Source organism: Acinetobacter sp. CY73 (assembly GCF_059515865.1).
Map to the genome: position 1 here is coordinate 1 of NZ_JCAKMZ010000018.1, position 54,147 is coordinate 54,147.

The following is a 54,147-nucleotide window of genomic DNA, read 5'->3' on the forward strand; positions in this document are numbered from 1 at the left end:
TAACACTACGCCATAATCGTTCAATCATGACATTATCAACCCAACGACCTTTACCATCCATGCTGATTTGAATGTCATTTGATTTCAACACGTCAATAAATGCATCACTGGTAAATTGACTGCCTTGGTCTGTATTAAATATTTCAGGTGGGCCATATTTTTCAATCGCTTCATTTAAAGCCGCAATACAAAAATCCACCTCCATACTAATCGATACCCTATGCGCAAGTACCTTGCGGCTATGCCAATCAATCACAGCACATAAGTAGACGAAGCCTTTTGCCATAGGGATATACGTTATATCCGTTGACCACACTTGATTACTGCGCTGAATAGCCAATCCTTTGAGCAGATATGGATATTTACGGTGAGCTTGAGTAGCCTGGCTTAAATTTGGTTTACAATATAACGCCTGAATACCCATTTTCTTCATTAAAGTACTTGTATGACGTCGTCCTATATGATGCCCTTGACGATTCAACAAATCACGCATCATACGACTGCCTGCAAAAGGATATTGCATATGTAATTCATCAATACATCGCATCAGCTTCAAATCTGATGAGCTAACAGGTTTTGGGCGATAATAATAACAACCACGAGAGACCTTCAGTAACTTAGCTTGTTTAGATACTGAAATCTGAAGTGAGTGATCGATTAACTTTTGTGGTTGAAGCGGCCCAGTTTCTTCAACACACCTTCTAAAAAATCAATTTCTAATGCCTGCTCACCGATTTTTGCATGTAACTTTTTAAGATCAATGGGCGGTTCTGCTGGAGCTTTTGATTGATCGAAGGCTTGCGAGGAAGCTGAGATCAATTGATTTTTCCAGTCGATAATTTGGTTTTGATGAACATCAAATTCAGCACTCAATTCAGCAAGTGTTTTTTCTGCTTTAATCGCAGCAAGCGCTACCTTAGCTTTAAAGTCGTTTGAATGATTTCTTCTTGGTCTACGTGCCATAAAATACTCCATATATTGATGTTTATAACATCATTTGAGGAGCAGAATATCACTTATAGGAGTTGTTCAAATTTCCCGATCCATCTCTCAATCAAACTGTTCTTTATTGCTTTATGGATAAGTTTTTCCTTTTCAGCATCATTGAAGGACGCTTTTAATCAAACTGGTGCATTCATATTATCCATTGCATGGTCACTGACACACTCACAAATGCCTTTTTGATTAACGAGGTTTTGCTGTTCATTCATCAAAAATGCCGTGTCCTTCCAAATTCTCGAGCCAGAAAGTGCTTGATTACATTTTATTTGAATGGCGGGCTTAATTAGTTTTTGACTTAAACGCTCTGTTCGGTCAGCAAAAGTAATTCGACATCCCTATTGCCATACCCATACGATCAGCATGCAATACTTCAGCATGTTTTGATTCTTCAAGAAATCTCATTTGAATTTCAATGCTATAAAATAATAAAGCTGTGAACGATCACAGCTTTATCTTAAACATCTATGCACTGTTCAGCTTATGCATGCTAAAGCTTATGCAATCGCATTAATTTTCGCTGTCCAATTTTGTTTTTCTTGATCAGAAATAAATGAAGCCTCAAAAGAATTAATGGCGAGTTGCTTCAACTCTTCATGACTTAAATCTAAAGATTCAGCAATGGCAATGAAGTTATCATTCATATAACCACCAAAATAAGATGGATCATCAGAATTGACTGTTACATGCACGCCCTGTTGTAATAAACGACGGATATTGTGCTCTGCCATATCATCTACCACACGAAGCTTTAAGTTTGATAATGGACAAACCGTGAGTGGCATTTTTTCAGCAATCAAACGCGCCATTAACTTTGGATCTTCTTCTGAGCGAACACCGTGATCGATACGATTGACTTTAAGCAAATCTAAAGCTTCCCACACATATTCAGCAGGGCCTTCTTCACCCGCATGCGCCACGATGAGGAAACCTTCTTCGCGCGCTTTCGCAAACACGCGCTCAAATTTAGAAGGCGGATGCCCAACTTCACTTGAATCTAAACCAACGCCAACAATTTGATCTTTATAAGGCAATGCTTGTTCAAGTGTTTTAAATGCGGCCTCTTCACTCAAGTGACGTAAGAAGCACATAATCAAGTGTGACGTAATACCCAACTTAGATTGGGCATCATCACAAGCACGTTGTAATCCATTCAATACCACTTCAAATGCAATACCACGATCCGTATGTGTTTGTGGGTCAAAGAACATTTCAGTATGAACCACATTGTCTTCTGCACATTTTTCAAAGTAAGCCCATGCAAGATCATAAAAATCTTGTTCATGAATCAACACATTTGCGCCAGCGTAGTAAATATCTAAGAAGGATTGAAGATTATGGAAGTTATACGCTTGTTTCACTTCTTCAACACTTTTATATGGAATATCAATTTGATTACGTTGCGCAATCGAGAACATGAGCTCGGGCTCAAATGTCCCTTCGATATGGACGTGTAATTCTGCTTTGGGTAAAGCACGAATGAGCTCTAATTGATTCATGTGAATGACCTCAAAATATAAAAAATCAGAAAAATATCAATATAAAAAAAGGGTGCAAACTGAGTTTACACCCTTTTTGTGATGGACGTGTTAACCACCAAATGCAACAAACTTAATCACCCACAGTACCGCAATGATCCATACCATGTACGGAACTGTTTTTGCTTTACCTGTAAATAACTTAATCAATGCATAGCTGATAAAGCCCATGGCGATACCATCTGCGATTGAATAAGTGAAAGGCATGAACACAATAGTCAAGAATGCAGGTACAGCTTCAGTGATATCATCCCAATCGATATTGGTGATACCCTGAATCATCAACACACCGACAAATAACAATGCAGGTGCTGTTGCAAAACCAGGTACCGATTGAGCAAGCGGCGCTAAGAATAAGCACAATACAAATAGAATACCCACAACTACAGCGGTTAGACCAGTACGACCACCTGCAGCGACGCCCGCAGATGACTCGATGTATGGTGTAGTAGAAGAAGTACCCAATGCAGCACCTGCAACAATTGCAGAAGAGTCAGCAAATAAAGCTTTCTTTAAGCGTGGCAATTTACCATCTTTCAACAAGCCCGCACGGTGAGATACACCGACCAATGTCCCTGTAGAATCGAATAAATCAACCAAGAAGAATACGAAAATCACACCGATCAAACTTGCGGTAAATAGACCCTCAAAGTCCATTTGCATGAATGTAGGCGCCATCGAAGGAATTGTACCTACAACACCTTTAAATTCGTTATAACCTAATGCAGTAGCGATTGCAGTCACAACCAAAATACTGATAATAATGGCGCCACGCACTTTAAAATGATGCATAACGACAACCATTAAGAACCCTAACAATGCCAGCATGACAGAAGGTTGCTTAAGATCCCCTAAACCCACCAATGTTGCAGGATTATCAACAATAACTCCTGCATTTTTCAAAGCTACAAGCGCAAGGAACAAACCAATACCGCCACCAATCGCAAACTTCAATGACATTGGAATCGCGTTCACAATCGCTTCACGGATTTTGAACATACTGATTGCAATAAAGACCAAACCAGATACAAATACAGCTGCTAATGCAGTCTGCCAAGGCACACCCATTCCGATACATACTGAATAAGTAAAGTAGGCATTGAGTCCCATACCTGGTGCTAATGCGATTGGATAGTTTGCTACGATTCCCATAACCAAACAACCAATTGCTGCAGCTAAACAGGTAGCCACAAATACAGCACCATGGTCCATTCCTGTTTCAGAAAGAATCAATGGGTTGACGATAATGATGTAACACATGGTTAAAAATGTCGTTACACCTGCAAGGACTTCTGTTCTGAAGGTGGTTTTGTTTTCACTTAATTTGAATAAGCGTTCAAGCAAACCCACTGAAGGATTGGGATTTGTCATTGGTGAGCCCCTGTTTAAGATTGAGCTATGTGTTAAGTAAGTTTAGATCATTTATAAAATGAATTACTGGTGTATTTTGCATCAATAATACATTCAAAAAACGTACCCAAATGACAGTTCCGATCAATAAAATAGAATTAAAAAAGCTGCATCTATGCAGCCCTCTTATAACAATTCAGTTTCATTCGCCAAACACGAAGAACAATTCATTTCGCGATTAGTACATCGGAATTATTTTACAAATTATAACATACAGTTTATTCAATATAAGTAAATCCAATATGATCTCATCAGTTCAAAGCATGCATCAATGCTAAAATATCCCTAATAAATCTAACTTAACAATATAAATTATAGAGTTAATTTTACCCCAATTGCTCTTAATTGATTAAATTTTAAGCCATATAAATTGGTATTTCTAGAGAACCATATAAAAATTAAGCCACTCAATTATCTGGAAAATTGGATAATTACATTAAAAATATTTCTATCAAATGGGAAGAAAAACAGACATTTCAATTCTATTTACATCGGTTTAAAACTTTAATCATTGAAATCAAAAAGACCGATGCCTAAGCATCGGTCTTTTCTTTAAACTAGTATGAAATCACACCATCATGAGCGACTTCAAACTTATATATTAAAGGCTAGCAAGAGCTGCGTTAAGCGTAGCACTTGGACGCATTACAGCATTTACTTTGTCTTGATCAAGCGCGTAATAACCACCGATATCAGCAGCTTTACCTTGTACTGCTGCAAGTTCAGCAACGATTTTGTCTTCATTTTCAGCTAAAGTTTTCGCGAGTGGCGCAAACTTCGCTTTTAATTCAGCATTTTCGTCTTGAGCAGCAAGTTCTTCAGCCCAGAATTTAGCAAGGTAGAAATGACTACCACGGTTATCCAACTCACCTGTACGGCGTGAAGGAGACTTATCGTTATCGAGAAGTTTACCCGTTGCTTGGTCTAAAGTTTTAGCAAGTAACTTGATGTCAGCATTATTTTCTTTAATGCCCATTTCTTCTAGCGATACAGCTAGCGCCATGAACTCACCCAGTGAATCCCAACGTAAGTGGTTTTCTTCAACAAGCTGTTGTACGTGTTTAGGTGCTGAACCGCCTGCACCAGTTTCGTACATACCACCACCCGCCATTAACGGAACGATAGACAACATTTTTGCCGAAGTACCCAATTCCATAATTGGGAACAAGTCTGTGAGGTAATCACGCAGGATGTTACCTGTTACAGAAATCGTATCTAAACCACGCGCAACACGCTCAAGTGTATAACGCATCGCACGAACTTGAGACATGATTTGAATGTCTAGACCCGTTGTGTCGTGATCTTTCAAGTAAGTTTGTACTTTCTTGATAAGCTCATTTTCGTGTGGACGGTATGGGTCAAGCCAGAAAATAGCAGGCATACCTGAGTTACGAGCGCGAGTTACAGCCAATTTCACCCAGTCACGGATCGGTGCATCTTTCACCTGACACATGCGCCAGATATCGCCTTCTTCCACGTTTTGAGACATCAACACTTCACCAGTTTCGATGTCAGTGATGTTTGCTACGCCAGCTTGAGCGATTTCAAACGTTTTATCGTGCGAACCGTATTCTTCCGCTTTTTGCGCCATCAAGCCCACGTTCGGTACAGTACCCATTGTACGTGGATCGAAGTTACCATTCCATTTACAGAAATTGATCATTTCTTGGTAAATACGCGCAAATGTAGATTCAGGCATTACTGCTTTACAGTCGTAAGGTTTGCCATCAGCGCCCCACATTTTACCGCCACCACGGATCATTGCAGGCATTGAGGCATCTACAATCACGTCGTTCGGTGAATGGAAGTTTGTGATGCCTTTTGCAGAATCAACCATTGCAAGTGCTGGACGGTGTTCTTGGCAAGCATGTAAATCAGCAATGATTTCTTCACGTACAGAGGTTGGTAAAGTTTCGATCTTTTCGTAAAGACCAGCCATACCGTTGTTGACGTTAACACCAAGCTCATCAAACAATTTTGCATGTTTTTCAAAAGCTTCTTTGTAGTAAATTTTCACACAGTGACCAAATACGATCGGGTGTGAAACTTTCATCATGGTTGCTTTTACGTGTAAAGAGAACAAAATACCTGCTTCTTTACAATCATCTAATTCTTTTTCATAGAAATCGCAAAGCGCTTTCTTGCTCATGAACATTGAATCAATAATTTCGCCGTCTTGAAGTGCAACTTTTTCTTTAAGAACAACAGTTTCACCACTGTTCGTCACAAGTTCCATTTTTACGTTACGTGCACGGTCAAGCGTCATTGATTTTTCGCCATGGTAGAAGTCGCCTTCATCCATGTGAGAAACGTGAGTTTGTGACCACTGTTTCCACTCTGTCATAGAGTGTGGGTGCTTTTTAACGTAGTTCTTAACAGCAGCAGGTGCACGACGGTCAGAGTTACCTTCACGTAATACTGGGTTTACAGCAGAACCTAAACATTTGCTGTAACGTACTTTGATCGACTTTTCTTCTTCAGTTACCGGATTTTCTGGGTAATCTGGAATTGCGTAACCCTTCGATTGAAGTTCTTTAATGCACGCTGTCAATTGACCTACAGAAGCACTAATATTTGGGAGTTTAATAATATTGGTGTCTGGGTCTTGTGTAAGACGACCTAACTCAGCAAGTGTATCTGGCACTTTTTGCTCTTCAGTGAGGTAATCTGCGAATTCTGCGAGTACACGTACCGCTACAGAGATGTCACTTTTGACAATCTCAACGCCAGCAGGCTTAGTAAAGGTCTCAATGATCGGCAGTAGAGAGTAAGTCGCCAACAATGGCGCCTCGTCGGTCAGTGTGTAAATGATTGTTGACTTTCCACCAGCCATATATAGCCCCTTGCTTTAGATTGAGTATGTGAGTACCGAACTTTTGATCCAGCCTCATCGAACCGATTTGCTTAAATAAAAACATTGAGAGTATCGTTCTTCATTGCAATTCAGTCAACGAAATATCATTTTGGCTCGCTATTTTGATGAAATATTGTCCAAAAAAGTATTATTCTTTAGTTGCAGAGCACTGTACTAATTTCATTCTATCTGAACTTAGAAAGAACTCCCTCTCTTTAGCCACAATAACTCTTCAAAAATTTCATCAATACATGAACATTGATTTAATCAGAATAGAATGATTATAGACTATTCAATATAACACTTTGATGGCAATTCATTTCATTGCGTTTTATTTTATGATGCATTTTAAAGGTCTGAATCATTTACACAAAATTCTGATACTAATATTTCTGCCCAGACCGTTGTCATTCAAAACGATCATTTAGTCAACCTATCCTGCCTAAGTTTGTAAATTTAGAGTAAAGCTATAAAAAGCATCAATATAAATTCAACAGACACATAATCCCAAATAAGCTGACTGACTCTATCCATTCGATCGTTGCACCCATGGTATCACCTGTAATTCCACCGATCCGCTGGATAAATTTAGCTCTTAAATACCACATAATGATTAAGCTCAAAACCACAAGTATGAAACCCCACAGCCCAACGATACCGCAGAGCCCCAAGACTCCAACAATAATCATATAACTGAGTTTTCGAGGAATATACTGACTCATTGCTGTGCCTAAACCCTGATCTCTGACATAAGGTGTCGTTAGAAATAAGATCAATGGACTTAATCGTGCAAGCATCGGAACGAAGAGAAGTAACCATAGCTGTTGCTGTTCTAATAAAACATATAATGCAGACCATTTTAAAGCACAGACAATCAGTAAACTCAGAACGCCGATGGGTCCACTCCTTGGATCTTTCATAATCCTTAAGGTTCTTTCAGGATCACCAAAGCCGCCGACCCACGCATCTGCAGTATCTGCAAGACCATCTAGATGTAAACCACCCGTGATCCAGATCCACACCACCAATAATAATGTCGAAAGCAAAACAATCGGGAGTTTGACTAAAACTACAGCGATGGCAAAAAGTACAAGCCCAATCAGGAGTCCAATCAAAGGATAAAACAACAGCGACTGTGCATTCTGTTGAGATGATGGCATCTGTTTTAACTGTATTGGAAATAAGGTTAGAAACTGAAGGGCGATCCACAGCGGCATCATGACTAATTCTCCAGAATGAGTTGATTCTGCTCATTCATTTGAAAAGAAACCAATTCACCCAACTCAGCGCTCATTTTCAAAATATCATCTAAGGGCTGTGTCAAAGCCATGAGCTTAAACATCTTAATGACACCACCATGCGTGATCACCAAAGCCTTTTGAACTTGATGTTGTTGCATGCGTTGTTGTATGTCCAAGAGACTATTTTCAATTCGCTTTTGAAAATGCAGGATTGATTCGGCTTTAGGTGGTGTAAAGCGTGTAGGTGTTTCCCAAAATGTGGCAAGTTCTTCGGGAAAATGATCATAAATCCATTGCGTGGTTTGACCTTCCCAATCACCAAAACTCATTTCTTTTAAGCCGTCATTTACCCATAACGGACATTCGAGCTGATTTTGCACATGTGTTGCAAAATGCAGACAACGCTGTAAAGGTGAACTGATGATGACATCCCAGTCAGCATGCTCTTGAAGATCTAATGCATCTTGCATCTGTTGCCAGCCTTTTGCCGTTAATGCATCATCAATCGCACCACGCAAGGTATGACTCAGCTCTGTTTCACCGTGACGCAATAGATCCAGTTGCATCATCTTAAATCTTCTCACCGATCACCGCGGCATCCGCGAAGGTTGCCATTTGATTATGTAAAACACAGGCAAGACGTACAACTCCAAGTGCTGCTCCCGCACCACTTCCCTCACCCAATCTTAAATTCAACTGTAATAGTGGTTTTGCATTTAACTCTTGCAGAAGTCGAGCATGACCATATTCAGCAGATTGATGCCCAAACAGCATCCATTGACGCACATCAGTATTTAAACCTACGGCGATTAAAGCCGCCGCTGTACTGATAAATCCATCCACTAAAATAGCTAATCCACGCTGTGCACAACGCACATAAGCACCGACCATCGCCGCAATTTCTAAACCACCGACCGCACATAAAATTTTAAAGGCATCATCGCCTGCCCAATCTTGATGTAATGCAATGGCTTGTTGGATGACTTGTTTTTTACGCGCAAGTTGTTCTTGTTTAATGCCCGTTCCCATGCCCGTCAGTGCTTCTTCAGATTCTTTCAAAAGTAAACACGCCAGAGCCGAAGCTGAACAGGTATTTCCTATGCCCATCTCACCTGCGACATAAATTGAGGCATTCTGAGTCATGGCTTTCTCTACACTTTGATAGCCTAACTGCATCGCAGCCATACATTGCTCAGTGCTCATTGCCAACGTTTTTACAAAATTCTGTGTGCCTTGCATAATGCTATGACGCTCAACCCCTGCATAGGAATAGGCATCCCCCACACTTCCACAGTCAATCACTTGTAAATGTGCGCCATAGTGCTTCGCCATCACACTGATGCATGCGCCACCTGACGTGAAATTTTGCAACATTTGGCGGGTAACCGCTTGTGGGTAAGCAGAGATCTGTTCTTCCATCACACCATGATCGCCTGCAAATATAGTGATCCATGGGAAATCAATCTGTGGTGTAGGTGTCGCCTGTAAGGATGCCAACTGAGTCGCGATCTTTTCCAAATCACCGAGAGAACCAGTTGGCTTGGTCAGTTGCAATTGGCTATCCAATGCCACTTGATACGCTATTTGATCGGGCATTTGACACTGTTCTAACCACCACGCCATTTTTCTCTCCATCTTTCATTCACACTTTAGAAATTCACTCTAAACTTTTCAATTTTTAGTTCAACATATTGAAAATAAATATCTTAAAATCACTATTTAAGCTTCATCGGAAAGCCTGCAACACAGAATGTCACGTGATCCGCAAGTTGCCCTAATCGTTGATGCATCCGTCCAGATTCATCCACAAACTGTCGCGTCAGCTGTCCCATTGGCACAACCCCCAACCCAGTTTCATTACTGACCAATATGACATTGGATTGAAGCGTTGAAAGTACAGCGTAAAGCTCATTCAGCTTTTCAGTCCATAGATCATTATTTTGCATGAGTAAATTATTCAGCCACAAGGTCAAACAATCCACCAAGATCGTTTGCTCTGCTTGATCTATGCGCTGTAGCTGTTGTGCCAACTCAATCGGTTCTTCAATCAATACCCAGTCTTGAGGGCGTTGCTGCTGATGATGCTGAATACGATCCGTCATTTCATCATCCCAAGCTTGCGCGGTTGCGATATAAATGACTGGATATTGAAGCTGAGTTGCTCGCTCTTCCGCCATCCGACTCTTGCCCGATCGAGCACCACCTAAAAAAAGATGAATCATGACTGTTCCAAATGAAAGTGTTCTAGCGGAAATAACTGACCTTGTAACTCATGGGCTTGAAAATACCCAAAAGTTAACCGATCAACATTGAATTCAAAGGATCTTTGAGTGAGAGATTGAATTTTACTGAAAATTAAATCACTGCAAATGACCTTTTTATACAGCCCCAGAGTGATATGAGGACAATACTCTAATGCGGCTATTTCAATATTATAGCGTTTAAAAACATCACGAATTTGTTTGAGGTCATTAGAACGGTCTTCAATTTCTACGAATAACGCGCTTTCAAAACTATTCACTGCACCCGTTTGTAAACTAAATTGTTTTAAATTTTCTTTGAATAATGCTGTCAAATGACTTTGCAAGTCAGATTGGAGAAAATCATCGTTCAATTGTTTCTGCTCAGTTAAAAAGCCACAGATAAACAAGGTGATGTGATATTGGCGCAAATTGGGTGTATACAACGCATCTTGAAAATGATGTTTAATTTGATCCAGATATTCAATCAATTCAGGCTGATCAATTTCCAAATACCACAATGCATAGTGCTGACGATGCTGATGCCATTCGCAGTAATCTCGATTTTCAGTAGGGAGTGTTTGTTGACCTGAAACTAAGTACACACTAAACAACGATTTTAAAAAAAATAAATTAGATCATATTTTTAGGAAAAGAGAACTAAAATTTACTCATGATGAGCTGAATAATTTTTATTAAAAAAAGATAATAAAAAAACCTCCCAAGCTGTTCACAAGGGAGGTTTTTGTTCTAAAGACGGTTTATTCTGAAGAACTGAATCTTGGTAGGTTTAACCAGATTCGAACTGGTGACCTCTACGATGTCAACGTAGGATTGTTTTAATAAAAACAGTTACTTAAACGAATATGACGTAATTTTGACGTAAACGTGACTTTATCCACAAGTCTTAGAATCCTTGTGTAAGCCTATTTTATCATCTATTTTAGAATCTCAAAGCAATAATTAGATTAATTAGAATTATGAAAACTTGGCTCTACTTCTATATAAAGCACACGATTTGTAGTTAGATCAGCCAGCGCATTAAAGTGCCATATTTTTGATATGACGTTAATCCCATAGATGGCCAACCATTCCACCCATAACCAAACACAATTGATTCTTTATTTTTATTTTGATATAACATCTATAACAAAAAGAAATGTATGAGCGCTTGTTGAATTACTCTATATAGAATACTATTCGCTCATGCTAAAGGTTTAAAGAAGTTTGGTAGATTTCTTTTCATCCTGCAAATAATTTAATTAAAATATATTCAGTTCACAGACCCGAAGGAGTTAATTATGAAAGATGCTAAAGTGGTATTTGCAACTGTCGAGTGCTTCGAGGGTTGCAACATCTAATTTTAAAAAACAGGCAAAAGTCCTCTTAATGAGGGCTTTTTTTTCACTCTAACTTTTGGATAGTGTAATTAAAGATGGCAGCACAAGAGATTATTTTATTAGGGGTTTCACTTGGAACATGGATTCAATCCTTAAGTGTTGTTGTTGCCACTGGGGCATTGGTTTTTAACGGATTACAGGTAAAAGCTGTTAAAGTTCAAAATACACAAAATGAAAAAAAGGCTCGTCAACGGGCAACTATAGATTTAGCTTTGCATGAGCGTATAGACACTAAATTTATTGAATGCCGGAAGAAATTTGCAGAGTTGCGTGATCAAGACAAATTAACAGCTTTAGCTTGCCAGAAGAATAACAAGCTCGACAATGACGCGATTATGGGCTTTCTGAATCACTATGAATTCTTGGCTTGTGGTATTTTTGAGGAAGCAATTGATGGCGAGCTTTATAAGCGCATGATGAAAACATCTGTTATCCGTGATTTTGACTCCCTTAAACCATACATCATGGAAATAAGAAATCAACGGAATAACCAAAATATCTACTGTGAAATTGAAAAATTAGTTGAGAAATGGCGATAAGACAAAGCCCTCACTTAGAAGGCTTATGAATCTTAATATAAGCATCAACTTTCGCAGCGCACTCAGCATATTGTTCAGTGTGTTCAACATAGCGTGTTAATAACTCGCCCATGGTTCCTGATTCAAGCCCTTTTAATTCGTCACACTTAATTAGAAGTGATGCGGGAATTTGTGGCATTAACGGCTTTGTTGGCGATTGACAGCCCAGCATCGTCAAGCTTGCACTCAGTATAAATACGCTCAGTAATAACTTTTTGAGTTTCATGTTTAATGTCTCTGAATTCTATTTTGATGTTTTGGCGTTCGGCTTCTAAATCAGATTCAACCTCTCTGACTTTTTCTTGTAGATCAGCCAGTGCTTTATCTTGTAGAGCCTTTTCTTCAGCAATTTGCTTTTCAAACTTAGCTGTGGTTTTAGCTTCAATTTCATTGCGCTGATTCTTCATATTTGAATAACAGCTGAATTGAACAAGTGAGACAATCACAAGCGCAACGATGGTATAGATTCGATACATTACTGTGCCCCCATGCATTTTGCGTGTCGTTCAAGTTGTCTGGTCCATACGCCAGAACAGCGCTTATTACCTGGCGTACTGCAGTCGTAACCGCCTGAATATTTGTATTTCAGCAATGAATCACAAGCTTCCTTGTATTTACCAAGTTTTAAGTTTTTCAACATGGATGACTTGGACCAATTACCAATTCCGAATTGATAAGAGAAATCAATAAATGCGTCATATTCATGCTGATAAATCGGCACGTTCAAAATCGTCTTATTGAAGCGTTGTGCATCTTTGTTCATGTAATGCCGTAAAAAATACATACCTTGTGCGCGTGTAACCGCAGGATCAGTAAGTTTTACTTTTGTGCCATCTGGATATGTAGTAGTCCCAAATGCAATTGTTGGCACATCGTTTTTCGTTGGAATGACTGGCTTTGCTGTAAAGCCCTCTTTTTTCGCTGTCGCTTGAATTTGCTGTTCACTAGGACCGGATATAAAAAAACCGCCAAATAAGGCGGCTGATAATGTCGAACCTGCGACAAGTAGTCTAGTTTTGCTTTGCATTGCATTGCTCTCTTAATTTTTGAACAGTAAGACGTTTGATTTCTGTCTCGATCAAATGAATTTCAGCTTCACGACGGTCTTTCTCTTTTTGAAATTTTCGATTAGACAAGAAATTTAAAAAACTAATAATTAGACCAGCAAGACCTATGCTCACACCGATCCAAAACCCCCAATCAAACGATGCAAAATACGACAGAAGCGTAACGCCCGTACCTGTCGCAGTTGCTGTTTTTCCTGCTATTGCTGTCGCAGTTTCTGCAACAAGTGCGGTCTTTTCAGACATCACGCCCCCTTATTTTGGCAATAAAAAAGCACCCGAAGGTGCTTAGAAGTAAGTTGCTGTCTTTAATTCTGACAAGTCTAATGTTCGACTGTAAGAAACAATATTAAAGATTACCATGTCAGCTTGAATACCAACCCAATTTTCAAGTGATCCTGCAATTTTTATTGATCCGACATTAAACGCAGATGACATAGATCGCTCGCTAAATGGAATGAAATCTTCTCCATTCATTGCAACTTTAACACGGCCATTTTCCCACGTAATGCCAACTGTATTTACAATAGATCGATCAATATTATTAACAGAATCAACAAAATAACGCTGAACACCATTTTCATAAAGTCGGACATTTAGCTTTCCATTGCTGCTAATGTAAGCCGCAACATAATTATCAGCATCTTGTTTTAACAAGAAAAGTGGAAAGCTCTGATCTGATCCCGTGTAGCCCGCATATTTACGCTTAGGGCTTGCAAATTTAAAGATCACCGCACCATTTTTTGGGTCAAATTTTGAAGCATTAACTTGAACTGTATCCGGATTGATGCCAATAAACTCATAGTTCGGGATAAATGGGGTCTGTCCGTTTGATGCGACCATTAGATGTGCTTTTTGAGCACCCTCACTTCTTGTTAAATTAACAGTAGTGTTTGCTGTAACTTTAAAATATTGCGGACTTGCAAATGTCCCTGCGCCCGACAGCACTTGAATATTAGCGTTTGAAGCTACAGTAACAGAGCCAGTTGCATCTGTTGTAAATAACGAATAAACGGTTTCACCTGCATTTAAATTTGCAGATGTCGCACTTGTTGAGCTTAATAGCGCACTCGCCCATGTTGATGAAATTAAACCTTTAGTCGAATAGTCTGGAATATATGAAACACGAGGCACATCATTCTCGATAATCTCATAATCAGCTAAATCGCTAGACTTTAAGACTGATGCTTTCGAGCTTCGAGTAATCGAAAGCACAGAATTAAGCCCTATATTATTCCAATCGCTATCAACAAAAAGATTGTCAGCGAAACTCACGTTTGCTGAAAAGTCTTTGGGTCCTTTATAGCCCGAAACATCTTTAATATATTGATTCGCTACTTGATTACTTTTGAATGTTACAGCCATTTTTAATTTACCCCAATTGAATTAGTTTTAACGCTATACAGACGCCAACCATCTACAACATTGCCGTTGTCTGTCCACATGATATTGAATGAGAGCTCTCCTTTTTCGAGAACTGGTGAGATACTTGCTTTGTATGGGTTGTGATACGGTGTTTCGAGAATCTGCTCTGAATACTCAAAGTTAATTCCGTCTAAGCTAATTCCTAGATGTAAACCGCCCTTCCCGTCTATTGCTGCTGTATCAGAATCCAAATCATTGATAATTGTGATGAAATGCCCGCCACAATATCGTGTCTCTTGATGCCAGAACTTAAAATCATTCGTTGTTGTTGTCGGTAATGGGCTTGACCACCCGCTTATCAAATCATCACTCGTCTGATAAACAAGATTCCACGTTCCGTTGTAGAAATTAATACTGTGCATCATCCATTTTTTTAAAGCTGGGTTATAAACAATACTCGGTGATAACCCTGAAATAAGATCATTTCCAGCTTCATCTTTAAATGTTTCGAACTCAGTCCAGTTTATGAAATCGACAGTCTTTCGAACTTTTAAAAATGCTTGGTCTACATTGTTTTGTTTAATCGAGTGTCGATAAACAACGCAAAATTCCCCAGTCATATGGTCATAAACAGCAAAGTTATCGGAGTTGTAATCGTATTGCGTATTCATGAACGCTTTAGCTAACGGCTGCTCAAACCCTGTTAAAAGCTCCATTTTTTTTAAGTCATTCGACCCATAAACACATGGATTTTCATAGAAATCTGATGTGTTGTGAAATGGGGTTAGTAGCACGATGTACTTATATCCACGTACAGTTTGATTAAATTCACTGACATAAGGATGTACGACTTGTGAATACGGTTTTACAGTGCTTAAACCCTTAAAATAAGGGGTATCGATAAGCAACGGCTCAGGCTCAGAAATCTTAAGATTAAGAAAGTCTTGAGTATTTGCAATCGTGTATTTTTGCTTTGCAACACCGTTAAATATTGGGCTTTTTTGACCCGAATTGTTAAAACTGGCTTGCGATAATGCTGGAATAAAGTCGTCAGTTATTGACTCTTTTAGTGATAAACGCTTGAAACTGCTTGATGAGTTAACTTTTTCAAGCTCTGCAATTAATGAACGCCCACCGTTAAAAACAATATCGCCATCTTCTTTAAGCTCAACAATCGTATTGTTTTGAGCATCATTAAATTCAAACGCTGTTTTATTTTGATTGGCTTCTAACTGACCATCGATTTTGTCTTTGATCGCTTGTTGCTGCTCAATAGTTTCGTACAGACCGCCATTGGGTGTCTTTACATCGCCATCTTCGCTAAACTCAATAACAGTGTTCCCATCAGCATCATTAAATTCGTAAAGCGCTTTAGATACTGTCTTATCTAGCTGATCTGCGATTTTAGCTGCTGTTTGATCTGAAACGTCCCCAATTTCATTTAAAGAGTAATTAGGATTTCGTATATCTCCATCCTTCGCGATAACCGCCACAACTTTTTTTGTTGCATCTTCAAATTGAAAAAGATTTGAAGCATCGCCATTGTTGTCTTGAAATTGTTTAAGCTTCTGATCTGTGTACTGAATCGCTAAATCCTTATCACTCAATCCAGTGTCCCACCACTTCGTAACACCATCCCTTTCTTCATAAATCCAAATTTTCTTGGTATCTAAAGCTTTGGCCGCACTAGGTACGACAGTTGGTATAGATATAAGTAAAGCTGCTTCAGTTGAGGATGGTGTAAAGCCGCCGGCATCGATGATCATCTGGATTGCAGACGGTAATGTGTGAAATTCAGCGCCCCACAGCGGTTTCACTTTTCCTTTGGTGTTTAAGGCTTTATCAATATCATCGATATTGCGCTTGGTCTTCGTTATATCTGCTTGACTGATAATCTCTGCCATTTTGCTTCACCCATTAAAAAGCCCTCAAATGAGGGCATAAATTGTTAAATCAGATTGTTGATAATGTCTTTGTCGTTTCGATAATATCTAGCATCCCAATTGATAGCCGTGACTTCGTTCTCAAAAATATCAATTGGTTTTTTGGAGGCGACAAGGAATTTCTGAGCAGATCGTTTTGCGTCGGTTGTGACTGAATATGTAGTTTTAACTTCACCAACTGTTATTAGTGACTCTCTCGGCACACGTCCCAAAACAAAGTGATAAGGACTCATTCCCTGCGAGATCGGTATCACATCGATTTGACCACTTTTGAGTTGTAGATGGATCACATGCCCTGAACCAACATTGAATGGCTGTGAGCCACGAATGATATTGCCTGACCACTCTAGAACCTCACCATCTGATTCATTATTGCCAACACGTGTATCATCAGTACAAAGTACAGTGTCACCGCGCGCAACAAGGTCACTCTCACAAAATGCTGTAAATGTGGTAGCTATTCTATTGAACTGAATCTTGTTCCACTCGCGCCACGCAATAATGTGCGCCTGCTGAGTGTAGACAACGCCTGTTGCATCAACCTTTTTGGGGTTATTTAAAAACTCACTTGGCACTTTTAATGTTTTTTCAACCCATCCATTTTCGCTATCAACATATGTCAACTCGATACCGTCATAGTTTTTCTCAGGTCTAAATGAGTATTTGCGAAATTCAGATTTAGCCTTTTTATTTCTATGATTAAATAGGATTAAAGGTACGTTATCTGCACTCTCAAGCTCAAAATAAATGTTTCGATTAATGCGTCGGTCATGCGAACAAGTTGCGGCTGCCATCATTCGCATCATTTCTTCAAATGATGTATTGGTGTTGTCTAATGTGTAATTAAACTCAGCCATTTTTTCTGAGCCGAAATAAGCCTGAATATCATTAACCGCTTGATAGATATCATTGATATTAATTTCGTTAATTACCCTGCGCCCAATTCTCGGGTGTAAAGCAAGATCAATTGCAAGATCAGCAATATTTCGGGATGGTATGCGTGTTGGAGATCTGGAACCACTTCTATAAGAATAAACAAGGCTTTGAGCAATACAGTTCAATTGCCTCGATTCTTGACTTGTAGCATTCGGAGTTGCAATTGTCCTACTGCGTATAAGCACACGATCGCTGTAAACAAGTTTTCTAAGCTTGTGATATGAAAAAGCAGAATAGAATTTTGTTTCATCCATCAAATCTGCAGCATCACCATGGTCTGTAATGCGTTTAGCTCGAAAGCGAACGGCTCCCTCAAATGGTAAATCAATCCAGATTGACCCTCCAACAGCATCACGACTATTTGCTTTACCTCGGATGGTAATACCTGTCTTAAAAACATTTCCAACAGGCTCACCATTCACTATATTCTGGTAATCTACCTCAATTGTTACATGCTTATAGTGACTGCCCTGATATAAGCCGTTTGGCGCTTTAAAGTTAAGTAATAAACCTTTTTGAGTTTTTACATCGGATGTAAACCAACCAATAAAGTTATCTTGGCTTCCTCGAAGCTTTATCGTTTGAGATGTGCCTATTTGCTGACTTGGCAAGTGTTGCAGATTAATCCAATCTGAATTTACAACACTGGGCGTTGCAATAGAAATCCATCTTTCTTGACGGCTAATCCCTGTAATTACATACGTTCCATCTAAGACAATACTCTTTGAGCTTGAAGTTAAATTTGCACTAATTGTTGTGGTTAATGCTGTTGTAACTCGACTAAAATTTGTGTTTGTACTTGATGGATTGATCAATAGAATGGTGTATGTGCCGTTGTAATAGGTGATGCTCCCCACATTATAGAGACCCGCCAAATCCAACTGCCCTAACTCTTCATCACTTACAAGCATAGATGTGATGTTGATTTTTCTATAATCTTGATAGTTCGCGATACTCTGACTTGTTGAAATTTGAATGGTTTTATCTGCATTAATGGTGACTGCACCTGTGATACCCGCGTCGCTCACTACGGAATATGATGCACCCTCAACAATGATTTCCTCCCCAACTGAAAATTGATCGTAGGCATCGATATCTTCCCAAGTTTTAATTAGGTTTGGATATCTAAAGTAAATATCACCACGCTCCACTTTTGTTGAGTTTGGCGTTAATAGTGTTTGACCATTAATTGATTTAATTTGTTTAGCGATGATTGGAGCTTCGGTGAAGTCATCTCCTAGCTTATAGATATTATCTTTACCAATAATTGACTGATTTAAGCCATATGCTGTGATGGATTTGCCTGTAATATCTGCAACAGGCGTATCCCCTTCTTTCATTTCAGTTAATTCAACGTCGTTCTCGCATACGCAAAGCAATAACTCCTCTACTTCAACGCCATCTTTAAAATAACGGTAAGCCGGTGCAAAAAGATCAGGGATGGATTTCACTTGTCCGATTACTCTAGGAACGCGCTCTTTGATACGCTGTGTATTCTCTGCATTTGCAAGATTGTTATTACTTGAGCCTGTTGATTTGCCATCATTTATTTTTGGCATACGAACCAGGGAATTAACAGCAGCACCAACAATTTTACCAAATGCCCAGTTGACTGCTGAAATTACGTCACCTGGATGACATACGATTGTGAAATCTTCATTCGACTCAAGTAGTCGAGCAATACTTTCCTTGTTGTCGGCTGTCGGTGTTACATCGCTTTCACCGCATGGATTACCTTTATAAATTCTTGCTTGTGGGTAATCAGATCGAATATTTAAAAAGGTTTTGAGCACATTGTTTGTTGTTATTGTTCTTTGCTCGGTAGCGTCTAAAGAATTTTCAAAGATGCAAATTTGGCTCATAGTAGCGAATCCTTTTAAACATTAATTCCGCTTGACTCAGTTTGATTCTTTGCACACCAAGTTCAGTTAAATGAAAAATACGTTGGCGAAAAAAAAGCCCCACATGGGAGCTTCCGTTTGCATAGGTCATCAAGACAATGCATTGCTCTTGAGCCTTTTTGATTTCTTTGTTTCGATGAACAGTTGTTCGAGAAGTTTTAATTGTTTGATCGAGTGAACTTGTTAAGCCAAAAAAACAAGGTGTGTAATCCAAGTTGTAAAGCTCTTTTGCTGCTGCAATTACAAAGTGGACACAGTGAAACTCTTGGGAGTGCTTCAGGTTAAATAATTCTTCAATCATTAGTAAAAACCAATCAAACTTGGGTCTGTTGAAGCTGAGTAAACTTCGCCATTTCCTGTGTCATTTAGTCCTGGTGCTTTGGCATCACCGCGACTTGCCTGCCAATCTCGTGTAATTTCTTGAAGCTCTAAATCTTTTGAGACAGCGACAGGACTGTTATATTTACCAATCAAGTATGCTCGATATGAAACTAAGGGCAATTCAATAATTTCATCATTAATGATCAAGTCAATGAGGTTTGGAATAGTTTCGCCAAGGTCTCCAACATTAAAACTGAGCTCCTGATCAAGCGTGTCTTCTTGCGCGGATTTGGTAATGCTGACAGGCAGAGGTGTGTATGCATAACTCACGCCATTTTCATGCCGCAGCGTAATAGCTTGACTTGAATTAATCACATAGCGCATTGGTATCCACTTCGAATGCTTAATTTCTAAACACTCAAGTAATCCTGTCGGCCCTGCCGACTGGTCAAGAACCGCAAGCATTGCATCTGTAATTTCCATTTATACCCCAACTGCATCTGGTAGCCACACGTTCGGTATTTTCTCAATATCATCAATGGTATTGATAAATCCGTTTTCCCAAATTCTGATAATTTCATTATCAAAATCAGCGCTTCGAGCAATAGGTACAACCAAAACAGCAAATGTCATTTTGCGAATAGGCCCTTCGTGAAATGATTCTGCAGGCAAACTTTCAGAAGTAAATCGACATTCACATTCTTCAATTGCACCTTGATCTAGAGCGAGTTTCCACTTCCAAGTTTTAGTCTGATTCTGTCGCCAAAACGCCCAAAAATATTGACGCGCTCTTTGATCTTTAAGAAGAACAGTCACATTAACAGAATGAACCGCCCCGACGTATTTAATAACTTGCCGAGGCATTCCGCCTTCTGTGATTTGCTCGCGGAGGTTGTTACCAGGTGTGAATGAATAGCCCTCTTGCAAGGCGCATAACATAAAAGTGTTCATACTACCTCGCTGGCGCTAGCCCGAATGCTGATTGAATTGAACGAGACTCATGACTATTTGCACGACCGACATTACTGAAAGCCCCTGCAATCTCCTGCTTTACAACATCAATCGTGACATTGCCTTGCGAGTCTTGATGTTGATTTGCTGTGTAGCCGGGCGGAACATTCACATTGACAGTCACACCACCTCCATCTTTGATGAAGTTTTTAAGATCGCTGTTGGTTCGAGAATCTACAACACGTTCACCTTTGTCGAGCAACCATGTTCCCTCTTTTGGAATGTTGTCTATACCGTCGTGAGCCATACCTGTTACGCTTTCTGTTCCGCTTAACATTGAAACAATGGTCGCACCTTGAGCAAATGCACCAGCGATCATAGGTATGTTGTATGGAAAACCAATCTTGGAAGCGTTGGCGACGTTTTCAATCAAGGCTAGAGTTGCATTGGCTGCCGTAAAAATTCTCGATGTTGCATACATTGCGCGATAACCTTTTGACTGCTCCCCTCCAACCGTTTTCATCATGCTAGCCATTGAGTCAGCAATGCTACCTGCGTAACCCAACTGGAGTTGAATTGAACTCATTCGGTAATCCGCCTCAATTAGACTCATTCGATCATGGTGAGCTTGCCAAATCTCTTCGCGTTGCACAGCTGTTTCAGCAAGCGCCATTTGAGCATCAAACATTTCCTGTGATGCGTCATAGCGACTAAAGCGCTCTTGCTCAAGATTAAATTGATCACCTGTACCGTTTATTTCAGAATGAATACCACCCCAATTAGATTCGGCAGACTGAGCGCGAGCAATTTTTTCATCGTTGATGTGATAAAGCTCTAAACGGTACTTATCGTCTAAAAACTCTTTACGTAGTCTTAACTCATTTTCGTTCAATCCACGAGTTGCATCTAAGCGCAATTTATCTATGCGTAGTTGATATGCAAGCTTGTCTTCTTCATTGCGGTGCAATCCGTAAAGCTCATGCTCCAACTCAGCAAGATAAGCCTGCTTACTCGCCTCTGCTTGCTGCTTTGCTAACTCAGAATACTGAGCTTTAGCATCAGCCTTAAGCGCAGACTGTTGAATGTCCGCTAGGTCTGACTCTAAGTCTTTTGCAATTCTTAACTGCTCATCGCCATAGTCATAAATCAAGCGTTGACCCAACTCATAGGCACGATTCAAGTCCTGCTGAGCTTTAGTATTTTCAGAAGTTGCTTTGGTGTTTGCCTTTGTGGATTCGGTGGCTTTGTTTTGTTTGTCGCTAAGTTCTTTGAGACCTTCACTTGTGTTAGTTACGCCCTGCCCTAATTCTCGAATACCTCTAAGTTGTTTTGCCTGACTTGATGCACCACCTTCCCACATCTTATCAAGTCGGTCTGCTGCACCAATAATAGTTGTGTGCAGATCAGATTTAATTTCAGTTTGTAGTGCAGCAATCTCACTTCTAGCTTCGTACGCAGCTTTAGCAATACCGATTGGATTCATTTCATACCAATCCATCTCATTCCAAACAGCACCGCCAATTGCAGCCATTCCTCCAAGCGCTTTGCCTACTAATTGAATTGCAGTTACAGCACCAATAGCCACCGATGCAACACCCTTAAGAGTTTTTACAACCCCCTCAGCAACGCCTGAGAACCGAATACCCTGCTCACTGCCGCTAAAAAATGCTTCAGCAATATCTACAAAGGCGGGAATTACAGCCTGCATCAATTGATTCTTCGCTCCCTGCATTTGAAGATCGAGCATATAAACTTGGTCTTTAAGCATTTTCGCAGATTCAATAGTTTCATCCGACATGATATTGCCTGTGCGTTCCGCCATATCACCATAAAGGCGCATGCCCTCGCCACCATTAACAAGTAGTGGAATAAGGTCGGTCATATCGGAAGCCATGGACTCCAAATAGAATGACATTTGCTCTTGTGGAGCACCTGCTTCTTCCAATTTATCTACATAAAGTTGGAGTGCTTCAGGGCCTGAAAGCTTCTGCATTTTTAGAATAAGTTTCTCGGCAGCTTCGGCAGAACCTTCCGTTTTTACCGCAATCTTCTCGAAGAAATCGACACCACCACCAGCACCAATTGCTGTAAGTTCACCCATTTTTTCATTGAAGTCTTTCATCATGTCGGAAAGCTTATCGCCTTCGATTCCGAAAGCCTGAGCACCTACCGCCATTTTTTGGAAGTCTTGAGTAGTCGTATTTGCTCGAAATGCAAATCTCTCAAGCTCAACAGCTTGGTTTGATGTTTCCATTGCCATTGCTGCGAGAGCTGTCACAGCGCCTGCCGCCGCACCTGCAACCGCCATACCGTAAGTGTTCACATGATTACGCATGTTTGCAAAACTAGATTCAGTCTGCCTTTCAGCATCTCTAATTGGTCCTGTAAAGCTGCCAATTCTGGCAACCAAATCTAAAGTCAAGGTGCCAAGTCTGGTGCTCATTACTTTTCCTCAGGCAATAAAAAACCACCCGAAGGTGGCTTTTTAGATTTGAAATTATTAAACGCAGTGTTTATTCCAATACTTTACAAATTCTTTATGATTTTCGCTATTTTCGTAATAAACCTTCTGAGTGCCCTCAACTGCTACAAAAGATTTATAACCCACATACGCCCCAAATGAATTTTTAGCATTATATTGCGCACATGCTACCGCACCGTCCTCGGACTCGTTAATAATCTTCTCCCCTCTAAATTCTACCGAAGAAGGGTCTTTTGCATTTTTCTTAATCATTTGCTGGGTGTAAAAAAGCATTACACCTGCTTTATTTTCTTTACTTTCCGATGGTTCAGGGGTGTTAGTCGTTGATGACTCCCTTCCCATTAAACCCATAAATATAGAAAATAAAATTAATCCAGCTAGTACTAGTGCAAGCTTTGAAGTTTTCTTAGGTTGCTTCGCCCCACACATCGGGCAACTCTCTGCTTTTTCACTAACTGGTGCACCACATTCCTTACAAGGCTTTAGCGCCATACCCTACCCCAAATATTGTTATTCAGGACAAGATACTAATTTAACGCACAAAAAGAAACCTCCCGAAGGAGGTTCTTAATTTATTTGCTTAGTCGCTTGGCGGCTGCCTGAATAATATCAGGCAAGATTGATTTATTTGGCCCTGCAACATCACCAACAATTCCTGCAATATTTTCATCAGATAAAATCCAAGCATTATTTGGAACAAAAGAAATATTGGGTTTGCCTGACATTCCAATTGTTAAAAGCATTCGACTGGAGTCCACCATTCGAGTGACTACAGCACTGACAATGGTTTCTTTATCAAAGCTTGGATAATTAGGGCTAATTCCACCTAGGCGCTTAATCTCATTATGCATTCCATATAGATAGTCCATAACCTTATTGGTGGTGTCAGCTTCGAGCAACTTCAATGCTTTCAGCTCAGAGTCTTCAATCCGCTCTGCTTTCGGAATGTACTCACCCATTAAATGGTGAACATACTCAACTGCTACTGGAATTTGATCTTGAGGAATATCCTCAATATGCTCAACATCAAAACGATGGTGAACCAATTTATAAGCATCCGAGTAGTTTAAAAACTTCGCCTTACCCACCAGCATGTTCACAGCATCTTTTAAAGGTACTCGATCTTTCTTGGTGGTCTTGTCAGCAATCAATGTTTGCTTTGAGTTTTCAGTGAATAATCTTGTAACCATCGAGTCATATGCACGGATCACCATCAAATGGAATTTAGGACTGATCCACATTGCGTATGCGTATACTATTTCCTTTACTACAAATGTCCCGACACCATTCAATATATTTATGCAGCTCCTCATATGTGAGGAGCTTGACTTCTCAGCTTCTATTTCCTTAATTAACTCTTGAGTCTGATCAAGACGAATAAAGTTTGAAGCCTGATGCTTCTTCATTGCACCACTAGCTTTATGGAGATCATTCAAGCAATAACGCCCATCTTGATCCTGACGAATTGAAAAATCACCAATCATTAATGGTTGATTGTTTGGGTTTGCGAAGTTTTGTGTTAAATTACTCATAAGATTTCTCTCTTAATTGATGTGAGTGAGACATTCAAAAACCTTGTTTATTCTTGGCGGAAGGCAAGGTTTTTTTGTGCCTGTTGATTTCATGCTTTCGCACTCTCTTGTTTAATTAAAAGTTCAACTGCTTTATTCATTAAATAATTCATTGAACGCTGCTCTTTTTTAGCCATTTCTTTTAATGGCTCATGCAATTCATTGGTTAAACGAAACCGCACATCGGTTGATTCTTTATGCTTGTCTTTCATAGCTCCCTCCTATAGCCTCACTATGAGGTCATTTAAAAGTAACCCCATTTTGAGGTATTGTCAACACATCTACAAAATATTTTAACCTCAATATGAGGCTATAGAGGTTTAGATGAGTGATAACCCTAAGCATGTAACAGTGAGACTGCGCGTTCCACCTGAATTAAGAGACAAAATTGCAGCATCTTCAGAGCAATATAACCGCTCAATGAATGCTGACATGGTTGCTCGCCTTGAGCAAAGCTTTAAGCCAGAGATAAACCCCACTGAAACTTTTGAGTTTGAGCAGATGAAGCGGATTCAATTAAAGCAATCCGCACAAATTGAAGATCTTAGTAATATGCTTAGAGAATTAATCAAGAAACCAAGCTAACCTGATTTCTTCTTGATTTGCATCAATCGCTCTTCCTCATAAGTCAGGACAGGCACTTCCTCATGAATCATAAAGATACGAGCGTCTTCAATCTGCTTATCTGCTGGTAACTTAGTGTTTAGATACCTCGCAAATAAGCGACCCATTTCCTGCTCTATACGTCGACCCATGAATAAGGTGCCTCTCTTTTGACGAAAGGCTTTCCATATTTGGATTTCAGAATTACTTAGGTTTTTTCGGGCTTCTGCAATGGTTTTTCCACCGATTCCACAGCTGACGAGTTCGCAGAGGAATTCTGTTTCGTCGTCGAGATCCAGTGCTTTCCCGTGAAATTAATCACTTTATCAGCCGCCAAATACATTGAAACTTTCATTTCATCTGAGACCTGACCTGTGCTTTTTAAATCAGGAAAGAATGGTTTGTCTTTTGATTCAAAAACCACTTGCGCGAGCATTGCATCGCGGTATTGACTCAGCGTGTATTTTTCATCTTTTTTAAGTTTCAAAATATCAGTGATATTTGCCACTTCTTCAGAGGACAATACTTTGATTAAGATTTCACCCTCAAATGGTTTACCATCAAGGTCACGAAATTTAATCGTTTTTTCAACAAACGAACCAATGCCTACAGCTTTCTTTGCTTTTTCGAAATTTAGTTTAGCCATGAATTACACCTTCCACACATCAATAACTTCTGCACGACGTTTAAATGGAATAGCGTGTCGATTCAATGCATCCAAAGCCACAGTCACAGGGTTTTTACGAAGTTGGGCAATGCTGCTTGACCACGTTCGAGTCGGTGGCAAAGTAACTTCATCGCCAGTCAGTGTTGGCTCACCAACGCCATCAGCCCACCCCATATAAATTTCGACTACTTCACGCTTCTGCGCCAAATCAAGTGCAATGATGTGTGAATCGTTTTCAGGATCAGTGTCGATTGCTGTGCTGCCTTCACCCGGTGTTATGGATGTGATGCTCGAAGTTTTTACGGGTGACTCATCATCAAGACACGTATCATCTGTTTCACCAGGGCTATCATCACCCCAAGTGAACTCTTTGATGCAATCCATCTTTGTTAAAACTTTTGGAGAGCCGTGGGCAATCCAAACCTTTGTACCTTTTGATAAAACACCCATGAGTAGATCTCCTCAATTTTAGGCATAAAAAAAGCACCCGATTAGGTGCTATGTGGAAAATTTAGGTTTATTTTGAATTGGGTTTTACTGCGTCATTAAAGTTCTTTGCAGTGCTATTCAGTGCTGATTGGGTTCGCCCGCATAACGGCTTTTCATTGACCGCATCAATAGGCATCATTACAACATCAACAGCCGCGGTCACAGGTGTCACAGCTACTGAAATAGCAGCTTTCGTTAAACTTTCCAGCATTCCGAACATGGTACTTCTCCAAAATTATCTATCAACAAACCAATTGCTATCAAAACCTGTGCGATACAACTTTGTGTCTGGTTCACGGCTATTACCACGCAGATCAGTCACAGTGCATGCGTTATCAAGCTCTAAAGCTCGTCTTGCAGCGTTCTTGATCGCAACCAAGTCATCAGGTTTATCAGCGTAAATATCAATTTGAATCGTGATGTGGTCAGTGACCGCAGGACAATCAATGTGATTCTGCGGAATACCAGTAATATCCTGCCAAACCAAGTAAGGCTTCTTCGGTGAATCAGGAGCTAAGCCAAATTCATAGGCGCGTAAAATAACTTTTGGGTGCTTGGTTTCTAAATATGGTTTTAGCTCTTCACTTGCATTAAGCAGTTTAAAAATAGGTGCTGTCATAAGGTCCCCAGTGCTTTATTAATCTCATCATCAAAAACCTGAACGAACTTTGATGTGATTTGATCAAGATTTGTGGAAAGCGCAGGACGCATAAAAGGTACAGCAGGATTATTTGAAGAGCCAAATTCGACCCAGCGCCAATGCCGTGTGTCTCCACCGCTTAAACTTGTTGGGTTTGGATTTGAGAACGAAGCACCACCTTTTACACCAACACGCATAATAATTTCGTTAGGGTTGCGACTCTTGCCACCGGCAACAGCAATATTTTTATGAATCTTCTCGCGTGTCTGCGGATCATCAATTGCTTTGGCATTTGTACGCGCTGCATCTCTCGCAATATTCATTGCTTGTCGTGCAGCTTTACGTGCTATTGATTTGGCTTTTCGTGGATTTGCGAGTTGTTGAAGCTTGCGATTCAGCTCATCAAGACCCTGTACGTTTAAATCGATTCCTGCTGCCATGACGATTCCCCTTCACTCAAATTAACAGTGAGCCATTCAAGACCACTTTCATTGTCAGCAACTGGATCACCATCGATCTTCCAATATTTGCCACGGAATAGCACGCGCATGGTCGAGTTGATCAAAGCCGACTTAGAGCTATATCGAATCTTTAAACGCGCTGTCATGCTCGAATTGACCGCTTGTGCTTGAAGTTGGTCTTTTGTAGATAAGCCTTCAATCTTTCCCCATAACCTTGCGAACTCAGACCATTCTTCAGGGATGCGCCCAGTCTCTTGGTCTTGCGTTTCTTCAAAGTGTTGGATTGTGACGCGGTGCGGTAGTTTGCCTGATTGCATAAATCACCTATAGCGCTGTCGGTGTGCGATACGGATAAAGCAATGCGCGTACCGCAGGCGGTAGATAGTTATCTGTGATAGATGATTCTTTGCTTGGCTCACGCTCGCGGTCAAACATGCCAACCATGAGTAGCACTGCATGCTTTAAATCATCAGGATATTCACCGCTAAAAGTATCAGTCACATAATTTAAAACCACTGATTCAGCGGCCTTAATATACATTTCCAACATCGTGTCATTATCTTCAGTGTCATAGCGCAAATGCTCACGGACCTGATCAATAGTTACTATGCTCATGAATCCACCCATTTCTTTTGCGCTAATTTGAAGTTTTCATGATCAAATTCGCCTAAATGCTCTTTTTCACAGTGCCACAACGAGCCTTTATGCGTCACAAAACAGCCTTTTAAATACCGATTTTCAGACTTAAATACGCCTTGATACTGTGATTTTTCAGCTTCTTCGGGTGTATTTGTGACTGGCAACGCTGGTGGCGAACCTGTAGCGAATGGATCCTCACGTGCGTCACGCTTTGCAAGTGCTGAAAGTGAATAGTTTTGCTGCTGCATCACTGGAGATTCACCACCAACCACAGGCAAGTAGCCTAATTTTTGGCGCGCTTCGTTTGGTGAAAGCAATCCTGAGCCGACTGCTTCTTTTAAGAATGCAATCTTGCTTGATGAGTCCATGCGGATAAGTGCATCCAAATCAAAGAACGCCTCAAGGCCATATTTTTTAAGCTCCAACCCATCATCTAAGAGGTTTTCACGTGCTTCAATGTGAGCCTGCAAGCAGTCTGAATAATAGATCTCATTGCTTTCAGATGGATTCTTACCGGCGTCAACAATATGAATCTTAAACGGTGGCACATTGAATGCAGAGCAAACAATACGAGCTGACATATCAAGATGCTGAATCATCTGTGCATCCGTGGCAGTCATGCTTAAAGGTGTGTATTGCATACCGTCGCCAAGAACTGCTGTTTTGCCGATATTCTCACCTGAGTAGCCACTATTCCATTGTGCAGAAACAGTTTTTGATTTTTCAGCGGAGATTGGACCAGGTGCAACAAGAATGCCACCCGGTCTTGAACCGTTACCGAAGAATGTCCGCGAACCTTTCTGAATTTCCTGACCCATGCCTGCCGCTAAACTACAAGCCATGATTGGCGTAAGCCCCACCAACGGATGATAGAAGGCATTGATGCGGTCATGAATGATTTCAGATGCAGGTACAATTTCAGATTCAGTTTGAGCAAGCTCATCATGGTTGAGTTGGTAAAACACATTTCCATTTTCATCAACAAGCGGTTGCACTAAATCAGGATTGAGCACGATCATTCGGCATACTTCGCCAAACACATCACGCACTTTTAAAATATAAGCATTACCGCGTAGCAAGAGTGATGAAGTCCAGAACTCTTGGAATTGCTGCCATGTCTGAAAATTATTAGGCTTGAGCAACGTGCGAAATCTTGGTGGGATATCCTCATTTACAAGCACGCCATCTTGCTTGCGCTTAAGCTGAATCCCAAGCTTACCCATGTCTTTTGAAATCATAGATACACATGCGAAGACAGCATAAAATGCTGTGACCTCTTCACGTTTTAACTCATCATTCTTCTGCCATGCGCCAGAATACGGCTCATGCACAATTAAAGAGTTCCACCCACGACTTGAATGAACTCCTTGCAATGACTTCTTTTTAAATAAGTTGCTAAAAAAGCCCATTCAATTCACCTTTATTCTTCAGTTTTGGTTTGCTTGGCCTTTGGCGCTGACTTCTTTGGCTCTTTGTATTCCTCTGCAACACCCGTTTTAATCAGAATGTTTGCTTCAAAATCGGTGACTTCGAGCACATCACCAATGTTGGCATTGTGCATAACCTGTAAATATTTGATCTTCATAGACTGTTCCTATAGCTAAACAATTGTGATGCTTAGATATAAAAACAGCCCCAATAAAGGAGCTGTTTTTGACCTAAATAATTAGGCGTATTGAATGAAACTTGCAGCAATAGGGCGACGCTTACCCCAAGTCACAAATCGTTCAGCACGAATTGCAAACTTATTTTCCTGCCATAAATTATGAGTTACAGAACCATCAATTAAAGTTGCTTGATCACTGTAAGCTATATCGACTTGACCAGAGTCAGCCATCAAAATTTCTGATGTTTTAACGAGAATAATTACATTACCTACGTTTTCAGATTCAATAACAGGAATACCATTCAAGGTTTTTTGATTAAGGCCAGCATCCATTCCTTTGAAATATGTATTGCCCAAAGCATCACGAAGATCAGCGATTTCAGAAGCACGAACCTCACTCATCAAGTAGTAAGCACCACCTAAAGATAGATTGTTGCCCAAGAATTGAGCGCGCAAAGAGCGAAGGTCGGTAGCTACAGCTTCAGCAGTAAGGCCTGTTGAAGCAATTGGGGTTACCCCATTGAGAAGTCCAGCTGGTTTTTTTGCAGTACCTGCGGATGCACTAAGGAACTCTGCATCTGTAAATTGAGCCGATGACGCAACCAAATCATCGCGAAGCAAAATATCAATTGCAGGGTCGCTACCCTCAAGCAACTCGAGTGTATAAACAACAATTGCAGCCACCTTATGCTTGCCCAACGTAACATTGTCAAAGGTTGGGTTTGTTAAAGGCTTGGCTTCACCCTCACCCACCCACGACGTCATAGAGCTTGTGGCTTGAGCAGGAATCTCAACATTAAATGGGACCTTGCGGAATTGTAATTTATCAAGCACGGTATTTGCTCGAAGCATTTCAATATATTCACTAACCAAGTTATTAGTTTGCACCAATGGAGATGCAAAGCCAGCGTCTGTGGTTGTTCCTAATGTTGCTTTTTCGATTAAAGAAATGACTTCCGCAGGCTCACCTAGTTTTTTTGCAACCTGCATCGGGGTAATTGGATTTCCTTTCTTTGCCTCAATCGAAGCAATCATTTTGCATTTTACAAACTTTGCAAAACCAACACCTTTAAGCAGGTTCGATTCAACAGTGATAATGGGTTTCTTTTTACCTTCAGCAGTTGCTTTTGCTTCTGCTTCATTACCACCCTCAACTGGCGTACCAGTTTCACCCGCATTTTCAGCGTCAGCAATCAGGGTCTGTACATTTGCAATGTTCCCAGCAATCGTGTCAATTTCAGTTTTCAATGTTGCGATCAGCGCTGCATCTTCTTCGGATGGAGTTTCACCACCGTCAGCAGACTTCTTATAAAGCACCGTCATTTCAGCTTGCTTTGCTTGTTTGGCTGCCAACAATTTTTTTAGATATTCTTTCATAATTTAATGCCACCTTTGGGACTGTTTAATTTAACCACTACGTGTTTTTGCTCAGATGAAACGCCACCTGAAACGGTTTGCTGAGTTATGCCCAACGCGGCTTTGTACTCATTAAATTCTTTTGTGAAATCTGTTTCGGATTCGCGGTTGCAGGGAATGGTAACCAGTGATAGTTCGTACCATTCGTAATCACCAAACTGGATGCCACCACCATCAATCATTTCGGCTGCGTCCCAATTCGGTATAAAACCAATTGACAGGCCTTTGACTAAGCCGTACTTCAAAGACTGATACGCCTTATCAACTTCGCGCTTAAGTTCGCCTTCCTCTGCGATTTCAGGAATATGGATTTCAACCTCAATGCCTGAGTCTGTAATCGTTGCATTGGTGACTTGACCAATTGGCTTGGTTGGGTCGTGATGAAATAGCAACGGTATTGGCAGAACATACTTAGCTCCACTCGGCACCATCACGTCTTTCACGCGGTCTTGATTTGGTGTGCTTGCGATGCCTCGAAACGTGCGCTTTTCTTCATTTAATTCTTTGACAATGAATGCGCCCAAAGCCTTTTTCATTTGGCTTCTCCCATTAAAAAACCCTCGGTTAAGAGGGCTATTTGTTAAATTAATTTAAATGTAATGAACTTCGTATTTTTCAGGCTCACCAGCCAAGGCCATGGCTCGGTTGATACCCATCAATAAACAAACAGCACCGTCAATCTTCATGGCATTCTTTTGTTTTCGTGGGTAATCATTGCCATTGGCGTCAGGCTTACTCATTACGTTGCCGACCATCCATGAAAGAATAGGATTGCCGTCATGATGAAAGCGACCTGAAGCAATCGCAGCGGTTAGTTCTTTCATTGCTGGGCTAAAGTTCTTTGTGTTTTTTGCAATCTCGACAGCTTCCAGACCATTTTCACTGAGCGTCTTGGCAATCTGTCTTGCACCCCAGTTGTCGTACGGCACTTCAATCAAATTAGTTCTTTTGGTGTCGGCGATTAAATCCGAAGCCACCAAATCCAAATCTGTTTCAGCACCGTCATGTACTTCAAGCAAACCTTTGTTAAGCCACTTTTGATAACGATCCGTTACCATTCTTTCATCACCATCAAAAACGGTTTCGGACGGCAAATAGAAATAAGGTCGAATGCAGAAATAATGAAGCTTTCCGTCAATCACCCGATAGAACAAATTAATGCGCGCACATATATCGATCTTCGATGCCAAATCAAGTGGCATCAAACATTTGTCATCTTCAAAGTTTTCAAACTTCAAAGACTTATCAGCACACTTGTTCCACTTCTCCATATTGAAGTAAGCGGTACGAGCTGACACCCAAACGTTTAGATGCTTCGTTTTAAAAGTGTTTTGACGTGCTGGATTGTTTACTGCTTTACGTTGCTGAGATTCTAAATAGTTGCCATAAACTGAAACATCAAAATTCGGATTGGCTTTTTGCAGAATCTTTGGATCAGTCCAATCGTCGCCCTCATCAATGGTCCAGATAAAACCAAATAACTCATCATCTGGTACGGTACCCATGAGCATGTCTTGAATACGCAATCGCAAATCATAACATGGCCCATCGATATTGAATCCAGCCGTGGTAATCGTGAACATCAAAGGCTGTCGACGCGCACCCATACCTGTTTGCATTGTGTCGTACATGGCATTGGTTTGATGCTCGTGATATTCATCGACAATTGCACAGTGTGGTGACTGACCATCCGGCGGATCACCTACAATGGTTTCAAAGATTGAGCCGTCTTCAATAATTTCTAAGCTGCCTGCATTGATTTGAATGCCTGCAGCTTCCACAAATTCAGGGGAGCGAACTGCCATCAATCGTGCAGGCTTAAATACTTCCCATGCTTGCTTTTCAGTAGTCGCACCTGCGTAAACTTCAGAACCTGTTTCACCATCATTGGCGAACATATTCAAAGCTACGCCTGCAGCAATCGCAGACTTACCATTCTTACGTGGGATTTCCCAATACGATTCTCGAAATCTACGAAAGCCGTCTTTTTTGCGAACCCAGCCAAACGTGCAAGCGATTCCAAATTTTTGCCAAGGCTCCAATGTGAGCTTTAATCTTTTTTGCGCCCACTCGCCTTTTGTGTGAGGCAATAATTCAATAAAAAGGATCTTCTTTTCAGCTAATTTAGGCTCAAATTTGTATAAAAAATCTTTATTTTTGCTATTTTTTAAGTCATTTAAGTGGCGTTCACAGGCTAATTTTACCCATTTACATGCAGGAATCTTATTTGAAACGACTTGCTTAGCCCACTTATTCGCAATATCAACATTCGGGAAAGCTGTCATTTCAACCTCGCTACATGTTTAAAACCCCTGCAAATGGATTGTCTTTTGGTTTACCCTTACCACCAGTCAGCCGAGCGCGTGAAACAGGATCAAGGCCCAACATTGAGCCAAACTGAGCCATTTGTTTTGATGCTTCATTTACTGCAGTGAGTGCTGGATTTTTGATGACGCTACCTTGATCGGTAGTGAGCGTAACGCCCATGGTTGCTACTTCTCGCTGCGATTCTCGCAAGTTGTGATAAGCAAAACAGAACATTTCAATATTGTGTAAATCTGTTATTTTTAGGATTTTTCTTTTGAGTAATTCAGGCACAACCGACTTCCACATTTGCATCGCATATTCCATGCCTACCATATAATCTGGCACATCAATGTCGTACACGTTTTCAAAGTCCGTATCACCAGTGACTTTAACATTTGGTTTGCGCCCTGCACCAGCTACCGCATTTTTACCACCCATGTCAACACCCTGAATTTTTAATTTCGCTCACGTAAAAATGTGTCTAACAGGGCGGTCATTTCGAAAAATATCGATAAAAATCAGACACCCCCACCCTTAAACATGTTTCATTTCTATGTTTATTCGTGCCTGGTAGTTGTAATTAGTTGCATCTTCATCCAAGCACCATTCAATGCTTACAACTTCATAGCGAGCATCTTTGAACACAAGGCGATCACCCACAGATGGCACCTGTGTCATTGTTCGGAAAGCAAATGCATTTGTTTGATCGATCAGATAAAAATTAATTGAAAACTTATCGCTTGTTGTTTGCATCATTTCTTCCCTTCCATCGCTGTCTTTTCTTTATGACATGGACCACATAACGATTGGAGGTTATCCCAGTCATCTGTGCCACCCTTTGCTTTATTAAGCTTATGATCGACATCGGTTGCTTCGGTGATTCGACCTTGCTCTTTGCACAGCACACAAAGATACTTATCACGCTGTAATATCTGCTTGCGTAACTTCTGCCACGCATAACCATATCCACGCTCTGTTGTTGAGCCTGTGCGATCTACACGACGATTCCAACCACTGCGCTTTGATGCGTGTTCATCACAATAGCCTTTCTGACTGCGTGATTTAACAAGATTAGGACAAGACCATTCACGACAAGGACTGCTCATCTTTAAGACTCACTCGAACATTTACAACCTTACCCAACTCAACCGCAACAAATTGCAGATCAAGCCCATTAGCTTTCGCTCTCTCAATCTCACGAACAATTTGAAGCTCCAACCATTTAACCTTCTCGGATGTTGATGGCTCTAGAGCTACCAAAGATTGAACAGATGGAGTAATTTCTTTTTTTTTAAACATTTTAATCATCCAAGTTACGAGACTTAGTTTCTTCATCACCCAAATCCAAATGCTCTAACAACTCATTGATCTGGGCGTTCTGCTCGTTGTTGATTTGAATTAGCTGGTTGTTCTGCTCTATCAACTGATTGTTCTGCTCGATTAGCTTTATTACTAAGTCGTTCGAGACACAACCGCATTCTTTCTTTTGACAACTCATATTGTTTCTTCATCCACTGTCGACGTTGTTCACACGATGCACAGGCCATATCAACCTCGGTTTTGTTTCAACTGCCATTCAATATTCTGAATCCGCTTCACCAACTCTTTACGCTCAGCAATACACGCCTGCTTAAACGCATAACTCGAGTTCAAATGATTCAACGCATCGATATGTCTGATATTTTCTTTGTAGTTAACGAGATTCTTTTTAGCGTCGATTATGTCCATCAGCCACCGCCTGCACGTTTTCTTTTCAGATAATCTTTGTAGTGTTTACTTCTGCGGCGATCAGCTAAGCACATGACTACAACCACAATTAAAGCAATAATAAATCCATGAATCAGAGCCATACCCACCTCAAAAAGAAAAAGCCCCATCAAACGACAGGGCTTTGTGCCAACGGCAAACCGCCGAAGCGGTAGGGAATTAAAAAACCCCAGCAGCGTGGGGTTTGGTTGAAAATTAACTTCAAATTCTACTTACTCGAAACTCCCTTGATCCCAATAGACTAATCTTGTCTGGGGTTTGGGTAACTACATAGGATGTAGTGTATCCATCGGGGCGCTTTAAGGATAATTTATCCCCAGTTTTAACGAGTGCGGTTATATTTTTGGTGAACACACTTTTATCATTATCAATTCTACATTGGCTTAAAATTTCTGCTGAATCGTTAATGGTTAAGCTTAGATCGTATGTAAACATCTTTAAATACTCTGGAAGGGTAAGTACTCATTATAACCGATCCAAACACCAAAGTGAGACACCTTAATGCATGCAACCATTTGAAATATAATGCATTCATAAATATAAAGCAGGGTTTTAAAGGCATCGAATTCGAGGGGTTTAATCTGGTGTAATTCCACCATTTTAGAATTTGGCGCGCCTAGTAGGATTCGATCCAACATGAGTCGGAATAGAAGTCCGATGCATAATCCTTTCTGCCATAGGCGCAATATGGTGGGCATGACAATTAGCCACACCCTTGCCTTAGATTTCGATATTGATCAGCTCGGCAACTGATCTACCGCTACTCCCTACTTTGATTGCCAGTGAATAGGCACACTACTAATCAATTTTCGGTTTCGTTGTCATTTAAGTGCGGGGCATCACTCCCAATTCTGATTTCACTTTCCTACATATCCTATTCATGCTCGATGAACTGCATGGGTTGTATCCTCTTTCGTGGGATCTAAACGTAGCTAAGAGACCGTTTTATTTATTCATGACTTTTCTCCAGACAACAAAAAAGCCCACTAATGTGAGCTTCAATTTGGTCAAACCGTAATACGACCAGTATATAAAAACTATACCCTAGTTTCCGAAATAATGGAATCCCTACGCTTTCAATTCTTTGTAAGTGTTTTTCTTGTAGAGATCAATGGCTTTCGAAGCACTATCAATTGCAGACTCTAAAGCTAAAACCATTAGATTTTCGTACTGCTTCCAAGTCTTGCGGTACTGCTCATCCTCCATCTGCCAAGAGCGAATGCCTGCGTAATACAATCGACCCTTAGCAGTGAAATTCTTTTCCAGTTCAGGGTTCATAGAGAAGTCCATAACCATTCGAGCAATTAACATAGCCAAGTCATCTAATTTGATCTTCTGTGGCTCTTTGCGATTGTCGAGCTTTGCATTAGTTGTCATTACAAGAGCTAAGTGGGATTGAATGTACTGATAATCCATTTCCGACACATTGCCGAATACGATTACAGAAGTAACGGATTTTTCTAATTGAGTCCCCATTGTCCCAATAGCGCCCAAACGATCTTGATAGTCCAATGGCTTTGCTCCTGTGCTATGCCCCTCATCACCGAACTGTGGTGACTTTGCTGTAATGCCTTTCGTCAACCACTCGAATTGTTCAAATTTTTCCGCTACTGCATTCATCCCTTTCCCCTTAAATCTCTCTAATTTCCAAACCATGCACACTCAACATCAAGTGCTTTTTCATTCGATATACAGCCAATTTCTTTGTTGCTTCACTCTTCACATCTTCGACAATCTTCTGACCATCTTTGATGTAGACGAAATCTGCTAAATACTTCACTGCGGGTTTACGTCTCGGTTCATTACTAAATTTCACACTCTCAGCCAGTACAAATGCATATTGAGTTTGCAGGTCTTGAATCTCGCCTTTTTGCTCCAAAATCTTCAATTCTCTGTAGCGTCTTGCTTCTTTCCGAGAATCAAACTTTAAATCATCGGCAATGGCGCTTGAATTGCCGTATTTCGGCTTTTTACGCCTCGGTATAGGCTTACCCACACCGAGAAGTTTGCGGGCCTGTGTCGCGGTCAGGCGGTTAGTCATTGGTGTCTCGACATTCACAATTGAGATGAGTGCTGTATTCACTTTGAGATCGATTCATTGAGCACCACGACTTGTGCAGTGCTCTACTTTTCTTAATGTTGATTCCTGTGAATAATGCGAAAAGAGTTTGATTATTCATGCTCACCTCGCTCACCAGTCACCCCATGTATCACGCGATTAATCTCAGACACCAAATCATCACCGCAGGTTGACTCTAAATACGCTTGAACATCATGCAATTGCCTCTCCAGCCCCGCCTTTTCCGTCTTGAGTTCAGCAATCATGTCTTGCTGTTCTTGCAACTTGCCGATGTATCGTTGATTCATTTCTTTAAGCTGATCGATTTCCTCTTGACGAGCGTTCCAACATGCCTCCCATCCACCAAACTCAGTTCTGGCTTCAGTACCGACAAACCGACCCACCAACAACCCATCCTCATACTCGCCACAATACTCGCCACATTCAGATGACCACTCGATATACTTTTGCTTGCAATCACTCATCGTCCTTCCCCTGCTTCATTCGCTTCTTGAAATTGCTCTTGTAAATTGTTTTCGAGCACCACTGTATTTGGACTTAAATGATTGCGAATGTCGGTGCATGAGTCGGTGCGATCATCCATCAAAAACCAGTTTTTTCTAATCACCCTGTATTGATTTCCCTCTTGCGAAACAATCGTCAAATAACCCCCAGTAACCTTTTTCACGGTACAAACACCTCGTAGATCAGGATCATTTTTATAAAACTCAGAAACGATCAAATCACCTGCTTTTAGTTCGGTGCACTTCGCCACGCCAAGCTGTTCAATGTAATGAGTTGTCATGCTGTAGCTCCCACGTATTTTTTAGCGATTTGACGCAACTTGTATTGATGCTCTTCTTGCATAGCAGACTGACATTCGACACATCGACAACCATTCTTGTAGCAATTCGTTGTGCCGTGAGTTTCTTTCTTCTTAGCCTTGGTGTTAGCAAACTCAGTCTCAGCTCGACTAAAAGCTGATTTGATTTTTTGATACACATCACTCGTCAAAGCACGCTCTTGTTTTAGAATCGCTACTAAATAGCTCTCAGATATGCCTGCATGTTTTGCTACAAATTTTGATATGCCACGTACTGAACAAAATTCTTTAATCAACTCAAGATTAGTTTTAGGTCTTGCAATACTTGCCACTTGAACACCCTCGGCCAATACTTCTGATTTAAGTGGATGATCTACATCGTTTTGAATCGCATAAATCACATCGCGAACAACCATAGCCGTGTAATGCGGGCGATTTCTTTTCTCTGCGATCTGAATCATTGCTTGTCTAATTTCTAATGCTGTTTTCATCCCTGAACTCCGAATAATTGTTTTGCTTTATCTGTTAAAAAGAATCTGGAATCGTGAAATTGAGAAAACTTACGGCTGAGATATCCAGCGTCTTCCAAGCCCTTTAAATAACGCTGTGTTGCCCTTAAGCTCATCCCACTTAATGCTCGTTCTCTAATTTCCGAAGTACTTGCAACTGGTGTTTGTTGAATAGCTTTAAGTACTGATACAGTTCTTTCGAATACAGCAATTTGACTAACACGAGCACCCACCGTCTTATTATCGTTTTCGTCTTTCATGCCACTTCCCCTTCATAGCAATCACACGGCATATCAGGAACAAAGTGATCCATGAATGCGTCTTGTTGTTGATGAATAGATTTCCAGCTAAAGTTACGACCCAATCCCGCGATATCAGTCAGATCCGCCTGAGCTTCCATTGCTAAAGCTTTCTGCAGCAAATCTGGATGAGCATGTTCAAGCCACTTAATTTCTGAAACTTTAGAATTCGGACAGAAGTAGCAAGCAGACTTACCTGGCAAAGCCAAGCCTTCATCCTCAATCGTTTGAACACACTCATCACGACCCATGTTCCAATCGATCAACGGATACATGCGTGTGTACTTATCGTCGTAAGTTTTATTCGCTCGCTGTGGCTCATCAGCATCAAACCCGATCAACTTCACAAGTCGCCCCCCACAATCACACTATTATTTAAAAACTTATCTTGTGGCTGAACCTTGAAACGCTGACTGCATGTCTTAAAACCATAAGCAACGCTTGGCAAAGCTTTACGGTCAAAGCAGTCCTGTTCCAGTGACTTTGTCGGGGCTCTAACAACTCGAATCGCTGGATAACCTTTCGACACAAGCCATTTTGAGAAATAATCAAGGTATGCGTATGTGTGCGGCTTTTCAGCGCCGGTATCAGCAAACAAAATCATATCGATTCGAATGCCGCGCTTTACGCACTCGATCAGCAGCGCTGTTGAATTTGTGCCACCGCCATAGCTGCTAATTACAAAGTCTGAAGCCACGGTCGGTATTGAACTTTGAAGTATCTTGCTGAATGCGTTCACACCACTTCTCCCTTAACCGCGCCATCTTTCCGTTGATCCGCCCAATTACACTCAACCAATGTCAATCCATCGTGTTGAAAGCGTGACCACAAACGATCCCCTAGATCCTTTTCAAGCTCACCAACAGTCAAATTCGAAATCAGCATCGTTGGCTTGTTCTCGTCATACCGTGCGTATAAAACTTTGTGGACCAACTGCAATCGGTTTTCATGACGGTCATGCAATCCGTACTCATCAAGAATTAATAAGTCCAAATCTGTGTAGCGATAGATCGCATTAGCTTCGCTGTCATCGGCTTTTGTCCACGCATTAGCAATCTCATTAGCCATATCTTCAGAAGTGACGTAGCGAGCATATTTGCGTTTGTTTAAGACGTTTAAAGCCACAGCACACGAAAGATGGGTTTTGCCTGTTCCTGTACGACCAACCATGATTAGATTGCGATTTGTGTTGTTCAGGAAATCTTTAGCAAATGACATGCATTGAGCTTTAGCGTTTTTTTGACCGTTGTTCTGCACCAGGTAATTACCAAATCCACTATTTGCATGACGACTTGGTAATTGAGCTCCTGCAAAGTGTTTGTCACGAACCATTTTGTTCACAGCGTGTTCATGTTCCACTTGCCCTTTCGCTACCAAATCGATTGAGCATTGTTTGCAGTGAGTGTGACCGCCTAATTTAACTTTTGCGGTTTTGTGGATAGAGCAAATTTCTGTTGCTTGCTGTAATTCAATTGAAAATGCATGTGCGTTCATATCATGCCCTCACAATCGATATCGGTTGCAGGTGCGTATTGCTGAACTTCACCCCATTGGTCGTTGACGTTGCGAGATGGTGTTACAGGTTTTGCTTTGCTGACTCTTTGCGACTTCTCAAACTCTTGAGTGATCCAAGAAACAAACTTTCGTGTTCTTTGGTTTTCAGTAAGTGTGATCTTGTCTTCCCAGTGAGCATTGAAGTTGCCAAGGTGGAATTCAAAATCAACCATTCCCAAGATTTCAGATACTCGTTGAGAATGTTTTGTTGTTCTCAAGATTGAAGTCAGAAGATCAAGGTTTGGTTTCCAAGAATCATCTTCGAGTTTTTGGGCTGAGTTTTCTTGTGTGTGTGTTTCTTTAGAAGATATATTTAAATCTTTCTTTTGTGTGTCTACTACGTGTACTACCTGTGGTCTACTACGTGTACTAGTGCGGTCTACTACGTGTACTAGTTCACTAGCTGTACTAGTATTCTTTGTGTACTGCTTACCGAGTAATGACACTTCATTAATTTGATATTTATTACCAAGTTTTCGGTGTGTCGAAAGAATGGTTATCACACCATGATCAGCTAATTCTTTGATGCCTTTTGCAACAGTCATTCTTGACATAACTCTTGCACCCTCAAGCTCCGAATTGCCTTGAAGTTGACTGTAGCTCACATAATCTGAGCTTTTTTGAAAGCCATTGAGCCTGTTTTCAAGTTCAAAATAAACATGGCGACCTGCATCACTAAGAAATGGATAAACTTCTTTGCGATACAACTGGCTCGACATAACAAAGCCTTTGACGAATTTGTCAGGTGACATTTTCGCTCCATCTTTGAATTGGACAATATTGTCTTGTGGTTTTTTGAGAGCTGTCATGCCGCCACCTCACGAACCTTTGCTTTAGCAAGTTCGCCCGCAATCCACTCAACACCTTTTGGTGTGAATAGAGCATGGTTGAACGCGTGACCTGATTCGCTAACGCCTGTTTTCACAAAAAAGCGTTTTGCATCAACATGATTTTGGTATGCAGTCCACTCGCCATTGAGCTTGTACATAATTCGGTTTGATTCAAGAAAATCACGGAAAGCGTTTTCTTTGATCTGCAAAAGCTTTGCAACTTGGCGGAATGTTTTATTGCCATTGCCTGCCACATATTTATCTACAAATGCGACTTTCGGGGCTTGGATTTCGAGTTGTTGAATGACAGCTTGCTTTTGCTCTTCAGACTCAACCAAAGCTTTTAATGCTGAAAGATAGTCATGTGGTGTTGATATTTGCTTTTGAGTAACCAATGCATCAAAAGTGTTAATTACCTTTAAGTGAAAATTGGCACTGATCCACATTGCATACGCATAAACAATTTGCTTAACAACGTATGTGCCCTGGTTTAATCCGCCTCGAATCACCTCAACTGGCGCTACAGGAATTCCTGTATCGATAAAAGCGTTCACCATATTTGGTGATCGGTTTAGCTCACCTATCAAAGCTTGTGTTTGATCATTTCTAATAAATCGAAATGGTGCATGCTTATCTGCCCCGCCACTCGCTTTGTGTAAATCATTCAAGCAGTAGCGACCATATTGATCTCGATGAATAACAGCACCGTCAATAACGATTGATTGCTCTGCATTTTGAAACTGTGTTAAAATTGGCATGTTCATAATTGGTATCTCACTGATAATTGAGCAGAAGCCTGATGTACGAGATCAGGCTTTTTCTTTTTCTCTGTAGCCAAGTTCTACATCCATCCCAAAATCAACAATGTCGTCTTGAAATAGATCATCTACAGAGTCCATGCGACTCATCCACGCCTTTGACATCACAAAAAGCGCCTCAAGTTTTTCTTCACGAATCATTCTGTAATTTGTTGGAACTGGCTTATATCCAAGTGCATGCAATAAAGCGCAACAGTTCTCAATTTCTGTTAATCCGTTGCTTTTCTTATCATTTTTCATGCGTGTAATAGAGCTTGGATCAAGCCCTAATTGCTCTGCAATCTTGCTTTGATTGCCCGAGTTCAGAGCTTGCAATATCCGCGATACGCTATTTCTGGCGCTTGCAGACAGCTCGACCGATAATTTGTTCATAGGATCTCCTAAGCCACTCGGATTTCAGAAAATGAGTTTTTTAGGCTCGGTCTTAGATTGATGGCTAAAAATTTGTTGTTGGTTTCTTTCTGGATTTTTAGAGCAACTTCGGTTGACACAGTTCCAGTAGAGACCATGTGATTGACTGTTGGTTGAGTGATCTTTAAGGCTAAAGCGGTTTTACTTTGACTTCCGAAGAACTCAACTACTTCTTGAATCGGATTAAGTGACATAAACACCTCCAGTAGTTATTCTTATAATTTATAGAATATTCTATTTATAGTCAATGGTGTTTTATAGAAATATCTATTTATGTCTATTTTTAGCCTTTTGTGACAAATGACGTTTTTATATATTATAGAAAGGGCTATATATGCTATTCACGGAAATTATTGGTATGACAACTCAGTCAGAAAGGCTTAGAGAGGCTCGCATCAAGGCTGGACTTTCTCAGCAGCAAGTTGCTGAAGCTGTAGGTATGAAGCAACCGTCATATAACTATTTAGAGAAAAATGATAAAAGCGGTTCTGCTAAGCTTGCAGAAATCGCTAAAGTGCTAAACGTGGATCCATATTGGATTCGTACAGGCAAAAATAATAAAGATATTGATTTGGAAGTAAAAAAAATACTTGAAAACTCTACTGTTGCTCAGGTAGATTCGCAAAGTGATGACCAGGAGAGAATCTGGATTGATTTAGTGAATATTCGTTTTTCGTGTGGTAGTGGGGAGTCGATTGAGTTTCATTTTGAGGATGTGCTTGATAAGCGTGAAATACCAGGATCGGTTTTTAAGAAGCATAACGTTAAGCCTTTGAATGCTAGGTTAGTAAAAGCTACAGGAGACTCACAAGAGCCTTACGTATGCAATGAGGATGTGTTTGCGATTGACATATCTGATACGGAAATTAGGGATGGTGAGTTCTATGCTGTTTACTTTGAAGGGGAAGCGATGCTGAAGCAGATTTTCAAAGAGCAAGGCGGTAAGTTGATATTACACAGCCTTAATAATAGATATAGAGATCGCATCGTGACTGAAGACAATGGTTTAAGTTTTAGAGTTATTGGTCGGCAATTCTATAGAGCTGGATAAATATATATAGAGAAACCTGCTAAAAGCAGGTTTTTTTACGTCTGAACAATTCGATTGTTAATTTTTATTAAAATTTTTTCTATATTTCTCAGTTATTTAATAGACAATAATAGAATAATATCTATAAATATAGAAATTTCTATTGATTACTTAAATAGAATATTCTATATTTACCTCACAGACAAACAAAAAGCCCTCCGACGGCAAATCTAAAGGGCTTTTCACAACACGAGGTAATTATGAACCAAATACATCCAAAGAGTCAAACGACTCCCCGTCTTTACCAGCACCCTACTGCGGAAAATACCGTGGTTCATTCGGGTTGGTTCGGCAATCTATGTGCCCTTTTAGTTATGGGCATTCTTATCTGCTTCGCTGTCTATGCAATGTTTATCAAATCGGATAACGAGGCTTTGATCAAAGAGCAGAATCAAGCTCAGGTGCGTGCGGAGGCTAACCAATGAACGCAATCCCTAAATTTTCAGAGCAATGCGGTGCGGTGTTTCCTGAGCTATCAGTTGACAGTGACTTTGTGATCCAAGGCACTCAGGTTTATTTTGATTTGGTGCGAGTTGTTCACGGAAAAACAGTTGCGAGCATTTCAGTGGTAGTTGAAGCGAACGAGACTCAAGGTTATTCGTTTTGGAACAACACAAGTGATCCGCAAAACGATCATGAATTTAATTTTGACAAGTTGGAAGTTGATGGTCTCAGCATTGCTCGAGTCGAGAATGTTGATGATGTATTAGCAGTTGAGGGTCAGCCTTTCTTCTTAACTGAGAGTCAGTGCAAGGCTTTAAATGAAAAGCTCAATGAGTTTTTTGAAGAACAGAAAGTCGAAGAATTTAAAAGAATAGCAGCTTAAGGAAAAGAATATGAATGCACCAGTACAAAATAGAACGCATTGGAAGCAACTCGTTAATCCTAAGTATTTGGGCGTGTATTGCTTGGTAAATGGTCAAGATATGACTGTGACGATTAAGTCTGTAGGTCGTGAAATAGTCATTGGCGATGGTGGGAAAAAAGAGGAATGCACTGTAGCTCAACTCACAAATGCCAAGCCCATGATCCTTAATCGCACCAATTGCAAGACCATTGAGAAGATGTATGGTCCGTATCTTGAAGACTGGGCGGGTAAATCGTTCACGGTTTACGAGACATCTACTCGTGTGGCGGGTGAAACGGTTGCTTGTCTTCGCATACGAAAAGATATTCCAAATGCTCAGCCAATTAAAGAGCCATTAACCCAAGATCGTTTCGAAAAAGCCATGCAACAGGTTCGTGACGGCAAATATGATCCGAACAAATTGTTCAATGATTATGCCTTAACTCAATCTCAAATAGATCAAATGAATCAGGAGTTTGGCGCATGAAATTAATTAGAGCATCTTCAATCAGTAAGATCATGGCTAACCCTGAATCCGATAAATTGGGTGTTGGTGCTTACACATACCTTGAAAACTTAGCTTCGCAAGTCGCTTTAGAGTGGGATGAGGATTTCGATTTTAGAACTCTGCAAAAAGGTCGTGATGTTGAGCAGGATTCTATCGACCTTTACAACAAATTCAACTTTACTTCATATGTGAAAAATACAGAGCGTAAGAGTTCAGATTTGATCACGGGTGAATGCGATATTGATGATGTTGATAGTAGCCTGATTATTGATATCAAATCATCTTGGTCTAAAGCTACGCACCCCTACTGTCTACGACTTGGTGGGAAAAAAGGCTATGAGTGGCAACTACTTGCTTATATGCACTTGTGGGATAGAAATCAAGCTGAATTGGCTTATTGCCTTGTGGATACGCCATACGAGTTGATTGGAATGGAAGATGAGAATCTCCATGAGGTTGCTCATATTGACATGGCTTTAAGAGTAACAACGCTTCGATTTGAACGCGATGCAAAGAAAGAAAACCAGATGATTGCTAAGGCTCGCGTTGCGCAGTTAGAGCTTGCTGAACTCTTAGATAAAAAAGGAGTTGTCGCATGACTAGAATTTCAATCAAACCTCTAAACGACTGGGAATTGTTGCGTAGACGCTATCCAAGTGGTCGAGCATACAAAGCTAGAACAGCTCTTTCAGTTATTCGTTTGGATGAATTCTCAAACTGGCTTGTTGATCAGGGTGCTGATGTTTTCACTAAAACCGAGCAACATGAAATCTTGAGATTCAAATTAAATGGCGAGCTTGGGGTCTGGTATCAAACAGGATCAGGCAACCTGCTCATGCATGATTTGGCTGAAAAATTTAAAGCTGAGGTACCAAATGTTCAAAATTAAACAACGGCACTTATTGGCTTTCAAAATTTGGCTTGCCCTTCTTGGTTATAAAAAGAATGACCTACCCGATGGTGGTGCAACATTCAAAGGCAAAGGCACTAAACAAGATTATGTGCTGATCGGCAAAGACTTAAGCGGTAATGCAAATTGCCAAAAATTATATGAAGAATTCAAAGTTTATTTGGTGAGTCCGATGGATGTGAATTTAGGAAAGGTGGCGTGATGGGATCTAAAAAATTATGGTGTGTAGGCATGCGCCCCGAGGGTGATAGTCCTCACGAACAAACTCCTGCTGCGTCAAAAGAAATCGCTGAACGTGCAATTGAGCGTTATCGCGCTATGTGGAAGGCGGAAGGTAATAAGTTCATGATCGAATCATTTGACGATCTGATTCAAGTACAGCAATGGCACGGTACACGCAAAGAACATATCAAGAAAATGTTCTATAACGAAAATTGGTTTAAAGAGCCGATGTATCAGTGTAAGAACATAGTGCAGGCGGAACAAGCATTTAAATACGGTGAAATCGTGCATTGCTACAAGGGCGAAGTTGAGTTGATTACTTCTGATTTTGATGAAGCTAAGCGCTTCTATGAGGTGGCGTGATGGATATTCAGAAATCAATGGAAGGTTTCAGCTCACACATAAAGCGTGAGTATGGTGAAGTAGTGATATTTAACAATCACACGCCTGTTAACTCAAGACATGCCGAGTTATTCAAGACATGGCAAGCAGCCAAAGCGAGTGTGGCAGAAGGGTTTGTTTTGGTTGAGAAGGACTTAATTCAGTCAATTCATCAATCCTGCAACAATGCTTTGGATATCAATGATATGGATATTTACAAGGGATTGTGTATGGCAATTATTGACGACGCGGAAGCCATGATCGAAGAACAGGAGCCGTCAAATGACTGAAATTCAACGCACGAATGTTGAAGAAACCGACATCGACAAGCAAGTGAGCATCTTGGACCAGTTCATCGCAGACGGTGAGTTTGAAAAGGCTTTTCAGGATGTGTTTGGGTTGCCTGAAGCTGTGGTGGAGAGCTTGGGAGAGGTTTCGTGAAAACTACATGGGATTTAGGAAAAGATGTGACCTACGAGATTTTGATTGAAAATTTGGGTGGGTATGAAAAGGCTAAGATGCATTATGATTATCTTAAATTCACACTAAATAACTGTGAAGAAAAAGAAGGAACTGCGGTTTTTCAAATAACACAGCAGAATCTATTAGCGTTGAGCAATGCTTTGCTCCAATACCGCCGAGAGCATGGGATTTTTGAGGTTGGGGATCCCATAATTGATGCCTGTGTTGGAAATTCGGTTATTAAATATCATGGCGGATACGATAACCATGAAAATTGGGTTTCTTGCTTTGTGCGACACGCCACCGATGACGAGATCAAAGCCAATGAACGATTGGAGGTGGGTTGATGGGTGTATACCAAATCACTGTCACAGGCGATGCACCGCAGATATTCATTGGTGAAAATATCAATGGTGCAAAAGTCGTAGCAATTAAGGATGTTAGCCCTGAGTTTGTTACACCTCAAGAGCTTGCTGTTAAATATGGGATCAGTGAGGACACGGTAAGAACCAAGCTTGCTTCGATTAATAAAGGTGTTGGTCGTAAATGCAAATATAGACCAAATGAAGCCGAGTTGATTTTAGGCCAGAAAGAGAAGAAATCTGCAGGAAGAAAGAGAGCAAATTAGCTCTCTTTTTTACGCATCCAACATATCAGCAATATCATCAACATCGGGGTTGTAATAAGTATTCACCAAAACCTTGATTGTCTTATGCCCTGTCACCTTCGCTAAAACTTCAACTGGTAATTTTTGATTGTTCACGAACCGGGTGATAGCTTCATGACGTGTGTCGTGGAATTTAATATCCGCAAGCCCTGCTTTCTCTTTTCTGCGCTCCCACATCAATCGGAAAGCATTTTCATTTTGCGGAATGAGTTTGGGCCCATCGTGATCTATCAGCGCCAGTAATTCTAAAGCCTTTTTAGTCAACGGCACATTTCGAGCATCACCATTTTTTGTTTTCGGCAAATGGACATGACGAGCGTGAATATCCTTCATTTGAATACCGAGAATTTCACCGCGACGCATTGCTGTCTCAAGCGCAAATAAGAAAGCCCAAGCAACATAGTGATCAGGCTCGGTTGGTGTTTGCCCTTCTCTATAATTTAAAGATTCAAGCAACTGCTGAATTTCATCATCACGTATTCGACGATTTCGAGCTTTGGGTTTAACAGGTTTTTTAATCCCCATCCATGGATTGTTTTCAAGAAGAAATAATTCTTTAACCGCATAACTAAAAACAGAACTATATAAAGCAATTTCACGCAGTACTGTATTTGCACCAACCTCTTTTAATCGTTTATTGCGCCAAGCTGTTAAATGCTTGGGTGTAATATCGTGAATCGACATATCTGCCAGTGCACCAAACTTTTCTTCGAATGGCCCAATCTGTTGCTTGACGTAAATTGAACCCCGAAGCTTTTTCCCAACTTCGTCATAATATTTATAAAAAAGGGTTTTAAACGGATAGTGCTGTTTTACGCCCAGATCTTCAGCTAATTGATTTGCACGAGCCTCAAGCATTTTTTGAGCTGCCCATTGCTCACATTCTTTCGCTGTGTCACGAGTTGCAGACGAGCGTTTTCCATTGATCATAATCTCAATATAGAAAGCTTCACCGCGTTTTCTTGGCTTTGGTATTTTCATGACGTAAAACTCAAAATGCTTGACGTAATCTTGACGTAAATTTTACGGCTAAATCGGCTTAATTCACCATTTAAACCGTATAGGCTGATTTTAGCACATCATAGAGCAGGCATAAAAAAAGGGCTTTAAGCTACTGTTTTCGCTTAAAACCCTTATAACATATACTTCTTAATCTTGGTAGGTTTAACCAGATTCGAACTGGTGACCTCTACGATGTCAACGTAGCGCTCTAACCAACTGAGCTATAAACCTAGAATGAGAGCGATCATATTCAGTTTTGATTTTTTTGACAAGTTTTTTTGTGCTTTTTCAGTATATTTGTATAACTATTCAGCAATATCTCAAATTGATCTAAGTTTTCTTTACTGTCTTGATTCAAATAGACAATGTCATGATGCAAATTGATCAGCATATGCAACTCAGTGTTTAAATCAAAATTTAGCTCTGAAGTACTAAATTGATTCAGTTCAATCTCTTTCGCTAATCTAAGCATCCAAGCTTTAAAACTCTCTGCCTTTTGAAGGTGTTGATCAGCCGATAATTTTTGACTGAATCGATTTAAAATCTGATTCATACGTGTTTGCTGATGATAAGTTTTAAAACGCCAAGTCAAATAGTAAATGATCCCGATTGTGAATAATCCAGCAATAATGAAAATACCATAAGCATAGCTTGAGTTTAGCCCCAATAAACCCATCCATTTCTTTTGGCGTTCTAAGTCAAAACCAAGGACTTTGTCCTGCCATTGGAAGCTTGCATAATCACTCCAAATACGAAGTTGTTTGAGTGCTGAAAACTGCTGATATTTGAAATGAGAAAACTGTTCATCTCCAAATGCACGTTGATCATTCGACAGATAGTTTTGCATGCCTAAATCTAAACGCTGTGGTGCAATAATCGAGGTCGGATCTACCCGTATCCATTGCTGATTTAAAAACACCTCTGTCCAAGCATGAGCATCCAGCTGGCGGACTTCCCAACTCTGTTCATCGGGAGCGGCTTGTCCCCCTTGATAACCCACGACTACGCGCGCAGGAATGCCGACATAACGCATTAGCAACACAAAGCTTGAGGCATAGTGCTCACAAAAGCCTTCTTTGGTTTTAAATAGAAATTCATCAACGCGATGATTGCCTAAACGCCCCGGTTGTAAGCTATATTTGAATTGCTGTTGTTGATACCACTGAATGACATTTTCAACATAGCGACTCGGATCTGACTGACTTTGAATAAATAATCGTTTTGCTAAAGCTTGCGCTTGAAGATCTAAATTTTTGGGATAGACGGTATACAGTTGTTTTTGAGTATCATTTAATTCAAGGTTTACATTATTAAAATCTTGTCCAACCCACAGTAATGAAATCGGTTGATTACGTTGTACCAAACGATTCGGCGTAATTGAATAATCTTGATGCAAATTAAAACGGCGTTCTAAGGGAATGGTTTTTTCTAAACCTGTGACCCATTTTTGACGTTGATCTGCCGCCAAATACTGATATTGAATTCCTTGTGAAGCTAAGTTTTGATGATGAATTTGGTACCGATATTGATTGGTGATATGACTCGTCCATGTTGTCCCATCATATTCATCCAGTACCATCGCACGCCAATACAACTCATGTTGTGCAGGTAATTGCTTGAGATCGACAATAATTCGAAATGCCAAAGCAGACGATTGCGAGAGCTCCGCAATATCTCCAGGAGACATCCGATCACTGATTCCTGTAACACCTTTGTCAGAAGCAATCGGTACGTGCCACAGTGGTGGAAATCGAGGAAAGAATAAAAAAAGAATGATAAAAAATGGAACGGCTAAGCCAACAAATTTAAAAACATGTCCAATATCATGTCGAGCTGCTTTAAATATTGGTTGGGATGCTTGTTTAAACTCGGTTGTTTGAATGCGATATAAACCAAACAAACAACTGACTAAACAACAAATCACCATTAACGCCATCCAAATCGACTGGCTATAAAGGAATAAGCTGGCACTGACAAATAATGCAAAATTAAAGAAAATAATCAGATCACGTTTGTTTTTCAACTCAAGTGATTTACCAAACAAAAACACTGCTAAGACCGCTGTACCTGCTTCAACGCCAATAAAGCTTCCATAGGAGAGGTAAATGGCAAGTAAAGCAAGGACAACCAATCCTATTTTCAGCCATTTTGACAATTGAGCATCAGGATCTTGTTTTTGCTTTTTAAAATGCAGAAATAAAGCCAACATCATCAACACAAAGACCAAACTTAGATAAAGTGGCGAAAATGCAACTTGAGCAATCAGAATGAGACCGAGACTCAGTAAAATCGGCACCATCAGGGCTATTTTCATTTTAATTCACCTGCGCCAAAATGCGTTGAGCCTCTAAATACTGCTGACTGCCTAGCCCTTGAGTCAATTCAACGCCTTGGACTTGAACTGAATATTGGGCTTGTATGCGCTCACACTTATCTACCAGTCCCATCATCAAACTTAATTTTTCTTCATGATTGGAGCTTGGCATTTTTTCATAATCAATTTGGATCACATTTAAGTCATGATGATCCTCAAACTGTTTGACATAAAGCCCTTGCCCCCTAGCCGCTTGTTTCCATGAAATGGATTGTAAAGAATCACCCAATTGATAATTGCGAAGCTCTCGAAATTCATCGTGATCAGGCTGACCTGTAGTTTGAGCATATTGCGATTCAGATTGAGAATACTTCGCTGAAGGTGCAATCCATATAATTTTCTTGCTAAAAAAATACGTCCAAGCACGAACCAACCCCAAGGGATAGGTCGAGAATAGCTGAATTTCAGGCAGGCTGAATTGACCACGCACAAGCGGAATAAAACTCAAATGAAGTGTATGCCTTAGATCATTCAACAAGATTGGATGCAATTGATCATTTACTTTGAGATAGAGATATCTAGTGACAGCTGTTCGTTGTTTCAACTGAACTTGTACGGTTAAAGCATCCTCAACTCGACCAATTTCAGGGTAGACCAGTTCAATCTCTAAACCATGTAATTGTTTAAAAGTCAGATAAAAACTGACACACAGGATCGCACTGATTAAAAAGCAAAAGCCCAAGATCAAGTTATTGGCGTAGTTCACGCCTGCAATAAAGGTGATCAAGATCAACACCAAATATAGATAGCCCTGTTGATAGATAAAAATCAGGACATCTTTTTGCTTGATCTGCTTGGTATCTTCAAACTGAAAGCGCTTGCTTATCCACTGACGAAAATTTTTCTTCAGCATGCTTAACCTTGCACATCGACACGTTGCATTAAGTGCAAGGTCTCTACCTCACCCAAGCCAATTCGATGGGCGCTGACAGCGACAAAGACCGCTTGTATATCATCTACCGTGACAAAGCTTCTTTTCTCAATGAGGGCATGTGCTTGAGCCGCTTTCTTTAATGCAAGCACACCGCGCGTGGATAAACCATGACGACCTTTTCGGGTTTCATTGGCTAAATCTAAAATATAATCAAGGACCAAATCACCAACAGCCACTGATTGACACAACTGCTGAATCTCTAGAATATCTTGCTCAGTAAAAATAGGACTGAGTGTTGAAATTAGACTTTGTCGGGTATTTTGTTGTAATAATAATTTTTCAGCATATCTTGAAGGATATCCAAGCGATAATCGCATCAGAAAACGATCAAGCTGTGATTCTGGTAGCGCATAGGTTCCACTTTGAAACAGCGGATTTTGTGTTGCAATCACCCAAAATGGTTGTGGTAATGAATAACGAACCCCATCCACAGTGACAATCCCCTCCTCCATGGCTTCGAGCAACGCACTTTGCGTCTTCGGGCTACAACGGTTGATCTCATCTGCCAATAAAATTTGAGTGAAAATAGGTCCTTGTTTAAACTCAAATTGATGTTCTTTTTGATTGAACATATTGATCCCAATCACGTCACTGGCAAGCATGTCATTGGTAAATTGAATCCGCTGAAACTTCAAACCAGCCAAATGTGACAGTGCACTCGAAAGCGTGGTTTTACCCAGACCGGGTAAGTCTTCAAATAAAACATGCCCACCTGAGAATAAAGAACATAATGCTAATTTGGTCTGATGATCTTTATCTAAAATGATTTGATTAATCTGATCCAAAAACTGATCAATTTTATCCGCATAAAATGTGATTTTTTCTTTAAGCTGATCATCTGTTTCAGATAAAGGCTGTTTCTGAGCCTTATTCATACCCCAAATCACGTTTTATTCCCCAATAAAAAACAGTGCACGATTAAACATACACGTTTTTTGAGAATACTCAAAGATTTGATAGCAGCATTGCTGATAGATTGAAAAATATAAGAAATTTAATCAAATTTTGAATTATGAGATACCGCGCTTCTAGATTTATAAAAATTGAATTCAGCTCATGCTTCAATCTCTAATAAATGCCGTTTTAACTCTTGGCTGTCAATCGCTGTGTAATGCTGTTGTTGCTCAGCTTTTTTGATCAAAGCAACCAGTTTTGAATTGATCGGTGCTGTTTGACCCAATTGATCAGCAAGTCGTATCACTTCACCATTTATCCAATCAATTTCAGTGGGTTTTCCTGCATTTAAATCATCTTGCATCGAGGAGCGTGCTAGTGGATCTATAGCCAGCATTTTCCGACTAATGATGTTAAAAAGGAAATTAGGAAGATTTAAAATTGCAGGAATAATTCGGGCAGGAACAGCCGTCAACTGTGCAGGTTTAATTTTAGCAAGCTCAAGTAATTTCAAGGTTTCTTTTTGAGCCATCGCTAAGCATTGTCGATATGCTCGATTTGACAATTGCTTTTTCAAAGGTTGTCCTGAGAGTGCATTCACAGCATTATTTAAATTAAGTAACACTTTCGCCCATTGCACTGCGAGCATATCGCTAGAAAACTCAATAGGAAGCTGTGTATGTTCAAATTGAGCTTTTAACCCATCTTGCTGTGCAAAGGATTTTACATATAAAGCACCTTCGCTACCTTGATGAAAATGCCCTTCGCCTTGAATCGATACATTAAAAGGCACCATCCCTTCCAAAATTTGATGGTTTGGCAAGATGCTTTTTAGAATCCCAACATTACTTACACCATTTTGAAAACTGATCAGGATACATCTTTCCGAAAGACCTAAAGCTCTGAGCTCTTCAGCAACTTGCTCGGTTGCCGCGGATTTGACACAAACGAAAATAATGTCTACGCCTAATAAATCCTGTGCGCTTAGCGTTAAATTTAAATCTTCAGCAGTAATATAATCTTCTCTGCCCTGATAATCGGTGAGCTTTAATCCTTTTTTTTGCAGTGATGTATACATATTTTCTCGGCATAGAAAAAGTACATTCACACCTTGACTGGCTAAACAGCCACCGAGATAACACCCGATTGAGCCTGCACCATAAA

Annotated in this window: 73 protein-coding genes, 2 tRNA genes and 1 pseudogene (1 of these 76 only partly in view); 13 read left to right on the forward strand and 63 right to left on the reverse strand. The window is 40.4% G+C overall.

Annotated elements, in window-relative coordinates; genetic code table 11:
- From AC5YD2_RS09590 to AC5YD2_RS09630, 9 genes and pseudogenes are all read right to left on the reverse strand, one after another.
- Window positions 1-975, reverse strand: a pseudogene (locus tag AC5YD2_RS09590) (IS3 family transposase); the annotation flags it as partial.
- A gap of 521 nt (window positions 976-1,496) precedes the next feature.
- Window positions 1,497-2,498 (reverse strand): adenosine deaminase, encoded by a 1,002-nt coding sequence (locus AC5YD2_RS09595; protein WP_496126118.1) that lies wholly within the window; start codon window positions 2,496-2,498, stop codon window positions 1,497-1,499.
- 90 nt (window positions 2,499-2,588) lie between these two features.
- On the reverse strand, window positions 2,589-3,908 hold the full coding sequence (locus AC5YD2_RS09600) for an NCS2 family permease (RefSeq protein WP_496126119.1): 1,320 nt from the start codon (window positions 3,906-3,908) through the stop codon (window positions 2,589-2,591).
- A 640-nt stretch (window positions 3,909-4,548) separates the two neighbouring features.
- Window positions 4,549-6,780 (reverse strand): NADP-dependent isocitrate dehydrogenase, encoded by a 2,232-nt coding sequence (locus tag AC5YD2_RS09605; protein ID WP_496126120.1) that lies wholly within the window; start codon window positions 6,778-6,780, stop codon window positions 4,549-4,551.
- 500 nt (window positions 6,781-7,280) lie between these two features.
- A complete protein-coding gene (locus AC5YD2_RS09610; protein ID WP_496126121.1) occupies window positions 7,281-8,021 on the reverse strand; it encodes an adenosylcobinamide-GDP ribazoletransferase in 741 nt (246 codons plus the stop codon).
- A 2-nt stretch (window positions 8,022-8,023) separates the two neighbouring features.
- Window positions 8,024-8,611: a histidine phosphatase family protein gene (locus tag AC5YD2_RS09615; protein ID WP_496126122.1), complete on the reverse strand. Its 588-nt coding sequence runs from the start codon at window positions 8,609-8,611 to the stop codon at window positions 8,024-8,026.
- A 1-nt stretch (window position 8,612) separates the two neighbouring features.
- Complete coding sequence (gene cobT / locus AC5YD2_RS09620; protein WP_496126123.1) at window positions 8,613-9,665, reverse strand: nicotinate-nucleotide--dimethylbenzimidazole phosphoribosyltransferase; 1,053 nt, start codon at window positions 9,663-9,665, stop codon at window positions 8,613-8,615.
- A gap of 92 nt (window positions 9,666-9,757) precedes the next feature.
- Window positions 9,758-10,264: a bifunctional adenosylcobinamide kinase/adenosylcobinamide-phosphate guanylyltransferase gene (gene cobU / locus AC5YD2_RS09625; RefSeq protein WP_496126124.1), complete on the reverse strand. Its 507-nt coding sequence runs from the start codon at window positions 10,262-10,264 to the stop codon at window positions 9,758-9,760.
- Window positions 10,261-10,887, reverse strand: coding sequence for a 2'-5' RNA ligase family protein (locus AC5YD2_RS09630; RefSeq protein ID WP_496126125.1), 627 nt, complete (start codon window positions 10,885-10,887; stop codon window positions 10,261-10,263). Before AC5YD2_RS09630 ends, cobU begins: the two co-directional genes overlap by 4 nt.
- Before the next feature lie 830 nt (window positions 10,888-11,717).
- Between AC5YD2_RS09630 and AC5YD2_RS09635 the strand changes: the two genes are divergently transcribed.
- Window positions 11,718-12,221: a DUF4760 domain-containing protein gene (locus AC5YD2_RS09635; protein ID WP_496126126.1), complete on the forward strand. Its 504-nt coding sequence runs from the start codon at window positions 11,718-11,720 to the stop codon at window positions 12,219-12,221.
- Window positions 12,222-12,231: 10 nt separating this feature from the next.
- Here AC5YD2_RS09635 and lysC read toward each other — a convergent pair whose 3' ends face one another.
- From lysC to AC5YD2_RS09705, 14 genes are all read right to left on the reverse strand, one after another.
- Window positions 12,232-12,486, reverse strand: coding sequence for an Rz1-like lysis system protein LysC (lysC, locus tag AC5YD2_RS09640; RefSeq protein ID WP_496126127.1), 255 nt, complete (start codon window positions 12,484-12,486; stop codon window positions 12,232-12,234).
- Window positions 12,368-12,736, reverse strand: coding sequence for a hypothetical protein (locus AC5YD2_RS09645; RefSeq protein ID WP_496126199.1), 369 nt, complete (start codon window positions 12,734-12,736; stop codon window positions 12,368-12,370). Before AC5YD2_RS09645 ends, lysC begins: the two co-directional genes overlap by 119 nt.
- The gene (locus tag AC5YD2_RS09650; RefSeq protein WP_496126128.1) at window positions 12,736-13,287 is read right to left on the reverse strand and encodes a glycoside hydrolase family protein; all 552 of its coding nucleotides are present in this window, start codon (window positions 13,285-13,287) and stop codon (window positions 12,736-12,738) included. Before AC5YD2_RS09650 ends, AC5YD2_RS09645 begins: the two co-directional genes overlap by 1 nt.
- Complete coding sequence (locus tag AC5YD2_RS09655; protein WP_496126129.1) at window positions 13,271-13,570, reverse strand: hypothetical protein; 300 nt, start codon at window positions 13,568-13,570, stop codon at window positions 13,271-13,273. Before AC5YD2_RS09655 ends, AC5YD2_RS09650 begins: the two co-directional genes overlap by 17 nt.
- Window positions 13,571-13,612: 42 nt before the next feature.
- Complete coding sequence (locus AC5YD2_RS09660; protein ID WP_496126130.1) at window positions 13,613-14,689, reverse strand: hypothetical protein; 1,077 nt, start codon at window positions 14,687-14,689, stop codon at window positions 13,613-13,615.
- A 2-nt stretch (window positions 14,690-14,691) separates the two neighbouring features.
- A complete protein-coding gene (locus AC5YD2_RS09665) occupies window positions 14,692-16,593 on the reverse strand; it encodes a hypothetical protein (protein WP_496126131.1) in 1,902 nt (633 codons plus the stop codon).
- 44 nt (window positions 16,594-16,637) lie between these two features.
- Window positions 16,638-19,430: a host specificity factor TipJ family phage tail protein gene (locus AC5YD2_RS09670; RefSeq protein ID WP_496126132.1), complete on the reverse strand. Its 2,793-nt coding sequence runs from the start codon at window positions 19,428-19,430 to the stop codon at window positions 16,638-16,640.
- Window positions 19,408-19,770 carry a hypothetical protein gene (locus AC5YD2_RS09675; protein WP_496126133.1) on the reverse strand — a complete coding sequence of 121 codons (363 nt, stop codon included), beginning with the start codon at window positions 19,768-19,770 and terminating at the stop codon, window positions 19,408-19,410. Before AC5YD2_RS09675 ends, AC5YD2_RS09670 begins: the two co-directional genes overlap by 23 nt.
- Complete coding sequence (locus AC5YD2_RS09680) at window positions 19,770-20,273, reverse strand: DUF1833 family protein (RefSeq protein ID WP_496126134.1); 504 nt, start codon at window positions 20,271-20,273, stop codon at window positions 19,770-19,772. The genes AC5YD2_RS09675 and AC5YD2_RS09680 overlap by 1 nt, the downstream gene beginning before the upstream one ends.
- A complete protein-coding gene (locus AC5YD2_RS09685; RefSeq protein WP_496126135.1) occupies window positions 20,274-20,729 on the reverse strand; it encodes a hypothetical protein in 456 nt (151 codons plus the stop codon).
- A gap of 13 nt (window positions 20,730-20,742) precedes the next feature.
- On the reverse strand, window positions 20,743-23,184 hold the full coding sequence (locus tag AC5YD2_RS09690) for a hypothetical protein (protein ID WP_496126136.1): 2,442 nt from the start codon (window positions 23,182-23,184) through the stop codon (window positions 20,743-20,745).
- Between the two features lie 57 nt (window positions 23,185-23,241).
- Window positions 23,242-23,715 (reverse strand): hypothetical protein, encoded by a 474-nt coding sequence (locus AC5YD2_RS09695; protein ID WP_496126137.1) that lies wholly within the window; start codon window positions 23,713-23,715, stop codon window positions 23,242-23,244.
- 80 nt (window positions 23,716-23,795) lie between these two features.
- Window positions 23,796-24,755 carry a KilA-N domain-containing protein gene (locus tag AC5YD2_RS09700; RefSeq protein WP_496126138.1) on the reverse strand — a complete coding sequence of 320 codons (960 nt, stop codon included), beginning with the start codon at window positions 24,753-24,755 and terminating at the stop codon, window positions 23,796-23,798.
- A gap of 89 nt (window positions 24,756-24,844) precedes the next feature.
- Entirely contained in the window at window positions 24,845-25,006 is a 162-nt protein-coding gene (locus AC5YD2_RS09705) for a toxin-antitoxin system HicB family antitoxin (protein ID WP_496126139.1), read from the reverse strand.
- A gap of 112 nt (window positions 25,007-25,118) precedes the next feature.
- Here AC5YD2_RS09705 and AC5YD2_RS09710 point away from each other — a divergent pair, with 112 nt between their 5' ends.
- The gene (locus tag AC5YD2_RS09710) at window positions 25,119-25,379 is read left to right on the forward strand and encodes an Arc family DNA-binding protein (RefSeq protein WP_496126140.1); all 261 of its coding nucleotides are present in this window, start codon (window positions 25,119-25,121) and stop codon (window positions 25,377-25,379) included.
- Here AC5YD2_RS09710 and AC5YD2_RS09715 read toward each other — a convergent pair.
- The 34 genes from AC5YD2_RS09715 to AC5YD2_RS09880 form a co-directional block, all read right to left on the reverse strand.
- Window positions 25,376-25,549, reverse strand: a complete 174-nt coding sequence (locus tag AC5YD2_RS09715) for a hypothetical protein (RefSeq protein WP_496126141.1) — start codon at window positions 25,547-25,549, stop codon at window positions 25,376-25,378. The genes AC5YD2_RS09710 and AC5YD2_RS09715 overlap by 4 nt on opposite strands.
- Before the next feature lie 56 nt (window positions 25,550-25,605).
- Window positions 25,606-26,043, reverse strand: coding sequence for a hypothetical protein (locus tag AC5YD2_RS09720; protein ID WP_496126142.1), 438 nt, complete (start codon window positions 26,041-26,043; stop codon window positions 25,606-25,608).
- 3 nt (window positions 26,044-26,046) lie between these two features.
- Window positions 26,047-26,514 carry a phage tail tube protein gene (locus AC5YD2_RS09725; RefSeq protein WP_496126143.1) on the reverse strand — a complete coding sequence of 156 codons (468 nt, stop codon included), beginning with the start codon at window positions 26,512-26,514 and terminating at the stop codon, window positions 26,047-26,049.
- 67 nt (window positions 26,515-26,581) lie between these two features.
- Window positions 26,582-26,773 (reverse strand): hypothetical protein, encoded by a 192-nt coding sequence (locus AC5YD2_RS09730; RefSeq protein WP_496126144.1) that lies wholly within the window; start codon window positions 26,771-26,773, stop codon window positions 26,582-26,584.
- Between the two features lie 15 nt (window positions 26,774-26,788).
- A complete protein-coding gene (locus AC5YD2_RS09735) occupies window positions 26,789-27,172 on the reverse strand; it encodes a DUF3168 domain-containing protein (RefSeq protein WP_496126145.1) in 384 nt (127 codons plus the stop codon).
- Entirely contained in the window at window positions 27,169-27,633 is a 465-nt protein-coding gene (locus AC5YD2_RS09740; RefSeq protein ID WP_496126146.1) for an HK97-gp10 family putative phage morphogenesis protein, read from the reverse strand. Before AC5YD2_RS09740 ends, AC5YD2_RS09735 begins: the two co-directional genes overlap by 4 nt.
- Window positions 27,612-27,971, reverse strand: coding sequence for a phage head closure protein (locus tag AC5YD2_RS09745; RefSeq protein WP_496126147.1), 360 nt, complete (start codon window positions 27,969-27,971; stop codon window positions 27,612-27,614). The genes AC5YD2_RS09740 and AC5YD2_RS09745 overlap by 22 nt, the downstream gene beginning before the upstream one ends.
- Window positions 27,972-27,978: 7 nt before the next feature.
- Entirely contained in the window at window positions 27,979-28,269 is a 291-nt protein-coding gene (locus tag AC5YD2_RS09750; protein ID WP_496126148.1) for a head-tail connector protein, read from the reverse strand.
- Window positions 28,266-29,702 carry a phage portal protein gene (locus tag AC5YD2_RS09755; protein ID WP_496126149.1) on the reverse strand — a complete coding sequence of 479 codons (1,437 nt, stop codon included), beginning with the start codon at window positions 29,700-29,702 and terminating at the stop codon, window positions 28,266-28,268. The genes AC5YD2_RS09750 and AC5YD2_RS09755 overlap by 4 nt, the downstream gene beginning before the upstream one ends.
- 11 nt (window positions 29,703-29,713) lie before the next feature.
- Entirely contained in the window at window positions 29,714-29,878 is a 165-nt protein-coding gene (locus AC5YD2_RS09760; RefSeq protein WP_496126150.1) for a hypothetical protein, read from the reverse strand.
- A gap of 81 nt (window positions 29,879-29,959) precedes the next feature.
- Window positions 29,960-31,276 (reverse strand): phage major capsid protein, encoded by a 1,317-nt coding sequence (locus AC5YD2_RS09765; RefSeq protein WP_496126151.1) that lies wholly within the window; start codon window positions 31,274-31,276, stop codon window positions 29,960-29,962.
- Complete coding sequence (locus AC5YD2_RS09770) at window positions 31,273-31,851, reverse strand: HK97 family phage prohead protease (RefSeq protein ID WP_496126152.1); 579 nt, start codon at window positions 31,849-31,851, stop codon at window positions 31,273-31,275. The genes AC5YD2_RS09765 and AC5YD2_RS09770 overlap by 4 nt, the downstream gene beginning before the upstream one ends.
- A 54-nt stretch (window positions 31,852-31,905) precedes the next feature.
- Complete coding sequence (locus AC5YD2_RS09775; protein ID WP_496126153.1) at window positions 31,906-33,600, reverse strand: terminase large subunit; 1,695 nt, start codon at window positions 33,598-33,600, stop codon at window positions 31,906-31,908.
- Between the two features lie 10 nt (window positions 33,601-33,610).
- Window positions 33,611-34,060 carry a phage terminase small subunit P27 family gene (locus AC5YD2_RS09780; RefSeq protein WP_496126154.1) on the reverse strand — a complete coding sequence of 150 codons (450 nt, stop codon included), beginning with the start codon at window positions 34,058-34,060 and terminating at the stop codon, window positions 33,611-33,613.
- Between the two features lie 96 nt (window positions 34,061-34,156).
- Entirely contained in the window at window positions 34,157-34,378 is a 222-nt protein-coding gene (locus AC5YD2_RS09785; protein WP_496126155.1) for a hypothetical protein, read from the reverse strand.
- A complete protein-coding gene (locus AC5YD2_RS09790) occupies window positions 34,375-34,728 on the reverse strand; it encodes an HNH endonuclease (protein ID WP_496126156.1) in 354 nt (117 codons plus the stop codon). The genes AC5YD2_RS09785 and AC5YD2_RS09790 overlap by 4 nt, the downstream gene beginning before the upstream one ends.
- On the reverse strand, window positions 34,709-34,957 hold the full coding sequence (locus AC5YD2_RS09795) for a hypothetical protein (protein WP_496126200.1): 249 nt from the start codon (window positions 34,955-34,957) through the stop codon (window positions 34,709-34,711). The genes AC5YD2_RS09790 and AC5YD2_RS09795 overlap by 20 nt, the downstream gene beginning before the upstream one ends.
- Window positions 34,923-35,120 carry a hypothetical protein gene (locus AC5YD2_RS09800; protein ID WP_496126157.1) on the reverse strand — a complete coding sequence of 66 codons (198 nt, stop codon included), beginning with the start codon at window positions 35,118-35,120 and terminating at the stop codon, window positions 34,923-34,925. The genes AC5YD2_RS09795 and AC5YD2_RS09800 overlap by 35 nt, the downstream gene beginning before the upstream one ends.
- Window positions 35,121-35,170: 50 nt before the next feature.
- Window positions 35,171-35,350, reverse strand: a complete 180-nt coding sequence (locus AC5YD2_RS09805; RefSeq protein ID WP_496126158.1) for a hypothetical protein — start codon at window positions 35,348-35,350, stop codon at window positions 35,171-35,173.
- On the reverse strand, window positions 35,350-35,472 hold the full coding sequence (locus tag AC5YD2_RS09810) for a hypothetical protein (protein ID WP_496126159.1): 123 nt from the start codon (window positions 35,470-35,472) through the stop codon (window positions 35,350-35,352). The genes AC5YD2_RS09805 and AC5YD2_RS09810 overlap by 1 nt, the downstream gene beginning before the upstream one ends.
- Window positions 35,473-35,997: 525 nt before the next feature.
- Window positions 35,998-36,073 (reverse strand) — tRNA-Arg (locus AC5YD2_RS09815).
- Window positions 36,074-36,457: 384 nt separating this feature from the next.
- The gene (locus tag AC5YD2_RS09820; protein ID WP_496126160.1) at window positions 36,458-37,009 is read right to left on the reverse strand and encodes a hypothetical protein; all 552 of its coding nucleotides are present in this window, start codon (window positions 37,007-37,009) and stop codon (window positions 36,458-36,460) included.
- A 10-nt stretch (window positions 37,010-37,019) separates the two neighbouring features.
- On the reverse strand, window positions 37,020-37,430 hold the full coding sequence (locus AC5YD2_RS09825) for a DUF1064 domain-containing protein (protein WP_496126161.1): 411 nt from the start codon (window positions 37,428-37,430) through the stop codon (window positions 37,020-37,022).
- Between the two features lie 131 nt (window positions 37,431-37,561).
- On the reverse strand, window positions 37,562-37,933 hold the full coding sequence (locus tag AC5YD2_RS09830) for a hypothetical protein (RefSeq protein ID WP_496126162.1): 372 nt from the start codon (window positions 37,931-37,933) through the stop codon (window positions 37,562-37,564).
- Window positions 37,930-38,253, reverse strand: coding sequence for a hypothetical protein (locus AC5YD2_RS09835; RefSeq protein ID WP_496126163.1), 324 nt, complete (start codon window positions 38,251-38,253; stop codon window positions 37,930-37,932). The genes AC5YD2_RS09830 and AC5YD2_RS09835 overlap by 4 nt, the downstream gene beginning before the upstream one ends.
- A complete protein-coding gene (locus tag AC5YD2_RS09840; protein ID WP_496126164.1) occupies window positions 38,250-38,762 on the reverse strand; it encodes a hypothetical protein in 513 nt (170 codons plus the stop codon). Before AC5YD2_RS09840 ends, AC5YD2_RS09835 begins: the two co-directional genes overlap by 4 nt.
- Window positions 38,759-39,040, reverse strand: coding sequence for a winged helix-turn-helix domain-containing protein (locus AC5YD2_RS09845; protein ID WP_496126165.1), 282 nt, complete (start codon window positions 39,038-39,040; stop codon window positions 38,759-38,761). Before AC5YD2_RS09845 ends, AC5YD2_RS09840 begins: the two co-directional genes overlap by 4 nt.
- Window positions 39,037-39,426, reverse strand: coding sequence for a hypothetical protein (locus AC5YD2_RS09850; protein WP_496126166.1), 390 nt, complete (start codon window positions 39,424-39,426; stop codon window positions 39,037-39,039). The genes AC5YD2_RS09845 and AC5YD2_RS09850 overlap by 4 nt, the downstream gene beginning before the upstream one ends.
- A complete protein-coding gene (locus AC5YD2_RS09855) occupies window positions 39,423-39,818 on the reverse strand; it encodes a hypothetical protein (protein ID WP_496126167.1) in 396 nt (131 codons plus the stop codon). Before AC5YD2_RS09855 ends, AC5YD2_RS09850 begins: the two co-directional genes overlap by 4 nt.
- Window positions 39,815-40,573 (reverse strand): ATP-binding protein, encoded by a 759-nt coding sequence (locus AC5YD2_RS09860; RefSeq protein WP_496126168.1) that lies wholly within the window; start codon window positions 40,571-40,573, stop codon window positions 39,815-39,817. The genes AC5YD2_RS09855 and AC5YD2_RS09860 overlap by 4 nt, the downstream gene beginning before the upstream one ends.
- Complete coding sequence (locus tag AC5YD2_RS09865; protein ID WP_496126169.1) at window positions 40,570-41,442, reverse strand: hypothetical protein; 873 nt, start codon at window positions 41,440-41,442, stop codon at window positions 40,570-40,572. Before AC5YD2_RS09865 ends, AC5YD2_RS09860 begins: the two co-directional genes overlap by 4 nt.
- A complete protein-coding gene (locus tag AC5YD2_RS09870; RefSeq protein ID WP_496126170.1) occupies window positions 41,439-42,227 on the reverse strand; it encodes a phage antirepressor KilAC domain-containing protein in 789 nt (262 codons plus the stop codon). The genes AC5YD2_RS09865 and AC5YD2_RS09870 overlap by 4 nt, the downstream gene beginning before the upstream one ends.
- A 45-nt stretch (window positions 42,228-42,272) precedes the next feature.
- Complete coding sequence (locus AC5YD2_RS09875; RefSeq protein WP_496126171.1) at window positions 42,273-42,653, reverse strand: transcriptional regulator; 381 nt, start codon at window positions 42,651-42,653, stop codon at window positions 42,273-42,275.
- An 8-nt stretch (window positions 42,654-42,661) separates the two neighbouring features.
- On the reverse strand, window positions 42,662-42,886 hold the full coding sequence (locus AC5YD2_RS09880; protein ID WP_496126172.1) for a YdaS family helix-turn-helix protein: 225 nt from the start codon (window positions 42,884-42,886) through the stop codon (window positions 42,662-42,664).
- A 164-nt stretch (window positions 42,887-43,050) separates the two neighbouring features.
- On the opposite strand from AC5YD2_RS09880, the gene AC5YD2_RS09885 reads away from it, so the two are divergent.
- The 11 genes from AC5YD2_RS09885 (at window position 43,051) to AC5YD2_RS09935 (ending at window position 47,740) form a co-directional block, all read left to right on the forward strand.
- Window positions 43,051-43,743, forward strand: a complete 693-nt coding sequence (locus AC5YD2_RS09885) for an XRE family transcriptional regulator (RefSeq protein ID WP_496126173.1) — start codon at window positions 43,051-43,053, stop codon at window positions 43,741-43,743.
- Between the two features lie 460 nt (window positions 43,744-44,203).
- Window positions 44,204-44,608 (forward strand): hypothetical protein, encoded by a 405-nt coding sequence (locus tag AC5YD2_RS09890; protein ID WP_496126174.1) that lies wholly within the window; start codon window positions 44,204-44,206, stop codon window positions 44,606-44,608.
- 10 nt (window positions 44,609-44,618) lie between these two features.
- Window positions 44,619-45,116 (forward strand): hypothetical protein, encoded by a 498-nt coding sequence (locus AC5YD2_RS09895; protein ID WP_496126175.1) that lies wholly within the window; start codon window positions 44,619-44,621, stop codon window positions 45,114-45,116.
- A complete protein-coding gene (locus AC5YD2_RS09900; protein WP_496126176.1) occupies window positions 45,113-45,736 on the forward strand; it encodes a hypothetical protein in 624 nt (207 codons plus the stop codon). Before AC5YD2_RS09895 ends, AC5YD2_RS09900 begins: the two co-directional genes overlap by 4 nt.
- Window positions 45,733-46,026 carry a hypothetical protein gene (locus AC5YD2_RS09905; protein WP_496126177.1) on the forward strand — a complete coding sequence of 98 codons (294 nt, stop codon included), beginning with the start codon at window positions 45,733-45,735 and terminating at the stop codon, window positions 46,024-46,026. Before AC5YD2_RS09900 ends, AC5YD2_RS09905 begins: the two co-directional genes overlap by 4 nt.
- Window positions 46,013-46,249, forward strand: coding sequence for a hypothetical protein (locus AC5YD2_RS09910; RefSeq protein WP_496126178.1), 237 nt, complete (start codon window positions 46,013-46,015; stop codon window positions 46,247-46,249). The genes AC5YD2_RS09905 and AC5YD2_RS09910 overlap by 14 nt, the downstream gene beginning before the upstream one ends.
- On the forward strand, window positions 46,249-46,632 hold the full coding sequence (locus AC5YD2_RS09915; RefSeq protein ID WP_496126179.1) for a hypothetical protein: 384 nt from the start codon (window positions 46,249-46,251) through the stop codon (window positions 46,630-46,632). Before AC5YD2_RS09910 ends, AC5YD2_RS09915 begins: the two co-directional genes overlap by 1 nt.
- Entirely contained in the window at window positions 46,632-46,940 is a 309-nt protein-coding gene (locus tag AC5YD2_RS09920; RefSeq protein WP_496126180.1) for a hypothetical protein, read from the forward strand. The genes AC5YD2_RS09915 and AC5YD2_RS09920 overlap by 1 nt, the downstream gene beginning before the upstream one ends.
- Window positions 46,933-47,091 (forward strand): hypothetical protein, encoded by a 159-nt coding sequence (locus AC5YD2_RS09925; RefSeq protein ID WP_496126181.1) that lies wholly within the window; start codon window positions 46,933-46,935, stop codon window positions 47,089-47,091. The genes AC5YD2_RS09920 and AC5YD2_RS09925 overlap by 8 nt, the downstream gene beginning before the upstream one ends.
- On the forward strand, window positions 47,088-47,459 hold the full coding sequence (locus AC5YD2_RS09930; RefSeq protein ID WP_496126182.1) for a hypothetical protein: 372 nt from the start codon (window positions 47,088-47,090) through the stop codon (window positions 47,457-47,459). Before AC5YD2_RS09925 ends, AC5YD2_RS09930 begins: the two co-directional genes overlap by 4 nt.
- Entirely contained in the window at window positions 47,459-47,740 is a 282-nt protein-coding gene (locus AC5YD2_RS09935) for a hypothetical protein (protein WP_496126198.1), read from the forward strand. The genes AC5YD2_RS09930 and AC5YD2_RS09935 overlap by 1 nt, the downstream gene beginning before the upstream one ends.
- Before the next feature lie 9 nt (window positions 47,741-47,749).
- Here the strand turns inward: AC5YD2_RS09935 and AC5YD2_RS09940 are convergent, their stop codons facing one another.
- The 6 genes from AC5YD2_RS09940 to AC5YD2_RS09965 form a co-directional block, all read right to left on the reverse strand.
- Window positions 47,750-48,760: a tyrosine-type recombinase/integrase gene (locus AC5YD2_RS09940; RefSeq protein WP_496126183.1), complete on the reverse strand. Its 1,011-nt coding sequence runs from the start codon at window positions 48,758-48,760 to the stop codon at window positions 47,750-47,752.
- Between the two features lie 175 nt (window positions 48,761-48,935).
- Window positions 48,936-49,012 (reverse strand) — tRNA-Val (locus tag AC5YD2_RS09945).
- 19 nt (window positions 49,013-49,031) lie between these two features.
- Window positions 49,032-51,095 carry a transglutaminase TgpA family protein gene (locus AC5YD2_RS09950; protein WP_496126184.1) on the reverse strand — a complete coding sequence of 688 codons (2,064 nt, stop codon included), beginning with the start codon at window positions 51,093-51,095 and terminating at the stop codon, window positions 49,032-49,034.
- Window position 51,096: 1 nt separating this feature from the next.
- Window positions 51,097-52,008 carry a DUF58 domain-containing protein gene (locus AC5YD2_RS09955; protein ID WP_496126185.1) on the reverse strand — a complete coding sequence of 304 codons (912 nt, stop codon included), beginning with the start codon at window positions 52,006-52,008 and terminating at the stop codon, window positions 51,097-51,099.
- Window positions 52,009-52,010: 2 nt separating this feature from the next.
- A complete protein-coding gene (locus AC5YD2_RS09960) occupies window positions 52,011-52,976 on the reverse strand; it encodes an AAA family ATPase (RefSeq protein ID WP_496126186.1) in 966 nt (321 codons plus the stop codon).
- Between the two features lie 167 nt (window positions 52,977-53,143).
- Window positions 53,144-54,147 carry the 3' portion of a 2-dehydropantoate 2-reductase gene (locus AC5YD2_RS09965; RefSeq protein ID WP_496126187.1) on the reverse strand. The gene runs 13 nt beyond the window's last position, so the window shows 1,004 of its 1,017 coding nt (coding positions 14-1,017); its start codon lies off the right edge, out of view; the stop codon is at window positions 53,144-53,146.

Excerpts from the sequence above, each read along its gene's own strand:
- AC5YD2_RS09730 (WP_496126144.1), bottom strand. The coding sequence starts at position 26,773 with ATGTTCGGAATGCTGGAAAGTTTAACGAAAGCTGCTATTTCAGTAGCT.
- AC5YD2_RS09595 (WP_496126118.1), bottom strand. The coding sequence starts at position 2,498 with ATGAATCAATTAGAGCTCATTCGTGCTTTACCCAAAGCAGAATTACAC.
- AC5YD2_RS09775 (WP_496126153.1), bottom strand. The coding sequence starts at position 33,600 with ATGACAGCTTTCCCGAATGTTGATATTGCGAATAAGTGGGCTAAGCAA.
- AC5YD2_RS09950 (WP_496126184.1), bottom strand. The coding sequence starts at position 51,095 with ATGAAAATAGCCCTGATGGTGCCGATTTTACTGAGTCTCGGTCTCATT.
- AC5YD2_RS09880 (WP_496126172.1), bottom strand. The coding sequence starts at position 42,886 with ATGTCACTTAATCCGATTCAAGAAGTAGTTGAGTTCTTCGGAAGTCAA.
- AC5YD2_RS09680 (WP_496126134.1), bottom strand. The coding sequence starts at position 20,273 with ATGGAAATTACAGATGCAATGCTTGCGGTTCTTGACCAGTCGGCAGGG.
- AC5YD2_RS09615 (WP_496126122.1), bottom strand. The coding sequence starts at position 8,611 with ATGATGCAACTGGATCTATTGCGTCACGGTGAAACAGAGCTGAGTCAT.
- AC5YD2_RS09705 (WP_496126139.1), bottom strand. The coding sequence starts at position 25,006 with ATGAAAGACAAGCATAAAGAATCAACCGATGTGCGGTTTCGTTTAACC.
- AC5YD2_RS09690 (WP_496126136.1), bottom strand. The coding sequence starts at position 23,184 with ATGAGCACCAGACTTGGCACCTTGACTTTAGATTTGGTTGCCAGAATT.
- AC5YD2_RS09825 (WP_496126161.1), bottom strand. The coding sequence starts at position 37,430 with ATGACTAACCGCCTGACCGCGACACAGGCCCGCAAACTTCTCGGTGTG.
- AC5YD2_RS09740 (WP_496126146.1), bottom strand. The coding sequence starts at position 27,633 with ATGGCAGCAGGAATCGATTTAAACGTACAGGGTCTTGATGAGCTGAAT.
- AC5YD2_RS09720 (WP_496126142.1), bottom strand. The coding sequence starts at position 26,043 with ATGGCTAAACTAAATTTCGAAAAAGCAAAGAAAGCTGTAGGCATTGGT.
- AC5YD2_RS09765 (WP_496126151.1), bottom strand. The coding sequence starts at position 31,276 with ATGAAAGAATATCTAAAAAAATTGTTGGCAGCCAAACAAGCAAAGCAA.
- AC5YD2_RS09755 (WP_496126149.1), bottom strand. The coding sequence starts at position 29,702 with ATGGGCTTTTTTAGCAACTTATTTAAAAAGAAGTCATTGCAAGGAGTT.
- AC5YD2_RS09635 (WP_496126126.1), top strand. The coding sequence starts at position 11,718 with ATGGCAGCACAAGAGATTATTTTATTAGGGGTTTCACTTGGAACATGG.
- cobU (WP_496126124.1), bottom strand. The coding sequence starts at position 10,264 with ATGATTCATCTTTTTTTAGGTGGTGCTCGATCGGGCAAGAGTCGGATG.
- AC5YD2_RS09835 (WP_496126163.1), bottom strand. The coding sequence starts at position 38,253 with ATGACAACTCATTACATTGAACAGCTTGGCGTGGCGAAGTGCACCGAA.
- AC5YD2_RS09800 (WP_496126157.1), bottom strand. The coding sequence starts at position 35,120 with ATGAGTTGTCAAAAGAAAGAATGCGGTTGTGTCTCGAACGACTTAGTA.
- AC5YD2_RS09600 (WP_496126119.1), bottom strand. The coding sequence starts at position 3,908 with ATGACAAATCCCAATCCTTCAGTGGGTTTGCTTGAACGCTTATTCAAA.
- AC5YD2_RS09875 (WP_496126171.1), bottom strand. The coding sequence starts at position 42,653 with ATGAACAAATTATCGGTCGAGCTGTCTGCAAGCGCCAGAAATAGCGTA.
- AC5YD2_RS09870 (WP_496126170.1), bottom strand. The coding sequence starts at position 42,227 with ATGAACATGCCAATTTTAACACAGTTTCAAAATGCAGAGCAATCAATC.
- AC5YD2_RS09865 (WP_496126169.1), bottom strand. The coding sequence starts at position 41,442 with ATGACAGCTCTCAAAAAACCACAAGACAATATTGTCCAATTCAAAGAT.
- AC5YD2_RS09655 (WP_496126129.1), bottom strand. The coding sequence starts at position 13,570 with ATGTCTGAAAAGACCGCACTTGTTGCAGAAACTGCGACAGCAATAGCA.
- AC5YD2_RS09645 (WP_496126199.1), bottom strand. The coding sequence starts at position 12,736 with ATGTATCGAATCTATACCATCGTTGCGCTTGTGATTGTCTCACTTGTT.
- AC5YD2_RS09915 (WP_496126179.1), top strand. The coding sequence starts at position 46,249 with ATGGGATCTAAAAAATTATGGTGTGTAGGCATGCGCCCCGAGGGTGAT.
- AC5YD2_RS09745 (WP_496126147.1), bottom strand. The coding sequence starts at position 27,971 with ATGCAATCAGGCAAACTACCGCACCGCGTCACAATCCAACACTTTGAA.
- AC5YD2_RS09940 (WP_496126183.1), bottom strand. The coding sequence starts at position 48,760 with ATGAAAATACCAAAGCCAAGAAAACGCGGTGAAGCTTTCTATATTGAG.
- AC5YD2_RS09910 (WP_496126178.1), top strand. The coding sequence starts at position 46,013 with ATGTTCAAAATTAAACAACGGCACTTATTGGCTTTCAAAATTTGGCTT.
- AC5YD2_RS09660 (WP_496126130.1), bottom strand. The coding sequence starts at position 14,689 with ATGGCTGTAACATTCAAAAGTAATCAAGTAGCGAATCAATATATTAAA.
- AC5YD2_RS09700 (WP_496126138.1), bottom strand. The coding sequence starts at position 24,755 with ATGAGTAATTTAACACAAAACTTCGCAAACCCAAACAATCAACCATTA.
- AC5YD2_RS09710 (WP_496126140.1), top strand. The coding sequence starts at position 25,119 with ATGAGTGATAACCCTAAGCATGTAACAGTGAGACTGCGCGTTCCACCT.
- AC5YD2_RS09920 (WP_496126180.1), top strand. The coding sequence starts at position 46,632 with ATGGATATTCAGAAATCAATGGAAGGTTTCAGCTCACACATAAAGCGT.
- AC5YD2_RS09675 (WP_496126133.1), bottom strand. The coding sequence starts at position 19,770 with ATGATTGAAGAATTATTTAACCTGAAGCACTCCCAAGAGTTTCACTGT.
- AC5YD2_RS09885 (WP_496126173.1), top strand. The coding sequence starts at position 43,051 with ATGACAACTCAGTCAGAAAGGCTTAGAGAGGCTCGCATCAAGGCTGGA.
- AC5YD2_RS09760 (WP_496126150.1), bottom strand. The coding sequence starts at position 29,878 with ATGAAGATCAAATATTTACAGGTTATGCACAATGCCAACATTGGTGAT.
- AC5YD2_RS09770 (WP_496126152.1), bottom strand. The coding sequence starts at position 31,851 with ATGAAAAAGGCTTTGGGCGCATTCATTGTCAAAGAATTAAATGAAGAA.
- AC5YD2_RS09935 (WP_496126198.1), top strand. The coding sequence starts at position 47,459 with ATGGGTGTATACCAAATCACTGTCACAGGCGATGCACCGCAGATATTC.
- AC5YD2_RS09925 (WP_496126181.1), top strand. The coding sequence starts at position 46,933 with ATGACTGAAATTCAACGCACGAATGTTGAAGAAACCGACATCGACAAG.
- AC5YD2_RS09735 (WP_496126145.1), bottom strand. The coding sequence starts at position 27,172 with ATGACAGCACCTATTTTTAAACTGCTTAATGCAAGTGAAGAGCTAAAA.
- lysC (WP_496126127.1), bottom strand. The coding sequence starts at position 12,486 with ATGAAACTCAAAAAGTTATTACTGAGCGTATTTATACTGAGTGCAAGC.
- AC5YD2_RS09810 (WP_496126159.1), bottom strand. The coding sequence starts at position 35,472 with ATGGCTCTGATTCATGGATTTATTATTGCTTTAATTGTGGTTGTAGTC.
- AC5YD2_RS09695 (WP_496126137.1), bottom strand. The coding sequence starts at position 23,715 with ATGGCGCTAAAGCCTTGTAAGGAATGTGGTGCACCAGTTAGTGAAAAA.
- AC5YD2_RS09890 (WP_496126174.1), top strand. The coding sequence starts at position 44,204 with ATGAACGCAATCCCTAAATTTTCAGAGCAATGCGGTGCGGTGTTTCCT.
- AC5YD2_RS09670 (WP_496126132.1), bottom strand. The coding sequence starts at position 19,430 with ATGAGCCAAATTTGCATCTTTGAAAATTCTTTAGACGCTACCGAGCAA.
- AC5YD2_RS09795 (WP_496126200.1), bottom strand. The coding sequence starts at position 34,957 with ATGAAGAAACTAAGTCTCGTAACTTGGATGATTAAAATGTTTAAAAAA.
- AC5YD2_RS09610 (WP_496126121.1), bottom strand. The coding sequence starts at position 8,021 with ATGATGCCGCTGTGGATCGCCCTTCAGTTTCTAACCTTATTTCCAATA.
- AC5YD2_RS09840 (WP_496126164.1), bottom strand. The coding sequence starts at position 38,762 with ATGAAAACAGCATTAGAAATTAGACAAGCAATGATTCAGATCGCAGAG.
- AC5YD2_RS09605 (WP_496126120.1), bottom strand. The coding sequence starts at position 6,780 with ATGGCTGGTGGAAAGTCAACAATCATTTACACACTGACCGACGAGGCG.
- AC5YD2_RS09790 (WP_496126156.1), bottom strand. The coding sequence starts at position 34,728 with ATGAGCAGTCCTTGTCGTGAATGGTCTTGTCCTAATCTTGTTAAATCA.
- AC5YD2_RS09780 (WP_496126154.1), bottom strand. The coding sequence starts at position 34,060 with ATGGGTGGTAAAAATGCGGTAGCTGGTGCAGGGCGCAAACCAAATGTT.
- AC5YD2_RS09715 (WP_496126141.1), bottom strand. The coding sequence starts at position 25,549 with ATGGGTCGACGTATAGAGCAGGAAATGGGTCGCTTATTTGCGAGGTAT.
- AC5YD2_RS09725 (WP_496126143.1), bottom strand. The coding sequence starts at position 26,514 with ATGGGTGTTTTATCAAAAGGTACAAAGGTTTGGATTGCCCACGGCTCT.
- AC5YD2_RS09895 (WP_496126175.1), top strand. The coding sequence starts at position 44,619 with ATGAATGCACCAGTACAAAATAGAACGCATTGGAAGCAACTCGTTAAT.
- AC5YD2_RS09750 (WP_496126148.1), bottom strand. The coding sequence starts at position 28,269 with ATGAGCATAGTAACTATTGATCAGGTCCGTGAGCATTTGCGCTATGAC.
- AC5YD2_RS09650 (WP_496126128.1), bottom strand. The coding sequence starts at position 13,287 with ATGCAAAGCAAAACTAGACTACTTGTCGCAGGTTCGACATTATCAGCC.
- AC5YD2_RS09900 (WP_496126176.1), top strand. The coding sequence starts at position 45,113 with ATGAAATTAATTAGAGCATCTTCAATCAGTAAGATCATGGCTAACCCT.
- AC5YD2_RS09955 (WP_496126185.1), bottom strand. The coding sequence starts at position 52,008 with ATGCTGAAGAAAAATTTTCGTCAGTGGATAAGCAAGCGCTTTCAGTTT.
- AC5YD2_RS09805 (WP_496126158.1), bottom strand. The coding sequence starts at position 35,350 with ATGGACATAATCGACGCTAAAAAGAATCTCGTTAACTACAAAGAAAAT.
- AC5YD2_RS09830 (WP_496126162.1), bottom strand. The coding sequence starts at position 37,933 with ATGAGTGATTGCAAGCAAAAGTATATCGAGTGGTCATCTGAATGTGGC.
- AC5YD2_RS09685 (WP_496126135.1), bottom strand. The coding sequence starts at position 20,729 with ATGTTATGCGCCTTGCAAGAGGGCTATTCATTCACACCTGGTAACAAC.
- AC5YD2_RS09820 (WP_496126160.1), bottom strand. The coding sequence starts at position 37,009 with ATGAATGCAGTAGCGGAAAAATTTGAACAATTCGAGTGGTTGACGAAA.
- AC5YD2_RS09845 (WP_496126165.1), bottom strand. The coding sequence starts at position 39,040 with ATGAAAGACGAAAACGATAATAAGACGGTGGGTGCTCGTGTTAGTCAA.
- AC5YD2_RS09665 (WP_496126131.1), bottom strand. The coding sequence starts at position 16,593 with ATGGCAGAGATTATCAGTCAAGCAGATATAACGAAGACCAAGCGCAAT.
- AC5YD2_RS09785 (WP_496126155.1), bottom strand. The coding sequence starts at position 34,378 with ATGATGCAAACAACAAGCGATAAGTTTTCAATTAATTTTTATCTGATC.
- AC5YD2_RS09860 (WP_496126168.1), bottom strand. The coding sequence starts at position 40,573 with ATGAACGCACATGCATTTTCAATTGAATTACAGCAAGCAACAGAAATT.
- AC5YD2_RS09905 (WP_496126177.1), top strand. The coding sequence starts at position 45,733 with ATGACTAGAATTTCAATCAAACCTCTAAACGACTGGGAATTGTTGCGT.
- cobT (WP_496126123.1), bottom strand. The coding sequence starts at position 9,665 with ATGGCGTGGTGGTTAGAACAGTGTCAAATGCCCGATCAAATAGCGTAT.